At 45.8% G+C, this 55,796-nt stretch carries 57 protein-coding genes and 1 tRNA gene (1 of these 58 only partly in view); 35 read left to right on the forward strand and 23 right to left on the reverse strand.

All coding sequences use genetic code 11. The annotated features are described in order from the left end of the window. Positions 1–33: 33 nt before the first annotated feature. From AZI87_RS16010 to AZI87_RS16025, 4 genes are all read left to right on the forward strand, one after another. The gene (locus tag AZI87_RS16010; protein ID WP_063209111.1) at positions 34–621 is read left to right on the forward strand and encodes a LemA family protein; all 588 of its coding nucleotides are present in this window, start codon (positions 34–36) and stop codon (positions 619–621) included. 3 nt (positions 622–624) lie between these two features. Next, positions 625–1,365: a TPM domain-containing protein gene (locus tag AZI87_RS16015; RefSeq protein ID WP_063209114.1), complete on the forward strand. Its 741-nt coding sequence runs from the start codon at positions 625–627 to the stop codon at positions 1,363–1,365. Continuing rightward, positions 1,365–2,036 carry a TPM domain-containing protein gene (locus tag AZI87_RS16020; RefSeq protein WP_253696928.1) on the forward strand — a complete coding sequence of 224 codons (672 nt, stop codon included), beginning with the start codon at positions 1,365–1,367 and terminating at the stop codon, positions 2,034–2,036. Before AZI87_RS16015 ends, AZI87_RS16020 begins: the two co-directional genes overlap by 1 nt. Before the next feature lie 193 nt (positions 2,037–2,229). After that, positions 2,230–2,523, forward strand: coding sequence for a hypothetical protein (locus tag AZI87_RS16025; protein ID WP_063209116.1), 294 nt, complete (start codon positions 2,230–2,232; stop codon positions 2,521–2,523). Positions 2,524–2,761: 238 nt separating this feature from the next. On the opposite strand, the gene AZI87_RS16030 is transcribed toward AZI87_RS16025, so the two are convergent. After that, positions 2,762–2,837, reverse strand: a tRNA-Arg gene (locus AZI87_RS16030). A gap of 113 nt (positions 2,838–2,950) precedes the next feature. Here AZI87_RS16030 and AZI87_RS16035 point away from each other — a divergent pair. Continuing rightward, positions 2,951–3,406: an AAC(3)-I family aminoglycoside N-acetyltransferase gene (locus AZI87_RS16035; protein WP_063209118.1), complete on the forward strand. Its 456-nt coding sequence runs from the start codon at positions 2,951–2,953 to the stop codon at positions 3,404–3,406. Between the two features lie 149 nt (positions 3,407–3,555). Continuing rightward, a complete protein-coding gene (locus tag AZI87_RS16040; protein WP_063209120.1) occupies positions 3,556–6,771 on the forward strand; it encodes a hypothetical protein in 3,216 nt (1,071 codons plus the stop codon). A 62-nt stretch (positions 6,772–6,833) separates the two neighbouring features. Here the strand turns inward: AZI87_RS16040 and AZI87_RS16045 are convergent, their stop codons facing one another. Then, on the reverse strand, positions 6,834–7,607 hold the full coding sequence (locus tag AZI87_RS16045; RefSeq protein WP_063209122.1) for a hypothetical protein: 774 nt from the start codon (positions 7,605–7,607) through the stop codon (positions 6,834–6,836). A gap of 116 nt (positions 7,608–7,723) precedes the next feature. Between AZI87_RS16045 and AZI87_RS16050 the strand changes: the two genes are divergently transcribed. Beyond that, on the forward strand, positions 7,724–8,308 hold the full coding sequence (locus tag AZI87_RS16050) for a hypothetical protein (protein ID WP_063209124.1): 585 nt from the start codon (positions 7,724–7,726) through the stop codon (positions 8,306–8,308). Between the two features lie 4 nt (positions 8,309–8,312). On the opposite strand, the gene AZI87_RS16055 is transcribed toward AZI87_RS16050, so the two are convergent. Together AZI87_RS16055 and AZI87_RS16060 are read right to left on the reverse strand one after the other, a co-directional pair. After that, a complete protein-coding gene (locus tag AZI87_RS16055) occupies positions 8,313–8,726 on the reverse strand; it encodes a hypothetical protein (RefSeq protein ID WP_063209126.1) in 414 nt (137 codons plus the stop codon). Next, positions 8,714–9,877, reverse strand: a complete 1,164-nt coding sequence (locus AZI87_RS16060; RefSeq protein WP_063209128.1) for a hypothetical protein — start codon at positions 9,875–9,877, stop codon at positions 8,714–8,716. The genes AZI87_RS16055 and AZI87_RS16060 overlap by 13 nt, the downstream gene beginning before the upstream one ends. A gap of 228 nt (positions 9,878–10,105) precedes the next feature. Between AZI87_RS16060 and AZI87_RS16065 the strand changes: the two genes are divergently transcribed. Then, positions 10,106–12,034 (forward strand): alpha/beta hydrolase family protein, encoded by a 1,929-nt coding sequence (locus AZI87_RS16065; RefSeq protein ID WP_063209130.1) that lies wholly within the window; start codon positions 10,106–10,108, stop codon positions 12,032–12,034. Here AZI87_RS16065 and AZI87_RS16070 read toward each other — a convergent pair. The 4 genes from AZI87_RS16070 to AZI87_RS16085 are packed head-to-tail and all read right to left on the reverse strand — an operon-like array spanning position 12,031 to position 15,306. After that, on the reverse strand, positions 12,031–13,179 hold the full coding sequence (locus tag AZI87_RS16070) for a hypothetical protein (protein WP_063209132.1): 1,149 nt from the start codon (positions 13,177–13,179) through the stop codon (positions 12,031–12,033). The genes AZI87_RS16065 and AZI87_RS16070 overlap by 4 nt on opposite strands. After that, positions 13,176–14,009 (reverse strand): TIGR02147 family protein, encoded by an 834-nt coding sequence (locus tag AZI87_RS16075; RefSeq protein ID WP_081112255.1) that lies wholly within the window; start codon positions 14,007–14,009, stop codon positions 13,176–13,178. The genes AZI87_RS16070 and AZI87_RS16075 overlap by 4 nt, the downstream gene beginning before the upstream one ends. 9 nt (positions 14,010–14,018) lie before the next feature. Continuing rightward, positions 14,019–14,618 (reverse strand): hypothetical protein, encoded by a 600-nt coding sequence (locus tag AZI87_RS16080; protein WP_155722597.1) that lies wholly within the window; start codon positions 14,616–14,618, stop codon positions 14,019–14,021. Further along, the gene (locus tag AZI87_RS16085) at positions 14,584–15,306 is read right to left on the reverse strand and encodes a TIGR02147 family protein (RefSeq protein ID WP_063209137.1); all 723 of its coding nucleotides are present in this window, start codon (positions 15,304–15,306) and stop codon (positions 14,584–14,586) included. Before AZI87_RS16085 ends, AZI87_RS16080 begins: the two co-directional genes overlap by 35 nt. Positions 15,307–15,646: 340 nt before the next feature. Here AZI87_RS16085 and AZI87_RS16090 point away from each other — a divergent pair, with 340 nt between their 5' ends. The 7 genes from AZI87_RS16090 (at position 15,647) to AZI87_RS16120 (ending at position 24,121) form a co-directional block, all read left to right on the forward strand. Beyond that, complete coding sequence (locus AZI87_RS16090; protein WP_063209139.1) at positions 15,647–17,047, forward strand: hypothetical protein; 1,401 nt, start codon at positions 15,647–15,649, stop codon at positions 17,045–17,047. Between the two features lie 15 nt (positions 17,048–17,062). After that, positions 17,063–17,848 carry a collagen-like triple helix repeat-containing protein gene (locus AZI87_RS16095; protein WP_063209141.1) on the forward strand — a complete coding sequence of 262 codons (786 nt, stop codon included), beginning with the start codon at positions 17,063–17,065 and terminating at the stop codon, positions 17,846–17,848. A gap of 31 nt (positions 17,849–17,879) precedes the next feature. Then, a complete protein-coding gene (locus tag AZI87_RS16100; RefSeq protein WP_063209143.1) occupies positions 17,880–19,778 on the forward strand; it encodes a prolyl oligopeptidase family serine peptidase in 1,899 nt (632 codons plus the stop codon). 84 nt (positions 19,779–19,862) lie between these two features. Next, positions 19,863–20,705 (forward strand): hypothetical protein, encoded by an 843-nt coding sequence (locus AZI87_RS16105; RefSeq protein WP_155722598.1) that lies wholly within the window; start codon positions 19,863–19,865, stop codon positions 20,703–20,705. A gap of 207 nt (positions 20,706–20,912) precedes the next feature. After that, positions 20,913–21,188, forward strand: coding sequence for a hypothetical protein (locus tag AZI87_RS16110; RefSeq protein ID WP_155722599.1), 276 nt, complete (start codon positions 20,913–20,915; stop codon positions 21,186–21,188). Then, positions 21,181–23,385 carry a tail fiber domain-containing protein gene (locus tag AZI87_RS16115; protein WP_063209149.1) on the forward strand — a complete coding sequence of 735 codons (2,205 nt, stop codon included), beginning with the start codon at positions 21,181–21,183 and terminating at the stop codon, positions 23,383–23,385. Before AZI87_RS16110 ends, AZI87_RS16115 begins: the two co-directional genes overlap by 8 nt. Further along, positions 23,372–24,121 (forward strand): hypothetical protein, encoded by a 750-nt coding sequence (locus AZI87_RS16120; RefSeq protein ID WP_063209150.1) that lies wholly within the window; start codon positions 23,372–23,374, stop codon positions 24,119–24,121. Before AZI87_RS16115 ends, AZI87_RS16120 begins: the two co-directional genes overlap by 14 nt. Before the next feature lie 65 nt (positions 24,122–24,186). On the opposite strand, the gene AZI87_RS16125 is transcribed toward AZI87_RS16120, so the two are convergent. From AZI87_RS16125 to AZI87_RS16135, 3 genes are all read right to left on the reverse strand, one after another. Next, positions 24,187–24,483 carry a KH domain-containing protein gene (locus AZI87_RS16125; RefSeq protein WP_063209152.1) on the reverse strand — a complete coding sequence of 99 codons (297 nt, stop codon included), beginning with the start codon at positions 24,481–24,483 and terminating at the stop codon, positions 24,187–24,189. A 108-nt stretch (positions 24,484–24,591) separates the two neighbouring features. Beyond that, positions 24,592–25,662, reverse strand: a complete 1,071-nt coding sequence (locus AZI87_RS16130) for a M23 family metallopeptidase (RefSeq protein ID WP_063209154.1) — start codon at positions 25,660–25,662, stop codon at positions 24,592–24,594. Positions 25,663–25,829: 167 nt separating this feature from the next. Beyond that, positions 25,830–26,729: a pirin family protein gene (locus AZI87_RS16135; RefSeq protein ID WP_063209156.1), complete on the reverse strand. Its 900-nt coding sequence runs from the start codon at positions 26,727–26,729 to the stop codon at positions 25,830–25,832. Between the two features lie 79 nt (positions 26,730–26,808). Between AZI87_RS16135 and AZI87_RS16140 the strand changes: the two genes are divergently transcribed. The 11 genes from AZI87_RS16140 (at position 26,809) to AZI87_RS16190 (ending at position 37,133) form a co-directional block, all read left to right on the forward strand. Beyond that, positions 26,809–27,582: an AMP nucleosidase gene (locus AZI87_RS16140; RefSeq protein WP_063209158.1), complete on the forward strand. Its 774-nt coding sequence runs from the start codon at positions 26,809–26,811 to the stop codon at positions 27,580–27,582. A gap of 81 nt (positions 27,583–27,663) precedes the next feature. Beyond that, positions 27,664–28,152, forward strand: a complete 489-nt coding sequence (locus AZI87_RS16145) for a hypothetical protein (RefSeq protein ID WP_063209159.1) — start codon at positions 27,664–27,666, stop codon at positions 28,150–28,152. 186 nt (positions 28,153–28,338) lie between these two features. Beyond that, the gene (locus tag AZI87_RS16150; protein WP_253696931.1) at positions 28,339–28,884 is read left to right on the forward strand and encodes a hypothetical protein; all 546 of its coding nucleotides are present in this window, start codon (positions 28,339–28,341) and stop codon (positions 28,882–28,884) included. Between the two features lie 176 nt (positions 28,885–29,060). After that, positions 29,061–29,567 (forward strand): Dps family protein, encoded by a 507-nt coding sequence (locus AZI87_RS16155; protein WP_063209162.1) that lies wholly within the window; start codon positions 29,061–29,063, stop codon positions 29,565–29,567. 940 nt (positions 29,568–30,507) lie between these two features. Continuing rightward, entirely contained in the window at positions 30,508–30,939 is a 432-nt protein-coding gene (locus AZI87_RS16160; protein WP_063209163.1) for a helix-turn-helix domain-containing protein, read from the forward strand. A 71-nt stretch (positions 30,940–31,010) separates the two neighbouring features. Then, positions 31,011–32,216, forward strand: a complete 1,206-nt coding sequence (locus tag AZI87_RS16165) for a S41 family peptidase (RefSeq protein ID WP_063209165.1) — start codon at positions 31,011–31,013, stop codon at positions 32,214–32,216. A gap of 332 nt (positions 32,217–32,548) precedes the next feature. After that, complete coding sequence (locus AZI87_RS16170) at positions 32,549–33,163, forward strand: hypothetical protein (protein WP_063209167.1); 615 nt, start codon at positions 32,549–32,551, stop codon at positions 33,161–33,163. 39 nt (positions 33,164–33,202) lie between these two features. Beyond that, positions 33,203–34,420: an RDD family protein gene (locus AZI87_RS16175; RefSeq protein ID WP_063209169.1), complete on the forward strand. Its 1,218-nt coding sequence runs from the start codon at positions 33,203–33,205 to the stop codon at positions 34,418–34,420. Further along, a complete protein-coding gene (locus AZI87_RS16180) occupies positions 34,417–35,361 on the forward strand; it encodes a rhomboid family intramembrane serine protease (protein WP_063209171.1) in 945 nt (314 codons plus the stop codon). The genes AZI87_RS16175 and AZI87_RS16180 overlap by 4 nt, the downstream gene beginning before the upstream one ends. A 101-nt stretch (positions 35,362–35,462) precedes the next feature. Next, positions 35,463–36,335 carry an endonuclease I family protein gene (locus AZI87_RS16185; protein WP_063209173.1) on the forward strand — a complete coding sequence of 291 codons (873 nt, stop codon included), beginning with the start codon at positions 35,463–35,465 and terminating at the stop codon, positions 36,333–36,335. A gap of 273 nt (positions 36,336–36,608) precedes the next feature. Next, positions 36,609–37,133, forward strand: coding sequence for an isochorismatase family protein (locus AZI87_RS16190; RefSeq protein WP_063209175.1), 525 nt, complete (start codon positions 36,609–36,611; stop codon positions 37,131–37,133). A 62-nt stretch (positions 37,134–37,195) separates the two neighbouring features. Here the strand turns inward: AZI87_RS16190 and pruA are convergent, their stop codons facing one another. From pruA to AZI87_RS16205, 3 genes are all read right to left on the reverse strand, one after another. Continuing rightward, positions 37,196–40,144: an L-glutamate gamma-semialdehyde dehydrogenase gene (gene pruA, locus AZI87_RS16195; protein WP_063209177.1), complete on the reverse strand. Its 2,949-nt coding sequence runs from the start codon at positions 40,142–40,144 to the stop codon at positions 37,196–37,198. A 139-nt stretch (positions 40,145–40,283) separates the two neighbouring features. Continuing rightward, positions 40,284–40,871 carry a fumarylacetoacetate hydrolase family protein gene (locus tag AZI87_RS16200; protein ID WP_063209179.1) on the reverse strand — a complete coding sequence of 196 codons (588 nt, stop codon included), beginning with the start codon at positions 40,869–40,871 and terminating at the stop codon, positions 40,284–40,286. Next, complete coding sequence (locus AZI87_RS16205; protein WP_063209181.1) at positions 40,868–41,359, reverse strand: phosphoglycerate mutase family protein; 492 nt, start codon at positions 41,357–41,359, stop codon at positions 40,868–40,870. The genes AZI87_RS16200 and AZI87_RS16205 overlap by 4 nt, the downstream gene beginning before the upstream one ends. An 84-nt stretch (positions 41,360–41,443) precedes the next feature. On the opposite strand from AZI87_RS16205, the gene AZI87_RS16210 reads away from it, so the two are divergent. Next, positions 41,444–42,343 carry an Hsp33 family molecular chaperone HslO gene (locus AZI87_RS16210; RefSeq protein ID WP_063209183.1) on the forward strand — a complete coding sequence of 300 codons (900 nt, stop codon included), beginning with the start codon at positions 41,444–41,446 and terminating at the stop codon, positions 42,341–42,343. Between the two features lie 123 nt (positions 42,344–42,466). Further along, entirely contained in the window at positions 42,467–43,051 is a 585-nt protein-coding gene (locus tag AZI87_RS16215) for a hypothetical protein (RefSeq protein WP_063209185.1), read from the forward strand. Here AZI87_RS16215 and AZI87_RS16220 read toward each other — a convergent pair. Then, entirely contained in the window at positions 43,032–44,159 is a 1,128-nt protein-coding gene (locus tag AZI87_RS16220; RefSeq protein ID WP_063209187.1) for a hypothetical protein, read from the reverse strand. The two genes, AZI87_RS16215 and AZI87_RS16220, sit on opposite strands and share 20 nt — an antisense overlap. A gap of 50 nt (positions 44,160–44,209) precedes the next feature. Further along, positions 44,210–45,136: a universal stress protein gene (locus AZI87_RS16225; protein WP_063209189.1), complete on the reverse strand. Its 927-nt coding sequence runs from the start codon at positions 45,134–45,136 to the stop codon at positions 44,210–44,212. A gap of 177 nt (positions 45,137–45,313) precedes the next feature. Between AZI87_RS16225 and AZI87_RS16230 the strand changes: the two genes are divergently transcribed. The 4 genes from AZI87_RS16230 (at position 45,314) to AZI87_RS16245 (ending at position 48,765) form a co-directional block, all read left to right on the forward strand. Then, positions 45,314–45,706 carry a hypothetical protein gene (locus tag AZI87_RS16230; RefSeq protein WP_063209191.1) on the forward strand — a complete coding sequence of 131 codons (393 nt, stop codon included), beginning with the start codon at positions 45,314–45,316 and terminating at the stop codon, positions 45,704–45,706. A gap of 64 nt (positions 45,707–45,770) precedes the next feature. Further along, positions 45,771–47,132 carry a hypothetical protein gene (locus AZI87_RS16235; RefSeq protein ID WP_063209193.1) on the forward strand — a complete coding sequence of 454 codons (1,362 nt, stop codon included), beginning with the start codon at positions 45,771–45,773 and terminating at the stop codon, positions 47,130–47,132. Continuing rightward, positions 47,129–47,500 carry a hypothetical protein gene (locus AZI87_RS16240; RefSeq protein ID WP_063209195.1) on the forward strand — a complete coding sequence of 124 codons (372 nt, stop codon included), beginning with the start codon at positions 47,129–47,131 and terminating at the stop codon, positions 47,498–47,500. The genes AZI87_RS16235 and AZI87_RS16240 overlap by 4 nt, the downstream gene beginning before the upstream one ends. Positions 47,501–47,592: 92 nt before the next feature. Further along, positions 47,593–48,765: a sensor histidine kinase gene (locus AZI87_RS16245; RefSeq protein ID WP_063209197.1), complete on the forward strand. Its 1,173-nt coding sequence runs from the start codon at positions 47,593–47,595 to the stop codon at positions 48,763–48,765. On the opposite strand, the gene AZI87_RS16250 is transcribed toward AZI87_RS16245, so the two are convergent. From AZI87_RS16250 to AZI87_RS16265, 4 genes are all read right to left on the reverse strand, one after another. After that, entirely contained in the window at positions 48,762–49,685 is a 924-nt protein-coding gene (locus AZI87_RS16250) for a hypothetical protein (protein WP_063209199.1), read from the reverse strand. The genes AZI87_RS16245 and AZI87_RS16250 overlap by 4 nt on opposite strands. Further along, complete coding sequence (locus AZI87_RS16255) at positions 49,682–50,152, reverse strand: hypothetical protein (protein WP_063209621.1); 471 nt, start codon at positions 50,150–50,152, stop codon at positions 49,682–49,684. The genes AZI87_RS16250 and AZI87_RS16255 overlap by 4 nt, the downstream gene beginning before the upstream one ends. Before the next feature lie 66 nt (positions 50,153–50,218). After that, on the reverse strand, positions 50,219–50,944 hold the full coding sequence (locus AZI87_RS16260) for a coenzyme F420-0:L-glutamate ligase (RefSeq protein WP_253696934.1): 726 nt from the start codon (positions 50,942–50,944) through the stop codon (positions 50,219–50,221). Between the two features lie 4 nt (positions 50,945–50,948). Further along, a complete protein-coding gene (locus AZI87_RS16265) occupies positions 50,949–51,947 on the reverse strand; it encodes an isocitrate/isopropylmalate dehydrogenase family protein (protein WP_063209202.1) in 999 nt (332 codons plus the stop codon). Between the two features lie 467 nt (positions 51,948–52,414). On the opposite strand from AZI87_RS16265, the gene AZI87_RS16270 reads away from it, so the two are divergent. The 3 genes from AZI87_RS16270 (at position 52,415) to AZI87_RS16280 (ending at position 53,775) form a co-directional block, all read left to right on the forward strand. Continuing rightward, positions 52,415–53,056 carry a matrixin family metalloprotease gene (locus AZI87_RS16270; protein ID WP_063209204.1) on the forward strand — a complete coding sequence of 214 codons (642 nt, stop codon included), beginning with the start codon at positions 52,415–52,417 and terminating at the stop codon, positions 53,054–53,056. A gap of 109 nt (positions 53,057–53,165) precedes the next feature. Then, complete coding sequence (locus tag AZI87_RS16275) at positions 53,166–53,402, forward strand: hypothetical protein (protein ID WP_063209206.1); 237 nt, start codon at positions 53,166–53,168, stop codon at positions 53,400–53,402. Positions 53,403–53,496: 94 nt separating this feature from the next. Next, the gene (locus AZI87_RS16280) at positions 53,497–53,775 is read left to right on the forward strand and encodes a helix-turn-helix transcriptional regulator (protein ID WP_063209208.1); all 279 of its coding nucleotides are present in this window, start codon (positions 53,497–53,499) and stop codon (positions 53,773–53,775) included. Here AZI87_RS16280 and AZI87_RS16285 read toward each other — a convergent pair. The 3 genes in view from AZI87_RS16285 to AZI87_RS16295 are tightly spaced (at most 59 nt apart) and all read right to left on the reverse strand, a layout consistent with a single transcriptional unit that may run on beyond the window. Continuing rightward, positions 53,750–55,039: a hypothetical protein gene (locus tag AZI87_RS16285; protein ID WP_063209210.1), complete on the reverse strand. Its 1,290-nt coding sequence runs from the start codon at positions 55,037–55,039 to the stop codon at positions 53,750–53,752. The two genes, AZI87_RS16280 and AZI87_RS16285, sit on opposite strands and share 26 nt — an antisense overlap. Before the next feature lie 31 nt (positions 55,040–55,070). Next, positions 55,071–55,379 carry a hypothetical protein gene (locus tag AZI87_RS16290; protein ID WP_063209623.1) on the reverse strand — a complete coding sequence of 103 codons (309 nt, stop codon included), beginning with the start codon at positions 55,377–55,379 and terminating at the stop codon, positions 55,071–55,073. A 59-nt stretch (positions 55,380–55,438) separates the two neighbouring features. Beyond that, positions 55,439–55,796: the final stretch of a hypothetical protein gene (locus AZI87_RS16295; protein WP_063209212.1), read on the reverse strand. Its footprint extends 800 nt past the window's final position; the window shows 358 of its 1,158 coding nt (coding positions 801–1,158); its start codon lies beyond the right edge, outside the window; its stop codon occupies positions 55,439–55,441.

The following is a 55,796-nucleotide window of genomic DNA, read 5'->3' on the forward strand; positions in this document are numbered from 1 at the left end:
GCTATACTTTCTAGCGAATAAACGGAGAAACGAATGAAAAACCTAATGATAGTTGTGCTTTTTGTAATGCCATTCTTGGTGGGATGCGGGATCCAATCTTTGCCGCAAGGTAAGAATGCGACAGAGGCGGCGTTGGCAGAAGTGAATAACCAATACAAACGTCGGGCTGATTTGATTCCGAATTTAGTGAATGTGGTTAAAGGTTATGCCAAGCATGAGCAAGAGACTTTGACTCAGGTGACTGAGGCGCGTGCGGCAGCGACTTCGAATCAGATCGACCCTTCAAAGGTGACACCAGAGCAGTTATTGAAATTCCAACAAGCTCAACAAGGTTTGTCGCAAGCCTTAGGCCGTTTGATGGTGGTTGTTGAAAAATATCCTGACTTGAAAGCGGATCAGAATTTCCGTGATCTTCAAGCGCAATTGGAAGGCACTGAAAATCGTATCACTGTGGCTCGTCAGCGTTACATTGAGTCGATCAATTCGTTCAACAATCTCGTGACAGTTCCTCCGACAAGTTGGACGAACTCGATCATGTATCACTTCGAAAAAATGCCTCAGTGGGATATGACCGCAGAAGAAAAAGCGACGGCGGAAAAAGCTCCAGAAGTGAAATTCTAATAAATGCGCTTTTTTGTTCTTCCTTTCTTTTTTCTTTTTCTTAGTCTGGGTGTGGCTCAGGCGAAGTTCAATCCACCGGCTTTAACGGGGCCGGTGATTGACGAGGTTGGATTTCTGACTCGTGGAGATCGTCAGGAGCTGATGCAGCTTCTTTACGATTTCAATCGTCGCGGCGTCGCTCAAGTGCAAGTTTTGATTGTTCCGGATTTGCAAGGTCTTCCGATCGAGCAAGCTTCTATCGAAATCACGGATCAATGGAAATTGGGTGATGCAAAAAAAGACAATGGCGTTTTATTTCTAATTTCTGCGCAAGAACGCGCGATGCGCATTGAAGTGGGTCAGGGATTGGAAGGCGCGATTCCGGATATCTATGCAAAAAGAATTATCGCCGATCAGGTGCTTCCTCTTTTCCGTTCAAAAAGATATTCGGCGGGTATCGTCGTCGGTGTTCACGAAATTCTTCGTCTTGCAGATAAAGAATTTGCCGAACAAAACGGAATCACGGAACAAGCTTCCACCGAAAAAAGCAAAGGTGGCGGAGATATTCCGATCTTTGTCATTATCATCATCCTTATCATTATCTCCTTCTTAGGTCGCTTCGGCGGCGGTCGCGGTCGTTACTATCGTGGTGGCGGCGGAGGCTTCGGCGGATTTGGTGGTGGTGGTTTTGGCGGCGGCGGTGGAGGCGGCTGGTCCGGTGGCGGCGGCGGCTTTTCTGGCGGCGGCGCTTCGGGGAACTGGTAATGGAGTCTAAAAAAGTGGAGAGCTCAATGGCTTGGATTCATCGTTATCTTTCTTCTTCTGAATTGACGGAGATTGAAGCTGCTATTCAGAAAGCAGAAGAGCACACCAATGGAGAAATCGTGCCTGTTATCGTGCGCCGATCTTCTGCTGTGGGGCATGTGCCTTTGAGCCTGACTCTTCTAATTACATTGTTCATTGTTATCTTGGAAATTCCTTATAGCGACTGGTTGTGGGTGAAGCCCTGGGTTTGGGCATGGCCCTTTCTAATCGTTGCCATTTACTATGGCTCGACTCTGTTAGCCCAAAGCAAATTCATTCAAAAAATCTTTGTTCCCGAAAAAGATGAAGTGGATCAAGTGCATCGCCGTGCTCAGTTGGAGTTTTACCTGAATCGCATCAACCGCACAAAAGGCGGGATGGGTATCTTGATTTTCGTTTCGGTCATGGAAAAGAAAGCTGTGATTTTGGCGGATGAAGGTATTGCTAAAAAACTTCCTAGCAACACCTGGGATGAGATCTTAGCTGAAATGCGCGCGCACTTTCATGATGGAAAATGGTCGCACGGATATCAAAAAGCTATCGAACGCTGTGGCGATCTTTTAAAGCAGCATTTTCCTATTTCAGGAAACCTTGAAAACGAACTGACGAATCATTTGATTATCAAAGATTAGAAAGTGCGTGTTGAATTCATTAATACAGCGCTATCAACTTCCAACGACTCTATTACCAATGGGGGGCGGTTTCGACTGTCCATTTAGAATACAGTCCTGATAGGTTTTTCATCTTTTGGCAAAATTTAACACGGATCTGTCAGGCTAAAGTATATACGTCTTGTTTGAATAATTAAAGCCTTCAGGAGTTTCAATGAAATCCGTATTTGCATCCATTATTTTCGTTTTAGCTTCAAACTCGGCATTCGCTGCGAACAAGTATTGTACTGTATCGAAGAAAACCGTAAACAAAATTGAACAACTCAGAATTATTGATCTGCCTTATAAAACGATCGAAGTACAAACAGTAGAAGCATTAGTGACAGACAAATGTGTAAAATCTCGTTTAAGTAACGAAGAAATCTACACTCTATCTCAGATGCTTTTGTCACATGAATATTCGCAAGACTCCGCAGATCAGATTATCAACGAGTTTCTAGCTCAATAATAAGTACGCCCCCTCTAAAAGGGACAGGGTTCGCACAGTTGGCCCAGTCGGCAGTTGTGCCCGCGGTAAAAAACGCCGGTGGCGTTTTTTACCGCGGAGCATGCGCGAGGCTCTTGCCGCGAAGGCGGCAAATGTCGAGCGCCTAGGAAAAGCGCGCTCAATGCGCGCTTTTTCGCGTCCTGACGTAGCAACCAACAAAGATCAAAGACCGTATTCCAACAGAAGAAGTAAAAAAGAGTGGTGCAGTCGGCAGGACTCGAACCTGCAACCCCTTGGTTCGAAGCCAAGTGCTCTATCCATTGAACTACGACTGCACAATAGAGCTCCTAGACTATCGCTTCCCTCTGCCAGTGGCAAGAATCCCTCCCTGTGCTGCACATGGCTAGCGCCTGTGTACAGAGGGTTTCGACCGAATTACAATCGGTCTATGACTATTCGACGTTTAAATAGCACGGACCTTCAGTCGCTGAAAGACCTTAACGTGGTATTTTCGGAAGCCTTTGCCGATCCAGAGACTCATCTGTCTAAAAAGCCCAGCGATCCCTATCTTTTAAAGCTTCTGTCAAAGCCCCATGTGATTGTCTTAGCCGCCTTCGATGGTGCCACGGTGGTCGGTGGCTTGGTGGCCTACGTGATGGAAAAGTACGAACAAGAGCGCAGCGAAATTTATATTTATGATCTTGCTGTAGCCGAAACTCATCGCCGTCGTGGTATCGCTAGAGATATGATTTTGCATCTTAAATCTATCGGAAAAGAAATCGGCGCCTGGGTTATTTTAGTTCAAGCAGATAAGCCAGACACTCCAGCGATTCGACTTTATGAATCTTTGGGGACCAAGGAAGAGCCTTTGCACTTTGATATTCTTATCGAACAAAACAACTAGAACATACGTCCTGAGAGAGGAACGAGAATGTGATTGGCGTTTTTGTTTTCGTAGGAAGTTGAGAATTTCCGGGAAGAATTGTGTTTTTTCGATGATCTTTTTCTTAGAGATGTTCAGTTGTTACGTCCCTGAACCGATACATTACATGTATGAAATACCTTGTCTGGTTCGTTGTCGGATTATCTCTAGTTGGTTGCAGTCTGGATGCTCAGTTGATGGGCGGCGGATCTCACTCTTCTCTTCCTTCTAATAACAATATCGAAAAAGCGTCCGCACCTACCTATTGCGTGAATGGTGATTATGCTAGTCCTGTTGATGTGGGGGATGGTTGGAGCTTTCTTTATGGTCATTTTACTCAGATTGGAAATTGTGGATTTGGAATTTATGGAAGCAATCTGAACGAGTCCAAGGCACTCGTGAACGTATCTGGAGGGGAACTCACTAGAACTGTCTCAGATAAAGACGGTGGTTTCTATATATCTGGTAGCTTCACCGAAGTTGGGGGAGTGGGACGCGCCGGTTTGGCTCGTATCAACTCGGATGAATCTTTGAATAAAGATTTTGTGGCCTTTGGAAATCTTCCGCATGGTGTGAGTGCGACAGATGAAGTTTTTATGGCTGTAGGAGCCGGCAAAGTCTTTGTAAGCGGTCGCTTCACCAGTATCAGCAATCCCAATGGAGCCGTCGTAGACACAACGACGGGCCTTGCTAAGTGGTCAGCCTCAGACATTCGTTTTACAGACGGGGTTGAAGCTTCGGTCAGTGATGGCCAGGGGGGGCTTTACGTCGGCTTAAGTAATTCTGAATATAAAGGAGCGTATGTCGGTGAAGTCATTCATTTGCACGCAAATGGGGAGTTGGACACCTCTTTTAATGCTCAAATTTTTGGAAATGTTAAAGTCTTAGAGTTCGACTCATCTACAAATACACTTTACGTGGGTGGTTCGAATTTAAATTCACCCACTCTTGCATCGACTCCTGTTGTCGCGTTACGAGGCGATACTGGCGCTATTGTTTCTTCATGGACTCCTTCTATCACTCCAGCTTATACGGCGGTGACTGACATTGTTGTGACTTCAACAAAAGTTTTTGTTTCGCGCATCAACTCCTATAACAGTGCCCTTCCCAGCTTGTTTGCATTGGATAAAACATCGGGTGCCTTGTTATGGCAAAAGTCAGCGTCCTCAATTTCGGGTTTCACGGGCTTAGCTTACGACGGATCTAAACTTTATGCCGTGGGTGGGTTCTTCAAAGTAAATGGTGTGAATCGCTCGACTCTTGCGATCTTTGATGAAAATGGAAATATGCTTGCGAATCCCACAGCGACGCCAACTTCAGAAATTAGCAGCGTGTTGTATGCTGACGGATATCTTTATATTGGTGGTTGGTTTACCAATATCGGCGGAACGCCTTATCATGGTTTGGCCCGGTACCATACCAGCGATTTAACTTTAGATACTTGGAACCCCAATCCAACTCAGACGGCAGATTTTAACACTATCAGAGGCATGGTGTACGACGGAGCCGGAACTCTTTATGTAAATGGCGATTTCAGTATTATCGGTGGCAAACACGCCTCGGGAGTCGCGGCCGTTTCAACGACCGGCGCTGGAGCCGTGAAAGACTTTAATGTCAATGCGGCTGGTGGAGATGGAGTGTCGACGGTGGCCCTAGGGGCTGGAGGCCTTTTTGTCGGTGGTACCTTTCAAAGTATCGGCGCACCTGTGATCAGTGATTTTGCCGTGCTCGATGCGGAAACCGGGGACGCTGAAATCTTCGACGCCCAAGTTCAGGGAGGCGATGTTCTGGGAATGACAGTCTCCCAAGATGGTCAAACCCTTTATTTGAGTGGTGATTTTGATTACATCTTGGGACAGCGAAGAAATGGTTTAGCGGCCCTGAATATCGCGAACCTCAGTTTAAAATCTTGGGCACCCATCACGACTGCGGGTACCTTTGATAAAGTTAAATTCGTTCAAGAATTTAATAACACTGTCTACATTCATGGTTTTTTCACTCAGCCCGTGGGGATCAATCTTCAGACTCGCGAGTATTTCGCAGCGATTGATCAGAGTGGCAATGTCCTGCCATGGCAACCAACGATTACGGATATCAATGACGTCTTTGATTTCCAGATTAACGAGGGTGTGCTTTATATCGTGGGTCGTTTCAATGACGTTCAAAATCCAAATGTGGCCGCTTACGATCTAAAATCCGGCGGATCACTCATGGTAACAGGACAAGGATTTGATGGGGACCGACCTGACGCATTGGTCGTGCGCAACGGTCAAGTCTATGTGGCCGATGGTTTAGATTTGATTCGTCTTCGCACTGATCTTTCAGAGTCTTCGATCTCGACACTTGTGCGCTCCTACTCAACGCCTATCAAAGGCTTGGCGCTCAGTGATGATGAAATCTTTGTTGGCGCCGCTGATCTTGGTGGACCCGCACGCTATGGTGCAGTTCTTGTGAATCTGAATGAGGCAGAAATTTTAGATTGGATTCCTTCTCCAAATATGACTCAAGAACTTCAATCCGTAGCAGTCGTGCGCAAGGTCGGAGACCTTCTCTACATTGCTGGCGAGGGACCTGACGAAAACTGGAATCCTATTGGAAAACTTATCGTGGCGGACTTAAACTCTAGTACATATCAAGTTCACGCGACTGATGGGCCCATTAAAACCATGGAGGTTGTTGGTGACGTCGTCTTTCTTTCTGGTGGATTCGGTAATATTGATGGAAACGCACGAACTGGCTTAGCTTCTTTTAAAGCGGGCAGTTTAACTACTTGGCAGCCTTCGCTAGACGGTTCCGCGATGTTTATGAAAGCTTATCAGGGCGTCCTTTATATGGGTGGAGAATTTACTTCGGCCAATGGTGAGGCCCGCACTGGATTGGCTGCTTTTGATATGGCAACGGGTAACATCTTGCCTTGGAATCCGTTAAGTACTGCCGGTTATGATTTTGCAGCGGGCGTCCGTGTGCAGACTCTTGGCGACAAGCTGTATATCCAGTATGGCTACATGCTCAACGACGATTACGGACAAGGGGTCGCCACGGTCGATGCTTCTAATTCTTGGGGCTCATGGCAACCACCAGCTGACTTTGATCAACAATCGTCGTGGTTTATTAAGGATGGAAAAATATATTACTTTTCTACAGATGTCGGTGAAATCGTCGTGGCGGATGCAGTCACACTACAGCCTGTAGCTGTGTCATGGGAGCTTCCTGCTTGGGAGCTAAGTATCGATGATCAGGGCACAGGTTTGTTTTGGGGAAACCTGAACTCCCGAGTTCCTGTGGATGAAGTCACAGGAAAACCAAAAATTTCTTTGCAGAAATTAGAAGGCGGCATTCCAGAGTAAGGTCGCTTCTGAAGCTTCTGTTTCCTTGGAGCTGACGCCCACAGGACTTTGTGGCGGATGAGCTAGAACGTCATTTGAAAGCCTAAACCACCACCGCCAGCCATGGGGATGAAGCCAGGTTGGAAAGTGATCTCTGAACCGGGATACATGGATTGAAGCTGTTGATAGCGACGATTGTGTTCTGGAGGTGCGGCCCAGACGTCGATGATTTCCCAGATACGGAAACCCACATAGCCAAAAACGCCCAAGAAAATCAGTCCGCCGCTGTTTTCACAGTTGTCGTTGTCATAGGAAGACCATGTGCAGTTTCCTAGTCCCGCTGCCAGGGCTGCGATAGAGGCTAACTCTCCAACAGTGAAGATCCATCCTTTTTCGGTGTAGCGACCTTGCACGGCGTGACCGATTCCCAATCCTAAAGGATAAGTACCTAAAATACCGCCAACGACATAGCGAGTTCTTGAGATTTCACCGCGTGCTAAAATGTCTTTGTCTTTATCACTTAAAGCCGCATAGGAAATACTTGGAGCCGGAGCCGAAGTTGTTGCATCTGTGTTTGCCTGACTTGGCGCTGGCACTTTTTCCAAAGTCATTCCAGGTTGAACTTTTCCAGCTTGGATCTTGATAAGCGCTTTTTTTCCGCCATTTGAAATTTTGATAACTTCGCCGTGACCCACTATTTCCAGTTCATGATTGAGAAATTGGACGGAGGTTCCTTTTTGCAAACCTTCGTTGCCTTCCAGAGTCACCATGGCCTGGCTGTTTTTAATACCGGTTACAGTCTGAGCGTAAGAGAAAAGACCGCAGAAAAGTGCAGCGGTAAAAATTAAATATTTCATAAATAAATCCCCTCAAGGAAGTCGTAGCACGGGCTTTTAAGACGGTAAAGCAAAGAATTTTGGCTCCCAAAGAAATAGCATTTGGTAAAACAGGTTTTCTTGTTTAACTTTCAAGGATGAATTCGATCTTCACGCCGTCATTTAAGAACCCTCAAAATCTTCAAACAAAAGAATTTTTGCTATTTCCAACGAACACGGATTTTTATCAGTCCGACTATGAAGCGGTTATGAAAAGCAAAAATATTCTAAGAGTGTGGAGTCAGTCCACTTGGCCCGAAGATGAATTCACTGCGCTTCAAAACAAAGAGGATTTGGCAAGTCACCTTCAGGACAATATCGATCACTCTGCTTACGGTTACATGATTTATTCCCTGGATCAGAAGACCTGTTACGGAAGTTTGTACGTAAACCCGCTCAGCTCGGTCTTAGAAAACTACGTCTTAGATTCGGAACAAGAAAAGCTTATCCAAACCCACGACGCCCGCATTGACTTCTGGGTTGTGGAAGGGGAGCGAGAACTGGAAAAAGACATCACGCGGGCTATTCAAGATTGGCTTTTGAATAAGTGGAAAATCAGGCCCCTTTTCAGTGCTCGTGAAGGGATGCTCTTGCGCGAAGCCATTTATTCAGAACTTGGATTTAAAAAGGTTTTGCATTCGCAAAGTAAAGAGCCTGGAATGAACCTGATTCTTTATAAATAGATCGCTATATCTTTAGAAGTTCTTCAGCAATCAACGTAGGGGTGGTCTTAATGGGCTCGGTGCAATGGCCGCTCGCAGTGCACACGCGGGTCTTTTCACGAAGTATAATGCGACTCCATGTTCCTTCAGCCCCTTCAACTTTCACTTGATAATAGCGACGGTGCGGATGCAGGTAGTCGCCGATGCTTTTAGGTTCTTTTAAATATTTCAAAAGATTTTGAGTTGTTTTTTTGCAATCTGACGGCGAAATTTTTTTGGGGAGTCCTGCTTTCTTAAGATGGCATTCCTTTCCATCAAAAGAAAATTCCAGATAAGGTTCTGCTTTTTTACTGGGTTCGATCTTGCGGACTTCAATCTGAAAAGGAGATTGGGCAAATGAAAGCAATGAAGAGAATAACGCAGCTATTACTGTGTGCATGAAAGTCCCCTCGAAAGCTTTGCCGCATATCCTGGCGTATGGATGAGTACACAATCCAATGTCGAGTGGCCCGCCGAATGAATAGCGGAAGGGGAGTTAAAGCACAGTTGCATTGTTAAGTTGGGCATCTCACTTTCTTTGACAGTCAGCGCGGAAAAAACATCGGCCAGAGCTTCCTCGGTTTTAGAGCCAAAGCAGCTGTCTTTAATGAAGGCATAATCATTGGCATCAAAAGTTTCTTTTTCCACTTTATTACGCATGCATTGTTTTAATGCCGACGCATCTTTTCCAGCCAACAAGTTATCAATCACCGTGTAATTATAGTGTTCAGCCGGGTCGTGACCACAGAAGCCTTCGTAGGCTCCGTTCGCCGTGGAAAGATTCGTTCCACTTCTTTCGCCAATTTGCAAGCGAACATAGTTGCAGGCGTGTCCCAGTTCGTGGCGGATTGTGTAGTCTAATTCTTGAGTTTCGCCGCGTTTGTATTTCCCGAGGCTGATATAACCTGAATATATTTTTCCAGGATTGAAATCGGAATAAGTGGTACGAACTTGTTTTAGAAATTCTGTCTTTTCAGATGCAGGTGTGTTTGCAAAGACTCCGGCATAATAGCTTTTCGTATAGTTATCTTCATCCACACTGAAATAGGCTTCCGCGGTGCCTGCACACGGATCGGGAACATTATGGTCTTTCTCTGCGACAGGATCGCTGCAGAATTGAAGAGTCGTGGCTTTAAAGGCGTCAAGACAGTTCTTATCGCTTCCGCAACATTGAGAAGCCGTGCGATTTTTTACTTCGTTGAATTTTCGTTCCGTCTTTTGCAAGTCTTGTGCGGTGGCGACAGAAAATCCATTTTTTAGCATCTCGTTGCGCGAAGGGTTTTGATACTTTTCAGAAGACTTGTCCAGCTCGGCCGGTTTTTCTTCCGCAATTTTTTTCCACCAGGATTTTCCATCATCCCAAAGGGCTTTGCAGAGGGGCTGATGGACAGGCTTTTGTTTTTTAGAAATTCTTTGCAGATCGGCGCAGAAGTCTTTTTGAGATAGAGACAGACCTTCTCGGATTTGCTGAAGAGATTGAGTGGACTCATTGTCCGGTGTGCAATACGAATGGGCCATTGCTAAGCTCAAGAACAGAAGCATTGAAATCATATGTTTTATTCTAGCAAAGGAAGTGCAAAAGTTAAGTCCAGTCGCTGGTTAATGGACTGAAAACGTTTACTTAGGACTCCAACTTGTTTCAATGAGAGACTGGATCTCCACTTTTTCCATACTCCCTAAACACTCGTGTCACCGAAGCTGAAACACTCTGATTGGATCGCGACGGCGAAAAGATTTTACAGCGTCGAAAAGCTGTTAGACTTTTCTTAAGGGGAAACTATGTCATTCATGTCAGCGCGTCGATACCGCTATTTTGCGATGTTTGGGGTTGCAATTGCAGGCCTTTCTTTTTTATTCACAAACTGCGCGCGCGACAGTTTCGCCATCATCGAGCCTTCATCAAAAGCTCAAGCTAGCGAAGGGGAAGTGATTCCCGAAGATCCAGCAGCGGAGTCGGTAAAAATGATTCCTTGCTCGCAAACACAGTTCGAGTTCCCTTTATCAACCCACTGGTCGAATGAAAAAGGAGACGTCGTCGAAGGTGCTGCGGATACATTGCAAACAAGTGAACCTAACAAGGTCGGCACTCGTCGTATGTACAATTATGGTTTCATCCCAGACTATGATCACTATATCGGTACGGACTACGACCCTTATCGCTATCAAGACGCTGATTTTAGGTCATTCAGTAACAATCTTTGCCAAAAGACGGGCGTCGCTTTGGAAGTGCGCCGTCCTAGTTCCTTTTCAAACTGGAGTATCGCAAAAAAGAAAATCGTCGAGGGTCGAGGTTCGGTGCAGATGATTTATGCTTTACGCATAAGTGGAGCGTTGCTGAATGTCTTCTTACCACCTAATTGGAAAAGCAGTGCAAAGCGAGGAACCTATCCACTTGTTGTTACGGGCTCCTACGACCTGAAGCAGTCCTTCACGTCTGAAATCCCTGAAGTCGTTTCCAGGACGTGGGCCGAATCCAAAGTTCCTGTCATCGGAGTTCTTTGGAACGGCGGTGGAGGATTAAACTCTCGAACGGTGAACACTAAGGCGCGAGCTCAGTTTAACGACATCGTTCAAAATTTAGCAGATCACTTTGGCGCAGATCCTTATCGCATAATTGCGACCGGAACTTCGCGTGGTGGCGCTACGGCGATGGCCATGGCCTCGAATCCAGAAAGGTACCCTTATAAAGTCGTGGGAGCGTTTGTCTCAGTTCCCCCCGCGGACTTTGGCTTTTTGGCAGAGCTGACGGGCGCAACGGTTCCCTTTCTTATGCAAGCGGCCGAATGGACGATCGGGCTTTTAGATACTTGGAAAAAAGACTTCCGCTATCCAAATCTTGGAAACAAGATGACAGGTTACACGCGCAATGAAGCTCACACACACATCCTAGTGGGGTCGAAAGATCGCGCGACGATGGATGCGAATTTAAGTTTAACGAGTCCACGCTTTGTGAATGCTTTGAAGAGTTCCGGAACGCAAGTGTATTTGGTCATTGGCTCACATGATTTCATTGTGGGGTGGGCGGATCAATATCGTTATGCACGTATTTTGCGAAATGCGGGAATTCCGATGGAGTTAAGTGTGAACTACCTTTCCGGTCACGGCGCTGTTGATACTGGAATGGATCCCGCAAACTTATCAAGAGTCATGAAACTTGTCGCCACTCGAAGCACAGTTTCGTTGATTCAAACCGGAAGAACGACTTATCGGCGTAATGATTATCTTCAAAAGAAGATGGTCGTCACTTCAGGGCAAGCCTTCACGATGGAAGTCCCAAGAATCGTCACACCAAGTGTTGAAGGCCATCTTATCATGACGGGTTTGCCGGGCACTCAGATAGAGTACGACGGTGTATTTTCAACAACGGCGCAAGGGCCCACATCTCCATTCGGTCTTCAAAAAGCCACTCTAAACTCAGAGGGACTTTTAATAACAAAGTTGGAGCTGGAAGCTGGTTTTTATAGAGTGCAGTCTGTGCGCATCTTAAAACCGGGCCAATCGAAATGGCAAAGTTTGGATTTAAAGCAAGGGACTACAAGCTTAGAACGAGGCACTCTGACTGTCGAAGTCCGCGATGTAGATCCTCATCCTGACACCACAGCCGGTGAAATTGCTGACGCTTTAACCAGAACTTATTTAGGAGCCGGTGGAGTTTCTGGCACCAACGGAAATCCAAATCTTACTTACGGCATAGTTGAAACAAACTAGGGAAGGTCCAAGCGTTTCTTGATGGCTTCGACGGCGTAAGCGTTTCGGCTCAAGATGGCGAAGTCCAATAGGGTTTGCTTGGTCTGCTTCGTGCGGAAAGTTCTTAGTTCGTCTTTCGTAATAGAACTGATCAAAAGATCGACGACCATATCATCAAAGATGTGCACGGTTTCACCTGAAGATGTTTTGTAAGAATCAATATAGGAAAAAATCGCATACTCAAGCGCGGTCATGTAGATCGGAAGCGAATCCTGATAGATGAAGACCGGAAAGTTTTCCGTCGCCGCCGAATACAGCAGAAGAGACTCGATCTTGTCCAAGTAGTATCTGCTATCTAAATCGGTTCTTAATGTCGCTAAAGCATGAATGCGTTTGCCGATAGCAAAGGCCAACGGACTATCTGAAGAGTTCACAAAAATTACGGGGCGATAAAGCTGCTTGGCTACATAGAAGCGATCTTTCAAGTAGGAGCAGTGTGGTTCGCTGGCGATATTTGGCCAACGCTGAAGTAGGATTGAAATCCAGTCAAACTTCCAATTGTCCAGCTCTTCAAAAAAAGCGGCATCACAAGTTGTGATCTTCTTCATGATATAGTCGTCAAACGTGCGTCGATGAAGAAGGTCTGGATATTTCGTTAAGAAAAACCAAATTCTTTGGGAGTAGTAGTAATCCTGATCTTGCACGCCTAAAAGCAAAAGATACTCATGAAGGATCAATTGCTCCTTCATAGGCTGATTCAATCGTTCCCATTTCGCAAGAGAGATCATTAGCCTTTTGGGTGTTTCGTTAGGATAGCTAATAGCGGTTTTCTCGACGCCATCAAGGTAAAGCGGTTGGGCGCTGAAATCGATCACGAGATCAAACTCCTGCATCCCTTTTTTAATTTCAGCCAGTTTTTTTAAGCCCAAAAGATCGCGGGAAATTTCATCTGAAAATCCGATAAGCGTGCTGCGAGTAGCGGCGATCAGATTGATCACGTCGATTTCATTGAAATCTCCACCGAAGCCTTCCTTCCATTGCGGAGTTTCTTCAGAACTTCGAGCTGCGTCAGCAAAGTTCAGGCGAATCGAGTGAGATCCACCATGCGTAGCGAAAGCCTGGCAAGAGATTGCGAAGAGCAACGTGATACAAATCTTTTGAATCATAGAACATCTACCTTCTTAGTTACCGGAAAAAACGAAATAGAAAGTTTATAAACGGAATCCTTTTTTTCTGACTCTTCTTGAAGAAGAGTGGCAAAAGCTCTTTGAAAGGTGACGATACCTTGCTTAGCTTTTTCGATTTGATTTTTACTTACCGCCATCGTCATTGAAGACTGAAGACGTTCTTCAACGGGAATGTCATCAAGAGCATCTAACGCCAGATTCAAGATCTGTTTTTGTAGATCACGGCGAGCATCGGCAGTGCCATTGGGAGTCCCGTTAGAAACATGGTCACTGTTATCTTTCCATTTGCCGTCGTCGGCTTTTACAAGCATGTCTAATCTAAAAAGACGATCCACGGCTTCTTGTGTCTCGTTGGCACTGAGTCCTAAACGTGTTTGGATCCAAGCGACATCCGATTGAAAATCGGCCAGACGTGTGAGTTCTAAAATGGCATAGTGATACCAGTCGGCCATCACACGGAATTGATCCAGCGATAAACTTAAAAATTCAACCTGCTTCTCTACGCGCTCCATCCATTGGCCTTGCTTTTCAATTTCGCGCAAGAAGAAGTCGCGACGCTTAAGATGCTGAACGATGGTATTAGGCAATTTCAAGACAGTGATAAAGTGTTCGAATTTATCTTCACTGATCCCGATCTGACCATTCAAGATTTTTGAAAGATGGGAAGGGTTGATTTCTAAAGCCCGTGCGAAAGCTCTTAATGAATAGCGCGGGTTCACCTGACAGCGACGCTGCAGTTCTTTTTGTAAGGCCTCGCGCATGGAATTAGGTAGATCGTTCGTAGAGAGTTCCTGTGTCTTCAAGTCCATGTAAAAAACCTATTTAAAAAGAATTTGCGCCACTAAACGTCGAACGTCTTCAGCGGTTGGAGGGTTTTGTTTTTCGAGTTCCAGATAGATGTATGCGATTTCATGAAAAATCAGCACAGCTCGCTGTTCGATACTAAGTGGGTAAAAAGCTGGTGTTGTGCAGATTCGGTAACTGTTGCGAGCAGGATCAAAGAAGTTGATAGCCGCCAGTTTAAAATCCGTGATTTTATTCTGCGCTTGGGCCTCACGTAAAACGCGCATCGTTTCATGAAAAGTATAAGACGTTTCTGCCTGTGTGAAATCCGAAGCCGTGCAGTCTCCGAATTGAATAGATGTGTAAATGTCCATCGCCACAACAGGGTAACGAAGTCTAAAAATATACTCGGTGATTTTCGCGTGAAGAAGTTCGGCTTTGGAATAACGTGGTAGAACCTCTATTTTAGATTGCTGTTCAAACACGTCTTGAGCGAACCAAAGGCCTTGAGTCTGAACGGCAAAGCCTCCGTTACCGCGAATGAAGATCGCTTGCGCCGACTGGGGGACCCACAGCAAAATGAAGAACAGAGTCGGAATGCTACGACCAAGGAAAGACTTGAACATTGATTTCATAGACTTCTTTCTTTTCTCCGGCTTCAAGAAAACGCGCGGTTTTCTCTACAAATTTCAAAACTCGTTTTTTCACCAAAGGTAACTTCTTAGGATCAATACAAACACTTACCGAGCATACATCGCGTTTTTCCACGGGCACGGTGTCCAATTGAGAAATAATTCGGCTCAATGATTTTTTGTGGGAAGCACGCAGGGCTTCGGAAGGAACATCCAAAGTTGTTATAACGTGTTCATGATGTATGACGACTTTTTTATCAACAACTTCGATCAGTCCGACGGATTTCAGGTTGTGCAGGATTTTATCGACCTTATCTTTAGAGATTTTTAGTTTTTCCGCAATCCAGTCCGGTTTCAGCACGAAGTCGGTTGCTGTGGTCAGGGCCAGAAAAGCAAAGTGTATGGGGTCGGATATGATCTCAAAGCGTTCGGAGGAAAGACGGTGAGCTTTAGATGCTTCCCAGCTTTCCGGAGACTGGAAGGCTTCGGCTTGTTTGTCAGGAAGATTTAAGTTTGCCAGGATTTTTTTAGCCGTTTTTTCGGTGCACATTCTTCGACCGGAAAGATAGTCGTTCAGTTGCCCGATAGAAACGCCACAGTGCTTCGCAAAAGCCCTTTTAGAATAGCGCTCGTTGCGGCTTTGGCGCTCCTTTAAAAGTTTTTTGAGGAACTGCGGGAACTGTTTTCTCACTCGTATCTCCTTCGTCGCGGAGATTAGCCTTGCCTTTCAAATATTTGCAAGTTTGCAGTGTCACAAGTGTACGCTTTTTTTGTGCGCTCATTTGCTAATACCTGATTTCAATAGCTTAAATACTTTTTTTAGTGCTCTTATTCAGAAGTGCGTCGCTTTTAAAAACAAAAAAGTATTTACATAAAAACTTTTGTTCCGAGAACCTGTAAAGATCTTCGCGCGGCCCGGCAGATTCAGTGTTTCAGTGCCAGTGACACACTATCTACTCCAGGGACCCCTCGTAAATTCAACCCCAGAAAAAACGTCTTAAGAGGTCTCTTTACGGGCCGAATAGACAGGTATGTTTAGAATCACTCGTCTTTTAGACCAAAAGGGAATGAGCCTTGTTGAGGCCCTCGTAGGGATCAGCATGATCGGTGTCGTTGCGGCGTCGGCGGCAACCCTTATGGTGAATGTCACCGATTCCCATGCGGTTGCTAATGATAAGGTTTCCTTAACGAATATTTCTAGCTCCCTGATGAATGTGATTATGAACGAGGCGGCTTGGTCGGTGACTAAGACCCGCAATAGTTCGATGGCGTGTTCTCGGACGGTGCCTTCGAGCTGCGCTTCTGGACATAAATCGAAAGTGTCTCTTTTTAATTCAGAGGGTAAGCAATTAACTCATTTAAATAATCCCGATTGGGGATTTTACTCCAATGGTCAACCTTGCAGTACATATGGAAGTAACGGCTGCAACTTCAAAGCGGAAATCAATTGGGTGGTAAAATGCAGCAACACGCAAAGCTGTCTTTATCCCGTTGAAGAAGTCTCCATAAAATTTTCTTATGCCGGAACACGTTCTATCAATACAGCTCTTTATGACATTCATGCTCTAAGCCGTAGCAGTCATGCGATGAACAGCTCTCCATTTTCAGTTTGTGCAGTCAAAGGAATGTCTTTCGTGGGTTATGGTCGCAGCATCGCAAGCGCAACAGGCGGTACCTACACGGCGGATCAGCACGGTTGTATTTCCAGTCTTGCCTTTCAAGGAGCTCGAGGAAGTCAGGGACCTCAAGGCCCTCGAGGACCCGCAGGGATCAAAGGTAAAGATGGCGTGGCTTACTATTCTGGAAGTCCGCCTGCAACGGGAGGATCTTGTGCTGGCGGGACACTGACTCTTCATTCGCCTGACAAAAAGAACAAGTGTGTTTTCAGCTATTCCTCTGCGGCTTACGGTGAAAGTACGACAGTGAAGTTGGTCGGCTCCACTTTTGGTTCCGGTCCAACTGTCGATTACTGGGCAGATTGTCGCACAGATGGAACTTGGAACTATCGCGCTCTTTGCCCTAATGCGAACGCGATGACCTGTGTTCAGGGAAGTCAGGATGTGAAATCTCCGAATGGAAAGAACACATGTCGCTTTGATTGGCCGATGGGATCCTCTGGAGATGTGCACAAAGTTTCTGGTACTAACGGTGGTTCGGGTTCGGCGGTATGTCCTCAAGATTCAGGACACTGGACTCTTTCATTCAAGTGTCCTGACGATCCGAAAAAAGCGGGTATAACATGCCCGGCGGGACAAGAATCCCTTCCATCTGCGAGTGGCGACGCAAATAAACACTGTGTGTGGTCGTTTAACGAGAGTGCTCCCAACAAAACGGTGACCGCTAAGCAGTACAATAAAAATGCCAGTGGTCATTTAAGTGCTTACTGTAACGACAAAGGGCAATGGGTCAATGTGCAAGCAAGATGTGATTAGACCCGAGGAAGAGTTATGAAGCTGTTATTAAATTCAAAAGGGTTCGGCATTGTGAATGTCTTGATGGCAGCCGGTTTGGTTTCCATGACGGCGCTCTCGGTGGCTTCGGTTCTTTCAAAGCAAAGTAAGGATCAATCGGAATTCATGCTCAAAACTCAAGTGACTGAGATCCGTCGTTCCTTGCTTTCGGCCATCGCTTCGGATTCGGCGTGGCAGGAAACTTTGACACGAAATGCAGTGATGCGATGTCTTTCACCGCACCAAAAATATTGCGGCCCTAATCAGACGGAAACGGCCGATATCATTCTCTACGATGCTAGCGGCCAGGTGTTTTACGATGGAACGAAAACCACAGGTGGCTTCCGTATCGATGGCCTACCCTGCAATACTTACTCGGCTTCAGGCAATGATAATTGCCCGGTAAAAGCTTCCTTGAAATGGAGAGCAGCTTGTGCAACCGGTGACTGCTCGCAAATTGAAAACTTCATCAGCCTTTCGTTCGTGTATAGTCCTTCGAGTAAGGAAAAAAAATTTCCATTCAACGCTCGTAATTACGGCGTTGAAGAAGTAAGTCGTATTAAAATTTCTGCTTCAGAATCTCCGGTTTTGGAGTGTGCAAGAAAATCGTCATTTTTTATTGGTGAAGGACAGTCCTTCAATGGGTACGTAGCGGACACGACAGGATGTGTACCATATGTTGCTTTTCAAGGGGCTAAGGGAGCCACAGGAGTCGCCGGGATGGCGGGTCCTCAAGGTGTCCCTGGAGCCAAAGGGGCCGATGCACATTGCTCGACTCCGTAAGTAAAAGAATCCGCTGACCATTGGGGGGAAGATGGCCGAAGGAAGTTTTGCCAAAAGGCGCAAGCTATTGTCACTGACGTTGCTCGTAGGTGTCGGGACCTCTATATTCTATACGAATTGTTCAAACTCTGGATTTACGACAACAGCGTCGTTAGAAGACTCGCTGCAATCCGCATCGACCTCGGCTTCATGCAATCAAGCTGTGCGAAATTTTCCACTGCCTACGCATTGGTCGAACACGGTGCTTGATATTGTGGAAGGAGCTTCGGACACTTTGCAAATCAATGAAAGTGATCCGTTGAAAACTCGCCGCATTTACAATTACGGTTTTTTACCTACGGTCAATGCTTATGTGGGAACTTCTTTTGACTTATTCCGCATGGACGACAATGACTTTAACAACTGGGCCGCAGAGCTTTGTCGTAACAATGGTTTCCCCATTGATCTGGTGAAGCCGGGTTCGTATTCAGATTGGGTTGTCGCAAAAAAAAGCTTGAAGTCGAATAAACAATCTGTGCAGCTGCTTTATGCTTTAAGAAAAGGAACATCCTTAGTAAACGTGTTTCTTCCTCCTGAGTGGAAAAGCTATGCAGCAAAAGGAACTTATCCCGTCTTAGCTGGAGGCTCTTACGACATCAGCAGTTCTATTCGTGGAGATACGGGTCCTCTTGTCGCGGCACAGATGAAGCTTTGGAAAGAAAAGAAAAAGCCTTTCATCGTCATTCAATGGAACGGCGGTGGTGGTCGCGCTTCGATCACCATGAATCCGAAATCTCGAGATGACTTTAATAAAATCGTTCAAGATTTGGCAGAAAACTTTGGGGCGGACGCTCAGCGCATTGTCACGGTGGGTGGTTCTCGAGGTGGAGCGGCGGCTTTAGCCGTGGCTTCAAATCCAGAAAAAAATCCTTATCGTGTGGTTGCCACATTGGCGGGTGTTCCGGTCACAGACATTGTTGAATACACCGAGCTGATGGGCTCAACCGTGGCGATGACATTAGGGATGACTGAGTACTCTTTGGGTCTTATGGATATATGGAAAAAGAATTTTTCTTATCCAGTGGCAAACAACGGTTTAACGGGCATGAATCGTTCTCAAGCGTATTTGCATGTGGTCACAGGAAACTCTGACGCCAACTACGTTCGCAATAATTTAAATTTAAATAGCTCGCGATTTTTGAATGCTTTAAAAGCTGCGGGTACCCGCGTGCACTTAGAGATCAGCTCTCACGATGTTTTCATTCCTTATGTGTCGCAATTAAAATACGCCAAGGCTTTAGAAAAAGCGGGAATTCCCACCGAATTGAAGGTCAATTATTTGGCGGGCCACTGGATCAGTCCGGAATTTAATTCTGTGTCGTCGCTGATGAATGTGATGGAGAACACCATTGATCGCAGATACTCCGCGATCTTTAACACCGGAACTAAAACTTATTTTAAAAATGAATGTGGGCAGGGGCTGAGGCAGATCTCAGGACCGATTATGACATTTGAAGTTCCTCGCTTCACAAGTCCCAATATCGATGGCCACTGGCTGGTGACGGGAGAGCCCGGCGCGGTCATCGAGTTTGATGGAGTTTACCGTGAAACTGAAACCAGTCCTGTGTTAGGAAGTTTTGGTACGCAGACCGCGACGCTGAATTCCGATGGTGTTTTTATTTATAAATACCAATTGGATCCCGCCGTTTATGAAATCAAAAAAGTCCGAATGAAAAAGAAAGATAGCAATGTCTGGAAGGACATCAGCCTCGGTTGCACAAGCACGAGCATGAACAGTGGGGCCCTTTGGATTGAGGCGCTTCCGACAGAGCCTTCGCAAGACGATACGGCCGCTCGAGTTGCTGATCGTATCATGCAAGGTTATTTGGGACCGGGATACGTAAAAGGTATCAACGGCTTTCCCAATGTGACTTATGGAATTGCGGAATAAAGACAGCTAACAAAATAAGAAGGGGGGCTAATTCATTAGCGATTTTTCGTTAGTTGGCTTTTGTTCGAAGTAAAAAAAGGGGGAATGATGGTTAGTCTTAATAAAAAGAATATTTCTAGAGGAATTCTGATCGTGGGAGGAGTAGGCACACTCCTGGTGTCGTTTCAGAATTGCGGTTCACAAGCGACCTTCGATGAAATGACGATGGCGTCGGGTTTGGACCCCTCAGGTCTGGGCACGGTGCCACCTGTGATTGTCGATGACAACGGAAACATCGTCGATAATTCAGGATCGACGCCGAACACGGGAACTTCGGGATCAAACACGAATACGGGATCTAACACGAACACGGGATCTAATTCGAGCACTACGACTCCTGGTACGAGTACCCGCACAAATGGCAGCTCGACGAAGGCTGCTCCGAAGGTGAGTGCTCTTTCAAACTATATCAAGTCTTTTCATAACGAAGTAGCCGACGGAAATTTCCATGGGCACTTTGTGGTTTCGGGAGTATCGATTGCGGAAAAAGAGCAGATCTATCTTTGTGTCGCGAATACTTGTTCTGACAAAGACTATGTGAAGTTGACACACCATCCATATGTCGCTGCGGTCAGCGCGCGAGACGGGGGTGTGCACTTTTCTGTCTTCTTTGCTAAGGTTCCGAATCTTGAATTGGGTGGCACGATGAGCGTGTACCTGTACAAGATCGATAACCAAGGCGGAAAAACATCTTTGGGTGGAATGAGATATCCTTTGCACGTCGCACTTCCGTACGTGCGCGATTATGCGTATCCGAAGTTTTCAACCGTCTCGCAAGTAGGTAATACGACGATTGGACTCGATATGTATTGCAACGGCGGTGGTGCCGGTCTTCCTAACTATTGGGTTGGGAACTGGAAATGCCGCTACGATTTGCGTGTGAATTAATGGATCCTCGTAAGGGCCCCCGATGGGGGCTCTTTTTTTGATGACTTCTTAAGGCGCGACTTCGGTATGTCTCGACCAATGCTTTATGTATCAAGCCTATTGATACAGATTCTTTGATAACTCCTCAGGGTTCTTGAGCATATTGTCGATGCGTAAGTAGGAGTCAAAAAATGACTCGTATATCGAATCTGTATTGTTTGGAGAATTATGAAGGATAGAAGACAGTCTTCTATTGAAAAATCAGTCCTCATAATGGCGGTGTTGCAAATGCTGCCGGCTTGTACTCTTCAAGCAAACATCACCGACCTTCAGACTGTAGCCACTCCAAGTGTAGGTAGCTTAAAAGCCGCTCCTTTATTGGTTCACGGTCAGACCGTCAGTATGGGTAGCGGCTACGTGATTCGTGGTTCGTTTGGTGAAATTTCAGAGCGTCAACAATTACCAGCGAGTGAGTTTGCAATTGACGGAGTATCGAATGAATAGATTTCTCCTGTCCCTACTCTTATTGATGGCGTTTGAAGTTGAAGCTCAGGTGAACAACGCAATCTCTTTCCATGCCATCGTTAAGAATTCTTTTGGGGAAGTCTTTACTCGCACGGGTCTAAGTGTAAATGCAAAAATCTTAACAGCTAATAATTGTATTTTAAGGGAAGAGCAGTTTAATGGCATTGCCATTACCGATGGCTATCTGAACTTATGGATCGGTCGAGGCCTTGTTGGTGGTCACGATCCCGGGCTCACGATGAAAGAAACCATGGACAACTCTCATGTGATTTCAAGTGGGCCATCTCAACCCGGGGGCTTGGTTTGCCTTGATGGCACCGGAAATGTTGATGGCGGAGTCACTTCGTTCAACCCTGCCGTGAGCGGTACGAAAAGAAAGTTTCGTCTAGCCGTTACAATTGACGGCCAAAATTTATTTGCAGATTTCGATATGGGCACGACGGCTTACGCTTTGAATGCGGAAAGCTTGCAGGGTAAATCGCCTGCAGACTTTATCATGAGCAACAGCGCTCAAGGTGTAACACAAAATAATATCGAAAGCATCTTTAGTCGCTTCACCAAACTGGATGCGATTTTGGGACGCTTTGATGCGACCGGGGTGAACTTAGGCGCGAACATCACCGGAAATGCGGCGACCGCGACAACGGCAACAGTCGCAGATTCAATTGCTGGCGGTCTTAACGGTCTCTTACCGAATCAAACAGGCAAAGCCGGACTTTATTTGCGCACGGACGGAACAAATGTGAGCTGGGAAGCTGTTGCTGGCGGTAGTGGCAGCTTATCGAGCGTGGGATTGAATTTGCCAAATATTTTTTCAGTTTCAGGAAGTCCACTGACTGCAGATGGGTCCATCGTGGCTTCTCTTGTCAGTCAAAATGCAAGTTATGTTCTTGCCGCTCCGAATGCCTCTGCGGGAGTTCCCACCTTTAGGCCTTTGACGGTGAGTGATATCAGCAATGCGGGCAGCGCCGCTCTTTATCATGTTTCTGTGACAGGCGATGCCGGAATAACAGAGCTTGTAAAGGGTGATGACTCTCGTTTAACAAATGCACGCCCTATCCCGGATAACACTATCACGACGGCAAAAATTCAGGACGGCGCGGTTACCAATGACAAGCTGGCCACCGGCATTAGTGCCGGAAAAATTTCTGGTTTAGGCGGATTGGCAACTAAGGACTTCGTAGATCTTTCAACAAGTGATGTTACGGGAACGTTAACAGCATCAAGAATGCCAGCGCTCACAGGGGATGTCGTATCAACCGCAGGATCCGTGGCTACGGTCCTTGGCAACAATGTCGTGACAAGTGCTAAGTTCAGACAAAGTATTGCCCGATCCGTCGTGGGTGTCAGTGGGAATGCGACGGCCAACGTCACTGATATTCAAGGAACGGCCAATCAAGTTTTGCGCGTTGATAGTCTAGGAACTACATTGGATTTTGGAGCTGTGAATTTAGCTTCGACCAGCGCCGTGACAGGGGCCCTGCCAATCGCAAACGGCGGCACCGGTGCAACGACGGCCGCTTTGGCAAGAACAGCCCTGAGTGCCGCGGTAAGTGGGACAAACGGGGATATCACAAGCTTGACGGCAGTGACGTCTTTGAGTAGTTCGAGCGCGCTCTCATTAACTTCAGCGTCGAATACAAATATCAATATCACACCGGGTGGCACAGGGCGGGTGATTCTTAGTGGCAACGTAGGTTTGGGTGTGCCATCGCCAACGGAAAAACTTGAAGTGAGTGGCAATGTTAAAGCTACTAGTTTTATTTCAACTTCGGACAGTCGTTTAAAGACGAGTGTGGAAACATTGAGAGGCCTTGATACGATTCTAAGACTTCGCGGAGTCCACTTCCGATGGATTTCAGATCTGACGCCCGAGTTGGGATTGATTGCTCAAGAAGTCGAACAAGTGGCGCCGGAACTGGTGGTCACGGACTCGCGCGGATTTAAAGCAGTTAAGTATTCCAACATTGTTGCGCCTTTAATTGAGTCTACCAAAGAGCTGTACGGTCTTTGTGTTGATACTTCAAATAAAGTGAAAGCGCAAAGTCGTGGTATTGCCACGGTCGAAACTCAGGTGCAGAAATTAGAAAATAAAATTCGCAAGCTGGATGCTGAAAACGCTGAGCTTAGAAGCCGCTTGGAAGCTTTGGAGAAGGCTGTTTATGAAGCTCGTTAGTTATCTCTCTACCATTTTTTTGATCATCTATTCGGATGCTGGCTATGCGCTTGGGGCAGGTGTTGCCGGTAAGATTGAATTTGAAAATAAAAACCTTTCTTATTATAACGGTACATCCTGGTTTACTATTGATTACTCGATCGGGGCTAGTTGCTCAGGGTATGCAGCCGGGACTATTCATTTTGATTCTCCTCAGATGAGATTTTGTGACGGCACCGACTGGCGCATTATTGTTAGCACGCCCGTGTCGATTTGTGCGCCAGCTTCCGCGGGCGCTATTGAGTTTAACTCTCCCAACTTGAGGTTCTGTGATGGTACTGATTGGAGACGGATCGAAGCTATGGCTCTCACAGCTTCGCCTTCGTTGTATTCTTCGCCAGCACCGAGCATCCAGGCCCTGGGTGATGCCAGTGCTTTAACCGGAGTGGGGACCAGTTCTGGGACGGAACCTTGGATTGAAGTTACTTATACTCAACCGAAAACAACGAGTTCGGCAACTTTTCGGCAGTTGGATATAGAGGCGCCAGGGATTTGGGGAGTACATTATCTTAACGGCGCATCTTATCAGTATCACGATGGTGCTGGCTGGGTGACACTAGCGACTTTATCAGGCTTCACAAATGCAGGCGCAGCGATTACTTTTTCACATGCAAGTGTCACGGGAAACCGCTTTCGAGTTGTACGTTTAGGTACCACGGGGTATCTGGGCGTGGGAGAATTTGTAATTAATCCGTAAGGGTGCGATTCGGCCTAGTCTTACCTTAAAGCATTCAAAAGCACCCCCAGTCGGGGGCTCTTTTTTTAGAACTGATGGAACTTCTCGTCGTTTTTAAAATTTAAAATAGCGCGAAAGCCGTGAGTTCCTGCCATGCCTGCGATCACTGTTCTTAACGCATTGATCATGCGACCTTGAGAGCCCACTAGTCTTCCATACTCTGATTGCACAGTTTCAATTTGATAGATTGTCGTACGTTCTCCGACGGAATAAGTGACTTTAATATTTTCCGGAGTGGTCACGATTTTTTTGACAACGGATTCTAAAACTGAGCGCAGCGATTCCCTGACATCAGCCTGGCTAGTGGATAGGGCAGCGGACATGTAAACCTCCATGACCCTATTGAAACGTACATTGCGTAAATGATGAAGAGCTTAAGGACCATAAAGTGTGGAATCGTCGCTGACACAACGATTCCACTAGCAAAGATTTTATCCGATTTTAAAAAGGTTTACGATCCAAGCTACTGAAGAAAGAATTGAGCCTAAGTAGCTGCGAGGGTTTGCGGGCACGTAGCCACGTTTTCCTTGGATGTGCGTTTCAAAGTGCAAGTGCGGAGCTGTTCCGATACCTGTGTTTCCTGATAGAGCAATAAGATCACCTTGCTTCACGGACTGTCCCGCTTTGCTCTTAAAGCCAGATAAGTGAGCGTACAAAGTTTCAAGTTTATTGCCCGGGTGTACGACGATGACGTAGTGACCGTAGCCAGAAATTCTTTTTGTGCGGCGATTTTTTTCTGTGCGAGTCGCAAGGACTTTTCCATCAAGAACGCTGACGACAGAGGTGCCGGTAGCTGCACGTAAATCAATACCTTTATGTAGTCGCTTGCGCTTAAGTACTGGATGGTTGCGCATTCCATATTCACTTGTCACTGTTAAGCATCCACGGCCACAGTTTTTAATCGGGCTGATCACAGTTTGCACCGCCGCCTTTTCAATGACACCAAACTCAATTCTTTCTGCGCGCATGCGGTCGACATATTTCGATAATGAATTCATCGAGTGCAGTCGGCCTTCTTGCATGAACTCATTGAAAGAGCGCAAAGCATCAGCACCGTTACTTTCAAGGGCCCCAGTAACTCTTAAATCTGAAAGAGAAAGACAAAGATCCGTGCGATCCATGATCTCATCAGAGCGAATATCTTCGTCCATCACGTCAACGATGCGAAAGCCGCAGGCAAAACCTGCGCTATTTTTAGTGACCTCTGTCTTTCCGGGAGGAATGAAAGGAAAGCGGATGCGCTCGGGACTGCTCGTGGCATCACTTAGTGCGGAATTAATATTGTGTATATCAATCGCCAAAATAGATTCTTCTGGTAACTCAATGGCAGAGACCAAGGCACGTTTGCCATCTGCAAGCTCAGAAGCTTGGTAAAGATGAATGGCGAGCTTGTTTTCCAAGTAAAGCGTGTCATTGATTTCTTCAAAGGCCTGCGCCAAACCTGGCGTCGCAGTCATTACTAAAAGACTTCCGAGTAACTGTGACAGAAACTTATTTCGCATACGTTCCTCCGATCCACTTTGGCGGAAATGCGAAGAACAGGCCATGATTTGGAGCCTATGAAAGGCCTCTAATACGATTAAACAAGAAATAGCTGTCTAAGTTTTAGTGAGTTGGCTTCAAAAAATGTCACCGCGGATGACGGGGATCCGCAGTAAGGGATTGTTTTCTAACTTAAAGGAGTTGGCGTGGGCGTGGGAAGTGGGATGATGTCGGGCTCTCCGGGCACTTGCGGAAAGCTGCCATCCATCCAAGCTTGCTTTGCTTTCTCGATCTTCTCTTTCGAAGACGAAACATAGTTCCAATAGATGTGACGAGGCTCAAGGAATGAATCTCCACCCAACACCACAACTTGAGTGTCTTCCGTTGCTGTGATCTTTAACGACGAGTCATGCTCTAAGATTACAAAGTCATCGGGACCGATTTCTTTTTCTCCCAAAGATAGCTTTCCTTTAATGATGAAGAACGCAAGTTCCTGAGAGCCTGGATCAAATTCAAAAATGCCGCCTTTTTTCAGGTGCACGTCCATGAAGAAAAGTTTTGAATACACATCGACAGGCGACGTTTTTCCAAAAGCGCTTCCTGCGACAAGGCGTACATCCGCATCGCCCACTTGGAATCGTGGAATGTCGGAAGCGGCGTGATGTTTGAACGAGGGCTCACGGTCTTCTTCCGCTAAGGGCAAAGCCACCCAGAATTGCAGTAGGTGCAGGCGATGAGCTTTGCCATGAAGTTCGGGGGGGACGCGTTCAGAGTGGGAGATGCCTTTTCCCGCTGTCATCCAATTGACATCTCCAGGAGTCAGAAGTTGTTTATGTCCTAAACTGTCGTGATGAAGAACGGCACCTTCAAGTAAATAACTCAAAGTAGAAAGACCGATGTGTGGATGAGGGCGCACTTCCATGCCTTCTCCCGCAGGGAAATCCGTTGCTGGAAAGTAGTCGAAAAAAATGAACGGACCGATCATGCGTTTTTTCGCATACGGCATCAAGCGGTGCACAGTGGGGCCACCGACAGAGACAAGACGGGGAGCAATCTCCATAAGAATATTATTTTGTGTAGAACTCATATTATGTCCCCTTTCATTCTGTGGAAACTCATGATAGCCTTAACCAATTTAGCATGTGAATGAAAATTTAAGGAGTAGCATGAAAACAAAAAAAGAAATCGTCGATAACTGGCTGCCTCGCTACACGGGCGTGCCTTTGAACGAATTTGGTCAGTACATTTTGCTTACGAACTTTGGCAATTATGTGAAGATGTTCGCAGAAAAGTTCGATGTCCCAGTGCGCGGTCTTGACCGCCCGATGCAATCAGCAACAGCCGAAAACATCACTATCTTAAACTTCGGTATGGGAAGCGCTCTTGCTGCAACGTGTATGGATCTTTTAACCGCGATAAATCCTAAAGCGGCTCTTTTCCTTGGAAAATGTGGTGGTTTGAAAAAGAAAAACCAATTGGGTGATTTTATTCTTCCGATCGCGGCCATCCGCGGTGAAGGAACGAGTAATGAATACCTTCCTGAAGAGATCCCGGCTTTGCCATCCTTCCGTTTGCAAAAAGCGGTTTCTTCAATGATCGCGAAACATCAATGCGACTACTGGACGGGCACGGTATACACGACGAACCGTCGCGTATGGGAGCACGACGAAAACTTCAAAGATTACCTGGCTAAAACGCGTGCGATGGCTGTGGATATGGAAACAGCGACGATCTTCGTTACGGGGTTCGTAAACGAAATTCCTCGCGGCGCTTTGTTGCTGGTATCTGATAACCCGATGATTCCCGATGGCGTGAAGACAGAAGAGAGTGATAAAAAAGTCACCGCTAATTTTGTCGACAAGCATCTGAACATTGGTATCGATGCTTTGCGCGAGTTGCGTGATTCCGGTGAATCCGTGAAACACTTGCGCTGGGATTGATTTCACACAAAATCTTGTTCCTGAAATTTCCAAAGTCATGCAGTTCGAATAGCTTCTAACTCCTAAATGGAGGCTCACTGCATGACTCGCTGGATGATTCTTTTTGTTACTTTAATTTCTGTTTCGACTTCTTGGGCATTTGATTCTTACGAAGTTCAAGCCACTCCTCGGCCGCTTCCCGATGCGCCTTATGAGCCTGGTCCCGGCGACCCTATTCCCAGCGAGCCGCCTCGTGAGGAGTTTATTCCTTATTCGTTAGGTGAGGGTGATACGGGACGCTTTGGTTCTAAAGATACCGAGTTTTATCCACGTTTTGATTTAGCGCGAGTTGTGAGTATTCGTTTGGTCGGCTCACGCAATGAGATTGATGTGAAAGAAGTGAAAGTTCTTTACGCTGACAACATGGTAGAGAGAAGTTTGTACACGCTTCAGGGAAATTTACGTTCCGGCGCGATGAAAGAAATCGCTTTGGATGGGCGACCTATTTATCGAATTGATATCTCTGCCAAGTCCGAGCGCTTCTGGAAAAAGTTAGGGAGTTACCGAGTAGATATCATCGCTGTACGATGACAAATGCCCAAAGTTTGAGCATGAAAATTCGATAGGAAAATAGAAAAAGGCCTCGGTTTCATAGGGGCCCTTTTCGTAAATTCACCTTTTTTCACGCAATTAACATGTTGTGTCATTTTGAAATGTGCGATATAACTGGCACCACTTTAATCACTACAACTGAAGTACATTTTGGGGAGGCTCGCTTTGATCAATCCTGGCACTAACATGCAAGCGGAAGAAATCGACTCTGACTTAGACTTGGACCTAGATAACGAAAAAGAGATGAAGAAAACCTCTGCTTTCGAAGCAGACATGGACGAGGACCTTGAGGCAGAAGCTGCTTTAGCTACTATGGCTGGCAACTTGTTGATGGAAGGCGAAGAAGACGACACGAACCTGGATGAAATCGAAAATATCTTAGAATTGCCAGACACAGGTTTCCCTAAGTTCACTTTGGCAAAAAATAAAGCTCGTTTCCTAAGAATGGTGAGCTGGTATCGTGGTAAAGAAGAGTGGATTGAAGTTGCTCCTTTGTCAGGCGTAACAAAACTCTTCAAACAACAGACAAAAGAGTTGGAAGGCATCCGTTCTTCTAAACTTGATTATGAAATGGAACTTGAAACTGGAACTTTGACTCCGTCACAACGCTCTTATCGCCGTGACGAACTTAAGATGTGTAAAGTTCAAGAAAAAATGGCTGTTCACTTGATCTCTAAACTTCAAGTGAAAATCAAATCCGGCCGTAGATAATCCGCGTTCGCGGGTTGCAGTAAAACGACTTAAATTGTTGTAACCATCAAAGCCAAGGGTCTCCACCCTTGGCTTTTTTCTTTTATCGCACAGCACACAGACCCGACAAAACTTCCTGATGATTCTCTTTTAGTTTACAGTTTGAAGGTACTCTTAAAGAAGGAAAGGTAGTTCCTATGAAATCTTCTAAAAAGAAATCACAATCAAGCGCGGTAGCCATCGATATCGGAATCCCAGAAGCAGACAGAATCAAAATCGCAGACGGTCTTTCCAGACTTCTAGCTGACTCTTACACTCTTTATCTAAAAACGCACAACTTCCACTGGAACGTGACAGGCCCAATGTTCCAAACTTTGCATTTGATGTTTGAAACTCAATACACAGAACTAGCTACGGCCGTAGACTTGATCGCAGAAAGAATCCGCTCTTTAGGCGTTCCGGCACCAGGCACTTATAAAGAATTTGCAAAACTAACAAGCATCGAAGAACCAGACGGCGTTCCATCAGCAAAAGAAATGATCCGCCAATTGGTAGAAGGCCAAGAAGCGGTTGTAAAAACAGCTCGCTCGATCTTCCCGAAAGTAGAAAAAGCGGGGGACGAAGTGAGCGCGGATCTTCTTACACAACGTATGCAACTTCACGAAAAGAATGCGTGGATGCTAAGAAGCTTGTTGGAAGAGTAGTTCTTTAATTCCGGAATTTTAAAAATAGAAAAAGCCCTGGGGAATCCTCGGGGCTTTTTTATTTTTGAATCTAGAGCGTAAACTTAAAACTTAAAACTTAACGCAACCGCTTACCGCCACGGTGGCGGTAAAACGGGTGATCCTGCTTTCACTTCCACCGTGGAAGTAACTTTGTTTGCGAAAGGATAAGCGCCGACGTAGTTGCTCACTGCCACGATGGCAGTGAAGTTATGCTTGAAGCCCGATAGCCAGGGGAGCCAGGAGGCTTTTCGCTCTCCCAGAGTGACGCAATCGCTTACTGCCTCCGTGGCAGTAGAATGAAGCAGCAAGTGTTTTCAGTTTGGAAGTTTTTGAAGTCCAAGCACAATTCTCAACCGGTAGAGTGAAGTGGTGAACGAAGAATGAACGAACAAAGATGGTAGAAACGACTTCGCAAAGCCGGAGTCGCACTAGCAACAAGATCCCAGCCGAAGGCATCTGCTAAAAACAAAAAGCAGCAAACCCAAAACAAATCTCCACACGCAAGCCCACTCCCACCAAGATAAATTTTTGAGCAGCCTGCCAAGGTTAAGACATATCTTGCGGTATTTAGAAGTTGATTACTAACCGGACTACGAGGCTGGGAACGAATATAGGGGAGGCCCCGCAAAGGTCGGCCTTCGTCGGCGCCACGACGGCGCGAACCGCCGAAGGCGGCGACGATTGAGCCCGGATGGCGTGCCGACCGCCGCGGAGCCACCCCTATATTCGTTCCCAGCCAACCGAAACCCCGAATAGAAATCAAGACCCAAAATAACCCGGCAGAAAGCCCAGTCTTTCCCCCAACTTAAACTGTCTCAAAAAAAAATCGCACCTGGCCCTAAATTCTCAGCGTGATACGCCGATAGGTACAAAGTGAGTCAATTAGCATTGAATAATGTTTCAAAAGGGGAGGATTTAAATGTCACGCACAGTAATGATCGTGGTGAGCGATAACCAGGAAACGATTGAGAACGCAAAGAAGTACTGGGAAACACACGATGTGACAGTTCAAGCCTATTCATCTTCACAATGGAGAGAAGGTCTTGATAATGCATTTTTCAGACAACAACTAGTAGCTGGTGTTCCTGCTTTGATTTCAGGTAACAGCCCAGTAAATTCTGATGCTGGCGGTAACGTAATCCAGTTCCCAACAGCGACAGCAACTTCATCTAGCGTACAAAAAATGGAAGAGCTTGAAGCTCATGCTATCGAAAACGCTATCGTACAATACAAAGGCAACTTGACTGAAGCTGCGAAAGCTTTGGGTATTGGTCGCGCGACTTTGTATCGTAAAGTAAAACAATATCACATCGATCCTTCAGCAGCTCGTAAGAAGAAAGTGGCTGCTTAAGACCCTTTTGAATTGAAAACCGAAGACCGGGTGTTTACACTCGGTCTTTGTTTTTTCGGGGACCTTTCGGAATGAGTCGTGTTCTTGCCATACTACTAGCACTCAGCTGCGCCTTCGGAGCGTATCATTTCACTTTGCAAAAAAGTTTCGTGAACCCATATCCGGTGGTCTGTGATTTAGTTTCCTCAAAAATTTTTCTGGAAGACGACCAAGTCAAAAAATGGAATCGCATCTGCCATCGTCGCAGTCGCCTGGTGACGCCTTATTCGCCCAAAAAATTAGTCATTAAAGATATCAACAATGTGTTGGGTTTGCTCAACGTTTCTCATCTCGAGGTCTATGACTCTTCTGAAGTGAAGAGTATCTGGAGAGGAGAAGCCTTAGAAACAGGAATTGAAGCCGAGTTCGTCGACAGTGAGCTTGTGATTTTCAAACTTCATCCCAACTCGCCTGGGGCTTTGGCCGGCTTAAAAAAGGGCGACGTTATTAAAAGCATCAACCGCGAACAGCCCAATCCTTGGGAGGCTGCGACTGAATCGGGCACGTACCTGATCGAAAGAAAAGAACAGGAAATTTCTTTTCAAATCAAAGCCGCTCATATCGTTCGCAAAGAAGAAGTCAGCTTTGAAGATCTAAAAAACAAAGCGGCGATGATTCAAATCCCTTCATTTCGTGCCGATTTTTTCGCCGATGAAAAAATCGCCGAGCTTCAAAAGAAACTTCAGAACGTCAATCGGCTGGTTATCGATCTTAGAGGCAATGCAGGTGGAAACTTCGTTGCCGGTTTGAGATTTCTTTCGTTGATTCTGTGTCAACCGGAAGAGGTCGGGCGTATCGTGCGACCGCGCTATTCGCACAATGTGACAGCTGAACTTCCTGATGACTTGCGCGATGAAAAGCAGTTAGAGATTTTAGACCGCAGCAAAGAAGTGCTCCTAAAAACTTTCAAACAGGACACTTGCTTCCGCGGCGATATCAAAGTCCTGGTGGATGGAAAAACGGCGTCGGTGGCCGAGATGGTCGCACAAGCTCTTAAAGAATTTAAAAAAGCCCCCCTATTAGGAAGTCCTAGTCGCGGCCAAATGCTTGTGGGCGTTTGGTATCCGCTGAATGAGGTAGGACCGGGAGTGGAGATCTCAATCCCGGAAGCTCTGTACCTCAGCCACAACAAGTACAAAATCGAAGGGCAGGGTGTCGAGTTAGATAAAGTTCTCTATTACAACTTGAATGAGATGCAGGCGGGAATAGACTCCTGGGTAAAGCGTGCTCTAGATTGAAGGCTGTTGAAAAAGGCCCATCCGACTGCGTTGTCGGTCGGGCTTTGTCCTCGCTCCGACGTGCTGCTAGCACGCCATCGCTGCGGGAAAGTCCTCCGCCTTGAGGCTGAAGCTTTTTGAACAGCCTTCGATAGGTTGCTGAAACTGGCCTTGGAGTTAGTTTTGCGGTTTGGCAGTTAATTTTTTCGTCTTGAAATGAGATGATCATTTTAATACGTCAAACATCTTTTGTTCGGCTGTTCAGCTCTTTTGCAGCGAGCGAGAATAAGATAGACTTATAGACGGCACAGTCCTCGCACTAATGAGTAATATCATTTTACGAGGGGAAACATATGAGGAATGCAAGCGTGATTGAATTTCCAAAAGCTCAGTCAGTAAGAAAAAGATTGCAGGATAAAGCTCAAGAGCAAAAAGCAGTTCTTGTTCTTTCCATTGCTTCCGTACTCATTATGTCTGTTTTCCTGAATCAGTGGTTGGTCCAAGGGCCAGAAACATTAACCACAAATGGCAATCGTGGTGTCGCTAGTATTGAATCAGCGGCATTGGCCAAAGATGTGAAGTGGGAACAAGACCTCGCTAAGAAATTAGCGTCGGATAAAAACGCTGTGGCCGGCAGTTTGGCCGTTGCACCCACTCTTCGTGATGAATTGATCTTTGGATTTTTGGAAGGTCGTTACGGTATGAAGCTCGCTCAAGGCAAAATCGAAAGCCTTGAGTTCATCGATGCTCAAGCCGGTGATCAGCCAATGGCTATTTCTGATAAAGCAGAGTTCTTAACGAAGTATTCCGAAGCTTTCGGCATTGGTTTTGACCAAGTCAGCTTGGCGCAAAACTCAGCGGAAGGTCCAGTGTACTCTTTGATCTCTGAATCTAAAGAAATCGTTGGTCGCGCGCAGTTCGTGACAGATGAACAAGGTCGCGTTTCGGCGATCAATTTTACACAATAATTGCTTTAGTCTTTCCTGTCCCAAGCCGATACGATCCATATGGTATTTCGCGATCTATCGGCTCCACAGTCTACTCCATCTTCGAATGAAAAAACCGCGACACCGATTGCTTCGGTGTCGGATCGTTTTATCGCCCTTGTCTTGGACTTTCTGATTTTTTCTCCGGTGATCAGTTTAATTATTTCGGGATTGGTTCGTCAGACAAAAACGTATTTTCTTTTAGATGTCTCTTCAGCGGAAGGAATGATTTCAGCGACGTTGGTTATTGCCGTTGCGATCTTCTTTATATGCTTATTGCAAACGGTGTTTTTGTATTATTGGCAGGCAACTCCCGGGCAGCTCTTTATGCAAATGCGTGTGGTGTCTTTTCCTCACGCACAGAATCGGCTTTCAATAAATCAGTGTGCGACCCGCGCTTTTTTGTGGTGCACTGGATTCTTGGTTCTAGCTATTCCATTTTTAGAAGTCGTCAGCCATCCATTGCGTCGCGCTTTCCATGAAAGAGCTTCCGACACCATGGTCATGACTTTGAAACATGTTCCTGATGACGGCCCTCATCCTCTGGAATCAAAATTCATCGCATCTTGGATGCGCATGAGCTTTTTATTTTTACTATTATTTATCGTGATCGGTTTCTTTAAAACATATCATTCTCTTCAAGTCGGGGAGTATGCCTCGAAAGAAAACCGCAGTGTGGCTTCGTGTAAAGAAATTAAAAGTACCGAGTTGACGACGTCTTCACGAATGGATGCGGCTTTGGTGCTTTATCTCTTAAATGAAATCTCTCCTGAGTGTTTAAGCAAAGAAGCGGATGTGTCTTTGTGGAGTGACCCGGTCGCGTCTCAGGATCTAGCGTATCTGGCAAAGTATTTAACGGCATCAGAGTCGGAGCAGGAAAAGTATTTCGATAAAATCTGTGAAGACTCTTCTTCACCAACTTGTGCGACAGCTCGTTATATGTTGGAAGATGGAGAAAAAGAAGAGCTAGATCATGCGGATCCGAAACTGTGGATTACTCAGCTTCTAAAATCTGATGAAAAGTACGCCGAACAAGATTTCGTCGCAAGTCTTGCTTTAATCGAAGAGTTGCAGAAAGTGCCAGCGCTAAAAGCAGCATTGGAAAAACGTTTTGTCCGTTCGGTGTGGGGCCTTAATGAGATGGCCTATGCGCATCCTAAAAAGAAGGGACGTGTTCCTGCCAGTGCCTCGGATGAATCTTTCATTGAGACTTTCAAAGAAAGATACGAGGTTCCATGATTTTCCCAGCTCCCGAAGATTTTAGAAGTTATACACGCTACCCACTAACGATCACGCTTGTGGTGTTGAATGTATTTATCTTCTTATTGATCTTTAGTGGTGCACCGAATTCAATTTCTTCAGCAAGTCTTTTGCAAAAAGACGGTCTGACTTTGACGGGCCGACTTTACTACCAATATCTTCAAACTTTACCTGCAGAACTTCTTTATGAGAAGCCAGCGTGGGTGCATGAAGTGACATCGAACAATGTCGAACAATTGGGTGTTTTAGGGGCTTACGCCCTTCGCGACGCTCGTTATTTAGCGACGGCGGAAACCTGGGCCTATAAGGGCGATGAAATTCAAATCAATCAGTGGCGTTCCGACATTCAAGAGTTTCGAAAGAAGTATCAGGAACAACTTTTATTTCGATTTGGTCTGAGTTCTTATGAAAAAGGCGGGCTTTCTTGGGTGACCTATCAGTTCTCGCACTCAAACTGGATTCATTTAATTTCAAACTTAGCTTTCTTGGCCGTGATTGGCATTGCGGTCGAAGCCTTAGTGGGAAGTGGAGCCTTGCTCTTTCTATACATGCTCGGCGGTATTGCTGGGGGCGCAGGCTTTTTATTCTCTGAGGCTCATGGAACAGTCCCGATGGTGGGGGCGAGCGCCTCAATCAGTGCGCTTCTCGCATTTTACTGCGTGGCTGAAACTCGAAAACGCATTCGTTACCTTTATTTCGTTTCGCCCATGCCCGGGCACTACGGTCCGATTTATTTACCGACCCTGCTGATCATTCCCTTATTCTTGCTTGTAGACCTTGCTAATTTCTGGTCGACACCTGAGGGCTTAGGGGGAGGGGTGGCCTACGCTGCTCATCTTGGCGGCACATTCTTAGGCGTTTTCGTGGCGCTTCTTTATCGTTGGAAAGCTCCGACGAGTTCGGTTTTAACTCAATCCTGACATTGTAATTAATATATAGCCGTTGACAGTTCTATTACGCTTGAGACACATTGGGACCCCAGAGGCTGTAAAATCACCCACAAACGAAATGGTGGACCCGAATGAAGCTATTGAAGCTCATTAAGTCAGTGATTGTTCTTACATTATTATCCGTTGGCGTTGCGAATGCGTCGCAATCGACAGTGATCCCGTACTACGGTGAAGAATTCTACCGTGATCTTAAAGCGGGCGTTTCCAACAGAGATCTACAAACAAGATTAAAAGCCGTTCTTAGAAGCTACCACGTACAACGTGCCGGAGCTTTAGACATGATCGTGAAGAGCTGCCAGGCCGGACAAGGCAAATGTTACGCTCACAGCGCGATCGGTTATGGTGCTGCCAGAGTCTTCTTGTTGGGCAACTACTACCTAGTAAAAGATGGCAACAATGGTTATGCCGTTCACGATGTTTACTGTGATAAAGATAAAAGACGTGCTGACTTCAGAGGCACTCCTCCAGCACCCGGCCGCATTCCAGATAATGGCGTGATCAATGTTGAGCACACGTGGCCACAAAGCCATTTCACTCGCAGATTCCCAGATGAAGTGCAGAAATCAGATCTTCACCATCTTTTCCCAACAGATTCACAATTGAACTCTATCCGTGGGAACAATCCTTTTGGTGAAGTGTCGCAAGATTTGATGGACTTAAAATGCCCGGCTTCACGATTTGGTTTGGGCACGGCGGGTTCTGATGAGGTTTTCGAACCACCGACGGCTCACAAAGGGAACGTAGCACGTGCTTTGTTCTACTTTTCGATCCGTTATGATCTTCCGATTGATCAGCGCGAAGAAGTTGTTCTTCGCAAATGGCATAACGAAGACCCGGTTGATGAAGAAGAGATGAGAAGAAACAACGAAATCTTCAAAGCTCAAGCAAACCGAAATCCCTTCATCGATTTCCCAGAGTTGGCTGACAAAATCGCTGACTTCTAAACTGAACATAATAAATTTTTGAATTACAAAAGCCCGTCGACCACGGGCTTTTTGTTTTTTGCATTCACTTGTTCGAAGAATTCAATAAATTTCTTAAAAAAACTGAAATTAGACTCTTGCAATGCTGAAATTGTTGTGTTGCAATCATTTCTACGGGAGGGGTGATACCACGGAAGGTCTCGGGGAGCATGATGTTCTCACCTCTATTTTTCTTTTATAAATGAATAACCCACGGTAGAAATACCGTGGGTTTTGTTCTTTTTGGGGTCTATTATGAATCAAGGCACAGCTTTAATGATAGTCGATGCTCAGGTGAATATGTTTGATCCGAAAAGACCCGTCTTTGAAGCCGAACATCTGTTGGAACGTCTTAAAAAGTTGCTTTCCTTAGCCCGCGCATCCGGCACCCAAGTTGTTTTTGTTCAAAATAATGGCACGGCCGGTGAGCCTGATGAACCCCGCACCCCAGGCTGGTTGATTCATCCCGAGCTAGAGATCGCCATCGGCGACCTGATCATTCAAAAAACCGAGTGCAGTGCCTTTGCTGAAAATGATCTAGAAAAACGCCTGAAGCAGATGGGAATTAAAAAGCTCATCATCGCAGGTTTGCAGTCTGAATATTGCGTAGTCACGAATTGTGAAAAGTCCCTCGAGGCGGGATTCGAAGTGATTCTGGTTTCCGATGCCCACAGCACTTATGATTCTGCCACTCAAAAAGCCTCGGAAATCATCGCCAGCATCAATGCGAAACTTCGCGATAAAGTGGATTTGTGGCGTGTGGATGACGTCGCTATCTAAGTGGAATAAAAAAAGGCTTCGTATCACTACGAAGCCTTTTTAGTTTTAAAAGAGTTTCGAAACTATTCTTCCGCGGGAGCAAAACCACGACGAAGAGTGTTCTCTGTCACGGCCGCTGGCTCCATGTATTGTTTCAAGTAATCAGGGCCGCCGGTTTTAGAACCGATACCCGACATTTTGAAACCACCGAATGGATGACGATCCACCATCGCACCGGTGATGCCACGGTTGATGTACAAGTTACCCACTTCGAATTCTTCTTTAACGCGTGCGATGTTGGCAGGGCTTCGAGAGAAAACACCACCAGTCAAAGCGTACTCTGTGCTATTGGCGATTTCCAAAGCTTGATCCAAGTTTTTAGCACGGATTACTGCTACCACCGGACCGAAGATTTCGTTTTGCGCTAGTTTCGAATCACCAGCAACGTCACCGAAGATTGTTGGTGGAACAAAGAACCCGTTCGTCGGCGCTTGGCCTTTGAACAGAAGTTTCTGCGTTTTTTCGTTTTCGGCAATCGTGTTCATGATGCGCTCATGCGCTTCTTGATCTACCACAGGACCCATATAGGCCTTTGGATTTTCTGCCGCAAGGACCGAGATTGACTTCGCCGCTTCGACCAAACGATCTGTGAAACGATCGTAAACTTCATCAAGAACGATCACACGGCTTGCTGCTGAACACTTCTGACCGCTAAAGCCAAAAGCAGAGTACAAGACACCATCCACGGCTTCATCAAGATCCGCATCGTTATCGATGATCACGGCATTTTTACCGCCCATCTCGATAATGCATCTCTTTACGTGAGTTTGGCCGGGTTGAACATGAGAAGCTCGGTTCAGGATATGAAGACCGACAGCTTTAGAGCCTGTGAATGCAATTGTTGTTGTGAATTTGTGGTTCACAATATGTTCGCCCACTTCTTCACCGAAACCAGGAAGGAAGTTGATAACACCCGCCGGGAAGCCCGCCTCTTGAACAAGCTTCATCAAACCATAAGCCACCACAGAAGATTGTTCTGCAGGTTTCATCACCACGGTATTTCCAGTCACCGCCGCGGCCGTCACCATGCCGGCTAAAATCGCCAACGGGAAGTTCCAAGGAGCAATAACGGCAGTTACACCACGAGATTTATAGATGTAGTGAGAAAGTTCACCAGGCAATCCACCCACGCGCAACGGCTTTTGCAGGTGGCGCATGTCGCGAGCGTAGTAACGACAGAAGTCGATGGCTTCCGCAACATCACCATCGGCTTCGGCCCATGGTTTACCGACTTCCATCACCTGAGTTGCGATCAATTTGAATTTATCGCGAACCATCAAGTCAGCAAGCTTATCAACCAAAGCCGCACGCTGCTCACAAGGCACATTCTTCCAAGTTTTGTAAGCAGATTGCGCGGCCTGCATTGCTTGTTCGGCATGTTCGACAGAGGCCATGTTGATCTTACCAACCACTTGGGAAGATTCAGAAGGATTCACGCGATCAAAGTTTTTATCCGTGCGAATTTCTTTGTTGTTGATCACAACAGGAACATTCACGGGCAAAGACGCCTTCATGTCAGCCAGCGCTTTGAGCATCTTTTCGCGATCTGCTTTCACAGCGAAATCAAGAAGAGGTTCATTATAGAACTTGCCTGGTTTTTTAGGAAGGATCGGAGATGTCGGAGTCAAACCTTGAGCAGGGTCTTTCAAAAGTTCTGCTGTTGTTTTGTTATCCGCGAATTTTCCACGCAACCAAGATTCGTTGGATGAGTTCTCAAGCAAACGGCGAACGAGGTAAGCCATGCCCGGGATCAATTCACCTACGGGAGCATACTCACGCATGCGGTAACCCATGTCGACGATAGTTTTCTTAATCGGCTCAGCCATTCCGTAAAGCATTTGGAATTCCAAAGCTTCTTTTGGAATATTCAATTTTTCAGCATAGACCATACAAGCCGCGATAGTTCTGACGTTATGAGACGCAAAAGCCGGGCGGATGTATTTGATGTTTTCAAGGAAGTACTTCGCGCACACTTCGTAGTTGGCGTCGGACTCGGCTTTGTTCGTGTAAACAGGAACGGGCCAGCCGCGTTGTTCAGCTTCAATAGTTTCGTAGTCCCAGTAAGCACCCTTCACTAGGCGAACCCAGAATGGAGTGCCGCGAGTTTTTGCGAAGTCTGTCAACATTTTGCAGTCTTCGAAAGAATCACGAAGGTAAGCTTGGATCACGATACCGAAGTATTTGTAGTTTTTAAATTCAGGCTCATTGATAAGCTCTGTGAAAACTTCCAAAGTCAGGTGTTTTACAGAGTACTGTTCCATATCCAGATTGATGAACACGCCTTTTTGCATTCCCAAACGGAATACCGGACGCATACGATCTTTCAAGATTTTCTTCGTTTCATCCCAAGCTGTGTCTTTGATTTGCGAGTAAAGTGCTGTCATTTTCACAGACACGTTTACTTTCGGCATTGCACCTTCATGATCGCGATCAATCTGTGGAACTTCATCCCACTTTTCAGCGTCTTTCGCGAGCCAGTTCACAAGTTCCACGTATTTGTTCGTGTACTCTTGCGCTTCTTTTTCAGAAAGAATGGCTTCACCCAAGATGTCGACAGTGAAAGTCATTTTGTTTTTGCGCGCTTTTTTCAGTACCGGCAACGCCTCGTCAGGGTTTTCACCCGTGATAAACATTTGCGCCATACCCACGACGTTTTTCTTAATAGCACCGGCCATCAAGCCCGGAGCCAAAGAACCCAATCCCAAACCCACGTTGAAAACAGGAGGAAGTTTTCCGCCATCTTCAGCAAAGTATTCCTTCAAGTGGCGAGCGACTTCATCACCCGAGTTGATAGAAGGAAGTACGTCCACAAAGCGGAACATGTTGGTTTTGAATTTTTCATTTTTCATACTCCATTCCATGATGGAGCCGTACCAGAAATCTTTTGAGAAAATGGAAGCCTTTGACTGGCCTTCCATACGCTTCATAATCTCTTCGCCGCGCGCGACGATTTGCGATTGGATGTCGTTCATATTTTTACCTCAATGAGAGGGCCGCATATTCCCTCTAGGGAAGTAAAAACTCAAGTAATTTGCAGGAACAAAGTCGGGGAGATTTGATAGAATTGGACCAAGGCGTCATAGAGTGAAAACGCCTTGGATTTATAGCGAATTAAACGACTTTCCAGCTGTGTTTCATCTTTCCTGGAATTTCAGCTTCCAGAAGATCGCCTTTTTTAAAGGCACCCACACCCGGAGGAGTCCCTGTAAGAAGTAAATCCCCGGGCATCACCGGGAAGTGGGTACGCACAAACTGAAGCAGCTCTTCAAAGCCAAAGATCATTTGGGACGTGTTGCCTTGTTGGCGAAGCTCGCCGTTCACCTTCAAGACGATATCCAGATTTTTAAGATCCTCTAAGTCAGAAACCGGAAAAAACTCAGAAAGGGGACAGGCGCCTTTGAAGCTTTTTGCTAAGGTCCAAGGCTGGCCTTTCGCTTTCAGCTGGTTTTGTTTTTCGCGATCCGTAAGATCTAAAGCAATGCAAGCCGCATCGATTTGCAAGTTGTCATCAAACTGCAAAGCCAGCTCTGTTTCGTAGTGCAATTCATTTTTCCAAGAGGGGAGATGAAGCTCTTTCGCTGCTAAAGTAGCGCAGCTTCCCGCCTTTAAAAACAACAAAGGTTCTGTCGGCACTTCGTTGCCAAGCTCTTTTGCGTGTTCAGCGTAATTGCGACCCACAGCCCAGATATTTTGAATCATAAATGCACCCTTTTAAATTCGATAAACTCAAAGACACCATCGCTTTTCACTTCAAAGCCCACGTACTGACAGGGGCTCCAGTGAGAATATTCTGAATCCGAAAAATCTTTATCACTGGGAACTACGGCTAATGCTTCCACCACCAAATCATAATGCGAACACAAGAAAACCACGGCCTTTTTGTTTTCAGCCAAACGCTCAAAAAGTTTCTGGATACGTGAGCGAAACTCCGACAAGTTTTCGTCACCTTGTTGCTCTAAAAGCTCATCTGTATTTTGTAAGGGAAGATCGAAGTGCTGAGCCAAAGGACGGAACGTGCTATGGGTGCGCTTCTTCGGGGACACCCAAAGCTCTGTCGGCGTCGGCAATTCTTTTTTGAGCACCTTGTCGAGAAGTTTTGACGCCTGAGCATGACCCTCGGCCGTCAAATCCGGATCGCCTGAAAAATCCATAGCTTTTTGTGCATGTCGAAAGAGGTAGATCTTCATCGGGGTGCGCTCTCTTATACTTGAATTTATTGGGTGGCCCTGTTACGTTGCGATTTAGTTTTCCATAAGGTCTGGGAGTTTGTCATGAGTAAAGAGCGTGTTCATCGTTTTGTTTCTAAAGATTTAACTGTGCGTATTGCCGCAGTGAACGCGACTGAAGTTGTGAAGCATATGCAAGATCTCCAGCACACCTATCCGTTGGCGACAGTGGCGGTGGGCCGCAGCATGGTGGGTGCGATTTTGATGGCGTCCCAATTGAAAGATGGCCAAATGGTCGGTCTTCTTTTCCGTGGGAACGGCGCTTTGCAAAGCGTTTATGCGGAGGCCTCTTATGACGGCCATGTGCGTGGTTACACTCCAAACCCGCAATACCAACCTCCTACTTATGACAATGGATTGAGTTTGAAAGAGGCCATTGGAAACGGCACACTGAGTGTGGCTCGTCATCAGCCTTTCCAAAAACAACCTTTCCATGGAACTGTGGAATTGGTGAGTGGTGAAATCGGTCAGGACATTGCGCACTACTTGCATCAGTCACATCAGATTCGTTCCTTGGTTTCATTGGGTGTGTACTTAGATACTTTTGGTAAAGTGCAGGCCGCGGGTGGCGTGTTGATCGAAGTCATGCCGGGCGTGGAAGAGTCTGTTGTCGAAAAAATTCAACAGAACTACGAAGAGAAAAAGCCTAATATTTCAAAAATGTTGATGGAAGGTGCGAGTCCAGAACAACTGGTGGCTCCATTCATGGATGGAATTCCCTTTGAAGAATTAGAGCATGACAAATCATTAGAGTATTTCTGCCCATGCACAAAAGATCGCGTCGTTCGTGCTCTAGAGACTTTGGGTGAAGAAGAGCTTCAAGATATGATTAACAAGAATGAAGAGGCTGATGTCACTTGTCAGATCTGTGGCAAACCGTACAAGGTCTCTGTTCCTGAAATTCAAGATATCAAAAATAGAATCCATAAAGAATCCATGCATTAGTTTTTGGCGCGAGCGCAGACAGCGCTCGTGCTCTTGTCCGCATCTTTTGCTTTCAAATTCAGTTGCAAATTTCTAACTCAGAAATTTTCCCGGGCTGTGCTACCACATTCTGAGGAGACTTCTATGAAAAAATATTCTTTATTAGCAGCTTTGTTGTTGGCGTCAGTTTCTGCCTCTGCAGGCAGCTCTAGCTATGTTTGTAAGAATTCATCGGGGACAGTCATCATGGATGCAATGGCGTCGGGGCTGGATGGAATTATTAACATTTACTATGAGCGCAACGGAAAGAAACATCACTATCGCGGTGATGTCGCTATAAAACCTGGCTATGCGAAAGACACTCCGCCAGAGAATTTTCTTTTGGCTCTGCCAACAACTAACATCAAAAAAGTGTCCGAGAAGTGCGAACAAATGCACGTCATTCAAGCCGATGGCACCGAATGCTACGGTCGGGAAGCTTGGAATATTGTGACGGAAGTGAATTACCTGATTAGTGCCTCAAATGGAAATGCCGTCTTTACAGATGAAAAACTGGGAGCAGATTCTCAAGTCGAAGGCAAAACAGAGCAGGGGTATATTCATGATCGTTTTAGCTGCCTAGATTCGGGCGTTACAACGGCCGGAGGCTGCTTCGCGGAGGAAGACAGCCAACTGATTGAGTGGGTAGAGATTCCTTGTGATAAGTCCGTTACTTTTTCGTTTTTTTAATGAGCTCTTTCAGGCTTTTTAATTCACGCTCAATATCCGAAGGAATGTGCGTGCCGGAAGAGCCCGTGTATGCCATGGTGACGAGGTCCTGATACTCCTTCAGACATGAAGGCGCGACCTTCGAACCAGGATATTCGGCGACACATTGTTTTAAGTAGAGTTCAGGCAAAGAATAAAAGGCCTTTTGTTCATATCGTCGTTCACAGAAAGAGAGCCAGTATAAAATCTCGGGCTTAAGAGGGGTGTTTGGATATTGATCCAAATACTTGTAAAGCACGCTTGAAGTTTTTAAATAGGAAATATCCTTTTGCGGAGAAAAATCAAAATCGCCATTGAGTTCATCTTTAAGTTCCGCTTCCACGTACTCTTTAAGCTGAGGCTCTTGCTCAGAGGTAAAGTCTGGATAGCCATCTTTATTTGCTTTGTTGGCAGCTTTCTTAAGGCTAGCCAATCTTTTTCTAAGCATTTCTGGAAGCTTCTTGTTCTTTTGATTTTTTTCCACAGACTGAGCCAATCCCGGCAGATCTCTTTTTACGCGGACGAAGTAGTATGTTTTGCGCGAAACGGCTTTTTCGATATTCTCTAGCGAAACGCCGTTTTCGGGATAGCCTTCGATGACCTCATCGTAAATCGGTATCGCCTTGTCGAAGTTGCGAACAATAAATAAAAATTCAGCTTCATCAAAGGGCTTCGCAAGGACGTTTTCCTTGTTAAAGAAGTTAAACTTCGTAGACGATGCCGGAAGTTGCGTGTGACAAGACATACAAACGCTCAAAGTTGAGCGCAGCATCCAAAGAGAATAATCTTTGTTACCCCCTCGATAGATCAATTCAGCTTCTTTGAGTTGTTGATTTAAAGCCTGGCTAGAAATTGCGAATCCCGATGCTTTAATTTTACCTTCATGAGTGATCTTTTCGCTGAGTGAGACCATATTCTTTAAGGACTGGTTGACCTTTTCGAAATTTTTCGGATCGCTATATTCTACATCGGACACAATGTACGGCTTTAATATAAAAATCTCTTGCAGCATCTGATCCATGTAAGGCTTCACTTCACCCGACGCTATTGAAACACAAAAGAACGAAACGATAGCTAAAAATTTTGACATAATGGCTCCTTGAACAAAAAAATAGAATATCCCTCTTCGTATTACAAGCACTACGAGCGCACGACCACGACAGGTACCTTGGCCTCTGCGACCATCGCGCGTAAATTACTTCCTAAAACAGTGCTAGCCACAAAGCCATGAGTTTGATGACCCATAAATATCAATTGCACGTTTTCGTGTTCCAATTGCAATGCGGATTCAACAAGATTTTCATTTTCGGTCTCAATGTAAAAGTGACAGTCCAGCCCCATTCTTTTCAAACGCTCTACTTTTTTTGAAAGAGTATTTTCCGCATCTTTTTTCATGTCTTCAAAAATGGTATTAAATGTCGAAAGAGCCTCGCCAGAGGCGTAAGCAAATTGTTGTGCCGTACTCATTGTCTCCGCTAGGGAGTGAAAGAAGGTCAGGCTGGCCCCCGTTTTTTTTGCCAAGCTGACCGCATAAGTTTCGACCGCGCGACATTTTTTAGTAAGATCTGTGACGACAAGAAAATGCATCTTTTTATGTTCGCTGAGGCGGAATTCATTTTTAACGGCTTCGGGCCCCATGATAAAAACGGGACGTTGGGTGTGACGAACAACTTCTTCGGACGTGCTGCCTAAGAAAAATCTTTCTAAGCTCTTTAGAGAGCGTGTTCCTAAAACCAGAGCTTCAAAGCGGGATTTTTTTCCCACAAGTTTTACAAGCTCTTCAATCGGCCAACCCGTTTTAATTATTAGTTTGCCGGGCCTTTGAAAATTTCTCAGAGCGTGTTCATGTTTCTTCAAAGTGTTGTCGATAATTTTTTGTCGGCTGTCCGAAGTTAAAATCTTTCTTCCTAATTGTTCATCTAAAGGATGCACATAAACCAAGTCGGCAGGACAGCTTAAAAGAACAGAGAGATCAGAACCCAGCCTTTGCACGGCGAGGGATCTGTTTTTAGGTATTTCGTTGGAGATTTGCAGATCGTCAGCCACCAGAAGAGAACGTGTGTTCATATGTAAGCTCCTTGTTAGATCTATGAATATCAGAAAAAAGCAAATAACTGAAACTTTCAAAGTGACACAGGGTTTATGATCCAAGACATGTTTCGGCCTCGGTGGCAGTGGTATTGATGAGTTGAGCCCGAAAGCTCTAGACGGAACGCGGAGCTCATAACCACAAAAGGAGTATTTATGAAAATCGCAAACTTAATTTTGGCTGCGATGGTTTCTTTCAGTTTGAACGCACTTGCAGAACAACCAGCCCCGGTGGAGAAAGAAGTTCAAATCGGTATTAATGGCGTTTACGTGCCCGGCGGTTTTGACTCTGCGTCTGATGTTTTCGTTGTCGTTAACGGCATCTTCCAAAATGGATGCTATAAATGGAAAAGAGCTGATGTGACTCACATAGATACTTACTCTCATGAGATCAAATCGATAGCTTCCGTGAGTCCTGGAATGTGTTTAATGGTTTTAATTCCGTTTCAAAAAGAAGTGCGCCTAGGTAAGTTTGCAGCTGGAAAACATGTCTTGCGTTTTGAAAATGGTGATGGAACTTACTTGGAAAAATCTTTGATAGTTGAATAATTAGTTTTTAAATAAAGTCACAGGGTCTCTTATCCTCTGTGACTTTATATACTCGGGGCACGTCATGAAAAAGCATTTTCTTTTTTTTGTTTTGGTATTGGTGTCCTGCAGTGAAAAAAAAGGCCCTCAAATCTTAGAGTGGCGAAAAGGAGAGCCGGCAAAGGCCCTTCAGAAGTTAAATGAGATAAGTTTAACTCCTTCCTTAGAGATAAAATCTCTGCAAGAGGTTGTCGCGATACGTGATCAGATCGTGCAAGGAATCCTTGTCGAAAATACCTACGTCAAACATCTAAAAAATGCCTCGGGACAAGAGCTGTTAGTGCGAGGCTCTGTTTTACTTCAAGAAGATGAATTGAAGCATCTAAATCTCGAAGAATTTCAAAAAAAGAAAAGTTCTATTCTGGAGCAATTGAAAGCAAAGTTTCCGCTCTTTCGAAAAGTGACGCCTGAGAAAATCGGCATTCGCATCGCCTTTAACAGAGGCTTTTATGAACCTTTGTGGCAAATCGTTTATTCTGATAGAAAAGGCATCTCTTGGGAGGTGTGTTTCAGTCGTCTCCTCGAAGTCCGTAGTGTAAAAAGAGTGGGCTCTCAATTTCATGATACAGTCGCGTCTTTATTTCCGCAGGGGCCCAAAAAAAGTCAGATGACTGAAGTCGTGCTCCAGGGACTAAAAACCCAGCCTGCCTTGTCTAATTCCCGACTCTTTGTAAGGTCGCAAGCAGCGGCGAAAATTGACTCGATCGCAGAGCCTCTCAAATTCAGTCCGCAAGACACTCGCTTTGATCAAGTTCAAGTTTTCTATTATCTTGAAGAATCCTTGAAATGGTTTGAAAACCAGTTGGGTATAAAAATACCTTTTCAAATTCAGGCCGAGGTCCACGTTGGTGCTCCAGAAAAGACAAATGCCGCGTTTTATTACAGTGGAAAAATTCGTCTGGGAGCGGGCGATGACGAATTTTATTCTCGGATTCCGCAAGATCCTTCGATTGTTATTCATGAAAGTGTTCATGCTCTTGTTGAAGCAGTTGCAAGACTTCCTTATGAAGGTGAGGGCGGTTCTTTGAACGAGGCCTTTGCAGATTATTTTACGGCGTTGCAACTGAATAATCCTAAAATGGGCGAAGTCTCTTATTTAAAAGGTGCTTTTCGTCGTTCCATTGTGAACGATCTCAAGCTCGCTGATAAGAACGGCGGTCTTTACCACGACTCTGGAATTGCCAGTGGCACGCTGTGGGCATTGACAATACGTTTTGGACCTTCCCGAGGCAGACAGCTCGCACTTCTGACATTGAATCGTCTGGTTCCCTCAAGTGATTTTATGGATTTTGGAGCACGTCTAAAAGAAGTTGTACCGATGGTGCTTCTGTCTGATGAAGACCGACAAATCGCCAGAGATATTTTGGCGGAAAGGGGCTTTCAATGATCTCGACATCAATCCTGGGACTTTGGATTTTTTCAAGTTTGATTTATCAGGGACATCCTTTACCTCTTCCAAACCCCGCATTAAAAATCAGCTATCAGTTCGATGACATAGGCGTGAATACGCTTCATTATTACCGCGAAGGAGAGAAGGGCTTCTGTGAGCGCAGGGCGATTTACGAGTTCGCTGGCGGGAAGCTGATGCAACAAGTGGTTTGGGTTCATCCTCAGAACGCCGCGGGGTGTGAGCAGGATATGGACATGAAATTGGGGTATAGAAGTTGGACTCCCGCGTGGCTGGAAGGAGGAAAGCTCCATTTAGAAGTGCAGATGGGAGAAGAGCACTTGGTCTATGTTTGGGAAAAATATTAAAGTGCGCTTCTTGGCAGGTGTCTAAGTCTTTGACACCTGCGGAGCCCCGTCGTTGAGGCCATGCCGGATTCAAAATTGCTCTTCCATAGGGCATGAGCAAAACCACCTCGCAAATACTTAAAAACCGCGCCCTGCTATGGCTGGGGATTTTGTGCGGCATGAGCCTTTTGGTGGGAGCCTTGAGTTTTGCTTACGAAGTCCATTCGGCAAAAACATCCGTCGAACGCTATGTCGGAATTTGGGAAGATGATATTGCCCGCGCAAAAATCTTTCAAGGTGATCCCAGCCTGCAAAACAAAATTCTAAAGCAGCTTAAAGAAGTTCACGCCGCTGTCGGCACAACGGAAGTACAAAACCCGGAACAGTTGCAATGCGCGTTTTCTACGGACGTACCTATCACTTACAATTCATTGCCATCAGGATCCATGCGCGTATGTTTTAGCGCGCTTGATTTAGTTCTGCGCTCTTTTCTTTCACCAGTGTTCATGGTTGGAATCTTGTTAAGTTTTTTCTTCATCGGTTTTGTCGTTCGCCGCGAATTCTTAACCCGTCTGCATGAACAAAAGCTTGAAGCCGAATTGGCATTGAATAAAGAAATCGCCAGCATCTCGCGCCAAGTGGCTCATGATATTCGCGGACCTTTAATGGCCTTAACGACACTCAGTCGTCTTTCCCACGAAATGAGTTCGGAAAAGAAAGAGCTTTTAAATCTGGCCGTGTCCCGCATTGGTGGCATTGCGGAAGATCTTTTGAATAAAGGCAAGAAACAGGAAAAGACGACAACCACGGAAGAGCGCAAAGCGGACGATCTGTCCTTAGTGACAGAGACGCTTTTAAAGGAATACAGATTCTCTCATCCTGATGTGACATTCACCTTGCATAAACATATCAAAAGTTCTGAAGTTCCTATTGCTTTAGAGGCGATCAAAGTTCAACGCATCCTAAGTAATCTATTAAATAACTCTTTAGAGGCTTTACCGGCGGCAGAGGCAGCCATCAACTTGACTCTTTTAGAGCGTGATGAACATTGGCTTTTACAAATTATGGATAACGGCAGTGGGATTCCCGAGGACGTTCTTCCGAAGCTGATGCAAGAGGGCTTTACTCACGGAAAAGAAAACGGTCATGGTTTAGGTCTTTACGACGCCAAGAAAACTTTAGAGTCTATTGGTGGAGAACTGCAATTGCGCTCAAGATGGGGTGTTGGAACACAAGTGGTTTTACTTTTTCCCAAGAACCGAGAAGCCGAAGCGCAGATATCTTAATTTTCTAACTGAATTCCCAAAACATTTTCGATGGTCTTATCGTAGACGTCTTTTTTGCGTGGCCTAGAGAGGCCAGAATCTTTCTTTCTGAGGATACCCAGCTCTTTGGGAACGGAAATGTAAAGATCCTGAACTTCGCCACCCGCACGAAGTTCAAATTTGTATTCTTCGTCCCGGCAGGTGGCACTGAAAGAAGCCTGTTCTGGCAATCCCTTTTGTGGAGTCAGTTGCAGTTCACTAACGTTCAAGGTCGTGATCTTCATGTTCAGATTTTTTTCAAAAGGATTTTCAATATTTTCAATCGCGCAGGGAAAAAGTAAAACAGTCGGGGCGCCAATGGAAACTTGGATCCTAGGGGATAGTGCCAAGTTTTGAGTTGCTGAATTTTCAATCTTCATTTCAGAAACCAAAAGTCCCCAAGGATTTTCTAGAGTTCTTTCCGTGTTCTGCAACTTTAAGCTCGTTGTTATATAAAGCTGACTTTTTGTCGTCTCATCGTTCTTTGCCGCAGCTTCGGTGATTTGTAAGTGCGTTGTCGCCTTATAACTTCCATCCTTTTGCTGTTGTAAAGTGACGATACGGCTTAAATGAGACAGATTTTTTTGTTGAATCTTTTCACGCAAACGACTGACTTCGCGCACACGGTTGTCGGCTAAAGATCCGATCATCAAAGAGGTTAAAGAGGTTTGCGACTGCCAGAAGTTATTTGAGTCGTAGTTATAGTAACGATCTAAGAACTGACGCAAAAAAGTGAGTTTTTCCATTTCGCCAACTTGGGATTTTTGTAAAACACCTTTTGCCGCGTCCATCGTGATTGCAACCACGCGAGGATTATTTTTAATTTGCCAGTACTTATAACTGACGAAGACAGCCCAAAGAAAAGTGAATAGGAGAAGGGCAGAAAGAACTTTTACTTTCATTGGTCGCCTTTTTCTAAAGGCAGAATCTCAATCATTTGATCACGGTGATATTTTTTATTTGGGCCTTCATCCACCCATTGATCAATTTTGTAAAGTTTGATGCGGGCTTTGCCACTTTGAAAGTACTTCTTATCGGCAGGGCCCTTGGTGTCTTTTAAGAGGGTCGCTGGTCCGTTTTGAAAGAAGTCCAACTGCGCCTTCATTTTTTCATTTTCTAAGCGCATCACTTCCATATCTTTTTCATCATTGAAATAGTAGTTCGCGGCGACAGCGGTCACAACACCCAGGATTCCACCCCAGTACATCGCGTGTAATTCAGGGCGCTCATCATCCGGTGCGGTCGCAGCGCCAATCACAGCCCCGACACCAATACCGATTCCGGTCGTGGCCAAACGACTTTTTTGATTTGTAGAGCAGGCAGAAATTAAGAGGGCACACACAAGCAACAGCAACAATGATGATTTCATATAGACAAGTCTAAGTTTAAACACCAAAGACTGCAAACACTGGCTGGCTGGCTTTAAGGCTGGAAATTATTTAAGAAGATGCTTGTACAAGGGAAGGTACATGTCATCGTTCATCTCGACTTCCCAATCTTTGCGACAAGGATGATCAGTGAATTCGACATTGGCACCCGAAAGAATCGCAATCGGGCAGCGCTCGTTGGCTTCGCCCATCATCAACACCGCCGAAGCCGCTAAGCTGTCAGCCACATTGATCTTGGTCATCTTCAAAGGACGACCAAAGATATCCTCTTGGCCGATCATATTGCGCAGGGGATGAAATCCCGCCAGCGACAATGTGACTCCCGTCACGCCTAAACGCAAAGGTCCAGTGCGAGAGTCGGTTAAGAGTACACCCAGGTCTTTAATTCCTAAACGTTCGCGAAGGGCGGAGCGAATTTTTTCTGCGGAAGCGTACGGCTCTAAAGGGTAAAGAATGTAATCGCCGTGTTCAGAATTGGATTCGTCAATACCGGCCGCAGGTAACATAAGACCATGCTTAATCGTCAGGCTGACTCCATGTCCGATTTCACCTAAGTAGTGATCGGCTTCACGACGGATCAATGATTTTTTATCGATATTAGCTAAAGACTCAAATCGATTTTCAGCAATACTGACAATCTTTGAAGTGATTGCCAGGATTGTTTTTTCTTTCCACAACAAAGGATCGACAGAACGGATGATGAACTCCACCAAATCATCGCCTTGATGAAAGACATCAGTTTGAATCGGGGTGATCATCATCGTTTTTGTCACGGTCTTATCCTAGTTTTTGAATGATAGCGTCTGTGAAGGACACCGTTGAGCCTTTACCACCCAGATCTCCGGTACGTGCGTTCACGTCAGATAGCGCGGCCACCAGTGCTTTCATGATCGCATCTGCTTTTGCATTTTCATGTACGTGCTGAAGCATCATCACCGCGGATTGAAGTAAAGCTGTTGGGTTGGCTTTATTCTGTCCAGCGATGTCGGGGGCAGATCCATGAACAGCTTCAAAGATCGCCGCTTTTTCACCGATATTGGCGCCTGGAACAACTCCCAATCCACCCACAAGACCGGCACAGAGATCACTTAAGATATCCCCGTAAAGATTTTCAGTGACGATCACGTCAAACTGTTGAGGCTTTGTCACCAACTGCATGCAGGCATTATCGACGATCACATCTTTGGTTGTGATCTCGGGATATTGCCAGCCGATTTCTTGCGCGACTTTCAAGAAAAGGCCGTCGGACATTTTCATGATGTTTGCTTTATGAACGATGGCCACGCGATTGCGGCCTGTGCGTTGAGCAAGGTCATACGCATAGCGAGCAATACGCTCAGAACCTTTGCGAGTGATGCGCTTAATGCTTTCTGCCGTGTCTTCATCCACCATGCGCTCGATACCTGCGTACAGGTCTTCGGTGTTTTCACGAACGATGGTTAAATCCACATCGTTACAAACGCAGTTTACGCCAGGCAAAGAACGAACCGGGCGGACGTTGGCGTAAAGATCGAACTTCTGTCTCATCGTTACGTTTATTGATTTATGACCGCCACCCACGGGAGTCGTCGTTGGACCTTTGATCGCCAGTTTGTTTTTATTGATAGAATCAACGGTGTTCTGAGGAAGAAGTTCACCCAAAGTATGCAATGCCACTTCGCCGGCTTGATGCTCTTCATATTCAAAAGGAGCTTTAACGTGCTTAAGAACGCGGATCACCTGAGTCATGATCTCAGGACCAATACCATCACCAGGAATCACTGTGAGTTTAGTCATTAACGGAAGCCTTTCTATTTGTGGCTTAGGTTTTAACACATTCGCGCGCGGACTGGCAGGGGGAGTTTTTTAACTCCCTACCAGGGAAGGTAGGATGTGGTGATAAGATGTGAGGGCCGCCAGGATTTCCCGAATGGGTGAGAGCCCGAAGAGTCTCATTTTGAGACTTGCTTTTCCTATAGAGCAATCGCCGGACCAGGTGTTTCGGAGCCCTTTTGCACCACACTTTGCGGCGAAGGGGTGTCAGCTTTCTTTACACGGACAAAGTTCAAAGAATCCAAAGGCTTAGGGGGATTTTTAGCCCTTGTCCAGGAACGAGACACTGCGGTTTAAACGAAGCCTAAAAATGCAGCAGGTTTGAATAGGGAAGACAAAGCCTTGTCATTCTAGTGACTTAGGTACCGGCAAACAGAGGAAGCATTGTGGTCCCATCCTTGTAATAGAAACCCTTCGTGGAGGTCGCTCTCATGTTGAAGTGGCTTGGGACCGCGTTGGTCCTTATTACAGTTATATCGATTCAAGCCTGTGCGCCGAAGTCTCAAGAAGACTGCGGTTTCGTGCAAAACGTGTATGGCGAACGCATCTCTTGGAAAAGCGATGTTCCTGTCACGATGTATATCCACGCGCAAGTTCCTGACTCTATGATTCCAGCTATTTTGAAAGCGGCCGACACGTGGGAAAAAACCGCAGGTCGCAAACTCTTCAATATCGTCACGAGCACTCGTTATACAGGTCCGATCAATCCCCACAAGGACAGCGTCAACGTGATCTATTTGATGTCTTCTTGGGAGGACAACCGTGCTTCCGAACAAGGTCGCACGAGTGTTTATTGGATCGGGGATCAAATTAAAGAAGCAGATATTCGTTTAAATGCCGCTGATTTCGGATTTTACTGGAACGGTCAAACTCTGACTAGAGCTGCAAAAGCAGATCGTCAGGGCTCAGCTCCAGTAAATATCGAAGCGCTTGTTCTGCACGAAATGGGACACGTTTTGGGCCTGAAGCACAAAGATGGCGCGGGTTCCGTGATGGCAACGTATTTGGCGAGCGGAGATGATCGCGTGAACTTAGCGGGAGCCGATCAAACGGCCCTCCAGTGCGAATATTAAGGCGCTCAGCATTGTAAAAACTTTATGTAAGATTATTTAAGTTGTTGGATTCGAAAAAAGCTAACTAGACTTTGAATTCTGCGCTTCGTGCAGGGTGAAGGAGAGCAAAATGAGAGTGATCACATTAGATAAAAACGCAAAGGTTGAATCGTCTGTGGATTCTTATTTGGGCTCAATCGAAGAATTGTCTCCCATGGTACACAAGTCTTACCATGAACTTGCGGATACTCCTGTTATCGAAAAAGATTCTTTGGCGCAACTTCACGCCAACATTGAAACTCTGACGGATCTTCAAGCGCGTTTATCTTTCCTTATGCGCGAAGTTCGCTACCTAATGAAAGTGTAGTGAGACCGCTTTCTCTCCACCATCGGTGGAAAAATTACGAACTACGAACTTGTGTTAGATGACAGATTGTGAATAAAAAGATCTAATCCTGTTTATGGGAAAAGATCTCGGAGAATTCCGAACTTACATTCAAAGTCATTTCGAAAAATGGGGATTCACGAAAGCTGAATCTGAGATCGGCATCCTTATTCTTCGCGGACTGAGTCTTCGCGAGATTGCCGGTCAGCGCGGCACTTCAGAGACGACCACACGTCAACAAGCCCTCAGCCTTTACAAAAAAGCTTCGGTCGATGGTCGCCATCAACTTTCTGCTTTCTTTTTAGAACAATTGTTGGGTTCGGGTGGGGTTAAGCCTTCCGGTCGAAACGGCTGATATTGCCTTTAGGAATCTGAAATACAACCCAGTCACCATCACGTTGACGGGTCATGCCTTCTGTAATGACAGGCTTATCAAATACAAACTCTTCACGGAATGTTTGGAAGTTCGCACTGCTTACTTTTTTTCCGCTGACTTCATCTTCAAATTTGTCTTTGAAAGAGCGTTGGCCCGTGATCGTCGCTTTGTCGTTTTGGATAGAGACTTTCACTGCGTCTTTTTCGTGCTCGGGAACATAGGCTCTTAACGTATAAAAATCCGAACTTTCACTTAACTGGCTTCCGCGGTCTTCCACTTTATAAAATGGATCACTGGCCTTGTTCGAGTAGTGGGAAGCGGCTTTCACGAAGTCCTTACGGGCTTCACCCAGTTGACGAACATAGCGCTGAGTTTGAATGTCTAAAGCTTCCCTTTGTGCGTCTTCGTTTTTCATGTAAACGCTTTGGAATCTTTCGTGCTGGGTTTTAAGCGTGTCTTCATTTGCTTTTTTATTATGCATGATTCTTTCAGAATACTGCTGATTCACGCGCTCTTCTTTGGAAGCCCATTGTTTTTGTTGCTGATCGTAGCGTTTCGCCGAAAAGTCATTCAAACGCGTCAGCTTCTTTTGTTGCTGCTCTTGTTCAAAAGCGATTTTTTCGTCACCACGTTGTTGAGTGTCTTGAAGTTCTTTTTCATTGCGCGTGCGCACGCGTTCCTGGGCGTATTTTCCACGTTCCACTTCATTCGTTAAAATCGCATCGTTTTGTTCACGTTGTCGATCCAAACGCTTTTCACTGAAGTCATTAATCTGCTGCATGTCTTGATTGTATTTTTGTTTCGCGCGCGCGATGTCTTCGCCACTGCGAGTGCGAACATCTTCGATGCGAGCTTGAGAAGAGTCTTCGATCTCTTTCACTTTTTGGCGGGCGCTGGTTTGAGCTTCCGCCACCGCGACCTGACGTTTTTGTCGAGTCTCTGACAGCTTTTCGTCGTAGCCTTTTTGTAAAGACTGAGTGCGAGCATTGTAGTTCTCGGTCAAACGTTGGCGTTCTTGGGACGCTTCTTCGGCCAGTTCTTTTTGACGGTGACGGATGTGATTGACGGCGGCTTGGTTTTGTTCGGTCAAGGCCGTCTTTTTATCATCATAATGATCTTTAAGATCTTCGAGTTGAGCTTCGCCTTGTTTTACGATCTGCTTTTTTTTGCGTGCGTAGTCCGCTTGAAGGTCATTCAATTCGGCTTGTTGGGCTTTGCGCTGTGAACTGTCGATAGAAGACATGCTCACAGTGTATCAAATCAAGACGCATCCATTAAGGTGCAGGATTTTCTTCTGTGGGAATCTGGCCTTTGGGGTTGGGGCAAAGCGGTTGGAAGTCGCCAGTACGGCCGTAACAGCGCCAAGTATCGATATATGTGACCTGTTCATCCGGAGCGACGGGGTAATAGTAGCGATACTGTTCGGGATCGAGAGTGCTTTCAACCAGACGGAAGTCTGTAGCGGGCTTCGTGGGATCTGTGGATATTTTTGAGATCTTCAATAGAAATACGCGGTACTCAGCCTGAGACAGGCTGGGGCTTAAAAATAAAAAGAAAGCCGATAAGAAAACTCGATATTTCACAAGTCTTCCTATCGGCTTTGCGGTGGGAAACTTTATCAAACTGTCTTTCACTTCCAACCTTACGGTGTCGTGAATTCAATAACCTCACTCAGTGATTTTCCTAAGTCTTCTGAGATACTGACCGCTTGTGCCGTGTAAGTAGTTTGGGATTTTAATCCCGTGACTTGCACAAAGTGGTTGGTTCGTAAAACGTTGTCCGAATTTGTAAGAATCACTTCTTGAGTTTCTTTATTAATCAATTTCACTTGCGACGTAGCGGCGATATCAGTGCTCCAGCTAAGCTGCACACCTTGAGTGATAATCTCGGCCACTTTGAACTTTGTTATCAGTGGATTTGTACCTTCGACACAAGGATTGTAGGCTTCATTTTTGGGGATGAAGAAGTTGTCCTTCTGAACAACCTTCCAGCCACGAGCC

Origin of the sequence: Bdellovibrio bacteriovorus, assembly GCF_001592745.1 — a bacterium.
In the GTDB taxonomy this organism is placed as follows: domain Bacteria; phylum Bdellovibrionota; class Bdellovibrionia; order Bdellovibrionales; family Bdellovibrionaceae; genus Bdellovibrio; species Bdellovibrio bacteriovorus_B.

Bases quoted from the DNA above. Each gene is read 5' to 3' on its own strand.
- AZI87_RS16010 (WP_063209111.1), top strand. From the start codon at position 34: ATGAAAAACCTAATGATAGTTGTGCTTTTTGTAATGCCATTCTTGGTG.
- AZI87_RS16015 (WP_063209114.1), top strand. From the start codon at position 625: ATGCGCTTTTTTGTTCTTCCTTTCTTTTTTCTTTTTCTTAGTCTGGGT.
- AZI87_RS16020 (WP_253696928.1), top strand. From the start codon at position 1,365: ATGGAGTCTAAAAAAGTGGAGAGCTCAATGGCTTGGATTCATCGTTAT.
- AZI87_RS16025 (WP_063209116.1), top strand. From the start codon at position 2,230: ATGAAATCCGTATTTGCATCCATTATTTTCGTTTTAGCTTCAAACTCG.
- AZI87_RS16035 (WP_063209118.1), top strand. From the start codon at position 2,951: ATGACTATTCGACGTTTAAATAGCACGGACCTTCAGTCGCTGAAAGAC.
- AZI87_RS16040 (WP_063209120.1), top strand. From the start codon at position 3,556: ATGAAATACCTTGTCTGGTTCGTTGTCGGATTATCTCTAGTTGGTTGC.
- AZI87_RS16045 (WP_063209122.1), bottom strand. From the start codon at position 7,607: ATGAAATATTTAATTTTTACCGCTGCACTTTTCTGCGGTCTTTTCTCT.
- AZI87_RS16050 (WP_063209124.1), top strand. From the start codon at position 7,724: ATGAATTCGATCTTCACGCCGTCATTTAAGAACCCTCAAAATCTTCAA.
- AZI87_RS16055 (WP_063209126.1), bottom strand. From the start codon at position 8,726: ATGCACACAGTAATAGCTGCGTTATTCTCTTCATTGCTTTCATTTGCC.
- AZI87_RS16060 (WP_063209128.1), bottom strand. From the start codon at position 9,877: ATGATTTCAATGCTTCTGTTCTTGAGCTTAGCAATGGCCCATTCGTAT.
- AZI87_RS16065 (WP_063209130.1), top strand. From the start codon at position 10,106: ATGTCATTCATGTCAGCGCGTCGATACCGCTATTTTGCGATGTTTGGG.
- AZI87_RS16070 (WP_063209132.1), bottom strand. From the start codon at position 13,179: ATGATTCAAAAGATTTGTATCACGTTGCTCTTCGCAATCTCTTGCCAG.
- AZI87_RS16075 (WP_081112255.1), bottom strand. From the start codon at position 14,009: ATGGACTTGAAGACACAGGAACTCTCTACGAACGATCTACCTAATTCC.
- AZI87_RS16080 (WP_155722597.1), bottom strand. From the start codon at position 14,618: ATGAAATCAATGTTCAAGTCTTTCCTTGGTCGTAGCATTCCGACTCTG.
- AZI87_RS16090 (WP_063209139.1), top strand. From the start codon at position 15,647: ATGTTTAGAATCACTCGTCTTTTAGACCAAAAGGGAATGAGCCTTGTT.
- AZI87_RS16095 (WP_063209141.1), top strand. From the start codon at position 17,063: ATGAAGCTGTTATTAAATTCAAAAGGGTTCGGCATTGTGAATGTCTTG.
- AZI87_RS16100 (WP_063209143.1), top strand. From the start codon at position 17,880: ATGGCCGAAGGAAGTTTTGCCAAAAGGCGCAAGCTATTGTCACTGACG.
- AZI87_RS16105 (WP_155722598.1), top strand. From the start codon at position 19,863: ATGATGGTTAGTCTTAATAAAAAGAATATTTCTAGAGGAATTCTGATC.
- AZI87_RS16110 (WP_155722599.1), top strand. From the start codon at position 20,913: ATGAAGGATAGAAGACAGTCTTCTATTGAAAAATCAGTCCTCATAATG.
- AZI87_RS16115 (WP_063209149.1), top strand. From the start codon at position 21,181: ATGAATAGATTTCTCCTGTCCCTACTCTTATTGATGGCGTTTGAAGTT.
- AZI87_RS16120 (WP_063209150.1), top strand. From the start codon at position 23,372: ATGAAGCTCGTTAGTTATCTCTCTACCATTTTTTTGATCATCTATTCG.
- AZI87_RS16125 (WP_063209152.1), bottom strand. From the start codon at position 24,483: ATGTCCGCTGCCCTATCCACTAGCCAGGCTGATGTCAGGGAATCGCTG.
- AZI87_RS16130 (WP_063209154.1), bottom strand. From the start codon at position 25,662: ATGCGAAATAAGTTTCTGTCACAGTTACTCGGAAGTCTTTTAGTAATG.
- AZI87_RS16135 (WP_063209156.1), bottom strand. From the start codon at position 26,729: ATGAGTTCTACACAAAATAATATTCTTATGGAGATTGCTCCCCGTCTT.
- AZI87_RS16140 (WP_063209158.1), top strand. From the start codon at position 26,809: ATGAAAACAAAAAAAGAAATCGTCGATAACTGGCTGCCTCGCTACACG.
- AZI87_RS16145 (WP_063209159.1), top strand. From the start codon at position 27,664: ATGACTCGCTGGATGATTCTTTTTGTTACTTTAATTTCTGTTTCGACT.
- AZI87_RS16155 (WP_063209162.1), top strand. From the start codon at position 29,061: ATGAAATCTTCTAAAAAGAAATCACAATCAAGCGCGGTAGCCATCGAT.
- AZI87_RS16160 (WP_063209163.1), top strand. From the start codon at position 30,508: ATGTCACGCACAGTAATGATCGTGGTGAGCGATAACCAGGAAACGATT.
- AZI87_RS16165 (WP_063209165.1), top strand. From the start codon at position 31,011: ATGAGTCGTGTTCTTGCCATACTACTAGCACTCAGCTGCGCCTTCGGA.
- AZI87_RS16170 (WP_063209167.1), top strand. From the start codon at position 32,549: ATGAGGAATGCAAGCGTGATTGAATTTCCAAAAGCTCAGTCAGTAAGA.
- AZI87_RS16175 (WP_063209169.1), top strand. From the start codon at position 33,203: ATGGTATTTCGCGATCTATCGGCTCCACAGTCTACTCCATCTTCGAAT.
- AZI87_RS16180 (WP_063209171.1), top strand. From the start codon at position 34,417: ATGATTTTCCCAGCTCCCGAAGATTTTAGAAGTTATACACGCTACCCA.
- AZI87_RS16185 (WP_063209173.1), top strand. From the start codon at position 35,463: ATGAAGCTATTGAAGCTCATTAAGTCAGTGATTGTTCTTACATTATTA.
- AZI87_RS16190 (WP_063209175.1), top strand. From the start codon at position 36,609: ATGAATCAAGGCACAGCTTTAATGATAGTCGATGCTCAGGTGAATATG.
- pruA (WP_063209177.1), bottom strand. From the start codon at position 40,144: ATGAACGACATCCAATCGCAAATCGTCGCGCGCGGCGAAGAGATTATG.
- AZI87_RS16200 (WP_063209179.1), bottom strand. From the start codon at position 40,871: ATGATTCAAAATATCTGGGCTGTGGGTCGCAATTACGCTGAACACGCA.
- AZI87_RS16205 (WP_063209181.1), bottom strand. From the start codon at position 41,359: ATGAAGATCTACCTCTTTCGACATGCACAAAAAGCTATGGATTTTTCA.
- AZI87_RS16210 (WP_063209183.1), top strand. From the start codon at position 41,444: ATGAGTAAAGAGCGTGTTCATCGTTTTGTTTCTAAAGATTTAACTGTG.
- AZI87_RS16215 (WP_063209185.1), top strand. From the start codon at position 42,467: ATGAAAAAATATTCTTTATTAGCAGCTTTGTTGTTGGCGTCAGTTTCT.
- AZI87_RS16220 (WP_063209187.1), bottom strand. From the start codon at position 44,159: ATGTCAAAATTTTTAGCTATCGTTTCGTTCTTTTGTGTTTCAATAGCG.
- AZI87_RS16225 (WP_063209189.1), bottom strand. From the start codon at position 45,136: ATGAACACACGTTCTCTTCTGGTGGCTGACGATCTGCAAATCTCCAAC.
- AZI87_RS16230 (WP_063209191.1), top strand. From the start codon at position 45,314: ATGAAAATCGCAAACTTAATTTTGGCTGCGATGGTTTCTTTCAGTTTG.
- AZI87_RS16235 (WP_063209193.1), top strand. From the start codon at position 45,771: ATGAAAAAGCATTTTCTTTTTTTTGTTTTGGTATTGGTGTCCTGCAGT.
- AZI87_RS16240 (WP_063209195.1), top strand. From the start codon at position 47,129: ATGATCTCGACATCAATCCTGGGACTTTGGATTTTTTCAAGTTTGATT.
- AZI87_RS16245 (WP_063209197.1), top strand. From the start codon at position 47,593: ATGAGCAAAACCACCTCGCAAATACTTAAAAACCGCGCCCTGCTATGG.
- AZI87_RS16250 (WP_063209199.1), bottom strand. From the start codon at position 49,685: ATGAAAGTAAAAGTTCTTTCTGCCCTTCTCCTATTCACTTTTCTTTGG.
- AZI87_RS16255 (WP_063209621.1), bottom strand. From the start codon at position 50,152: ATGAAATCATCATTGTTGCTGTTGCTTGTGTGTGCCCTCTTAATTTCT.
- AZI87_RS16265 (WP_063209202.1), bottom strand. From the start codon at position 51,947: ATGACTAAACTCACAGTGATTCCTGGTGATGGTATTGGTCCTGAGATC.
- AZI87_RS16270 (WP_063209204.1), top strand. From the start codon at position 52,415: ATGTTGAAGTGGCTTGGGACCGCGTTGGTCCTTATTACAGTTATATCG.
- AZI87_RS16275 (WP_063209206.1), top strand. From the start codon at position 53,166: ATGAGAGTGATCACATTAGATAAAAACGCAAAGGTTGAATCGTCTGTG.
- AZI87_RS16280 (WP_063209208.1), top strand. From the start codon at position 53,497: ATGGGAAAAGATCTCGGAGAATTCCGAACTTACATTCAAAGTCATTTC.
- AZI87_RS16285 (WP_063209210.1), bottom strand. From the start codon at position 55,039: ATGTCTTCTATCGACAGTTCACAGCGCAAAGCCCAACAAGCCGAATTG.